The organism is Rhodococcus sp. NKCM2511, assembly GCF_014905595.1.
Classification (GTDB): domain Bacteria; phylum Actinomycetota; class Actinomycetes; order Mycobacteriales; family Mycobacteriaceae; genus Rhodococcoides; species Rhodococcoides fascians.
In genome coordinates this window covers 1-57,671 of the sequence record NZ_BNHJ02000005.1, presented here as the reverse complement: position 1 = coordinate 57,671, position 57,671 = coordinate 1, and the positions used below count along the sequence as shown (strand labels likewise).

51 protein-coding genes and 1 pseudogene (1 of these 52 running past the window's edge) are annotated in these 57,671 nt (G+C 63.3%); 21 read left to right on the top strand and 31 right to left on the bottom strand.

Annotated elements, in window-relative coordinates:
• Both JLZ96_RS23740 and JLZ96_RS23735 read right to left on the bottom strand, forming a co-directional pair.
• Window positions 1–893 carry the 5' portion of an MFS transporter gene (locus tag JLZ96_RS23740; protein ID WP_032368944.1) on the bottom strand. It extends 397 nt beyond the left edge of the window, so 893 of the gene's 1,290 nt are visible here — the first part of the coding sequence; the start codon lies at window positions 891–893; its stop codon lies off the left edge, out of view.
• 82 nt (window positions 894–975) lie between these two features.
• The gene (locus JLZ96_RS23735) at window positions 976–2,022 is read right to left on the bottom strand and encodes an SDR family oxidoreductase (protein WP_201011432.1); all 1,047 of its coding nucleotides are present in this window, start codon (window positions 2,020–2,022) and stop codon (window positions 976–978) included.
• Window positions 2,023–2,189: 167 nt separating this feature from the next.
• Between JLZ96_RS23735 and JLZ96_RS23730 the strand changes: the two genes are divergently transcribed.
• Window positions 2,190–2,432, top strand: coding sequence for an ArsR/SmtB family transcription factor (locus JLZ96_RS23730; protein WP_374758068.1), 243 nt, complete (start codon window positions 2,190–2,192; stop codon window positions 2,430–2,432).
• On the opposite strand, the gene JLZ96_RS23725 is transcribed toward JLZ96_RS23730, so the two are convergent.
• Together JLZ96_RS23725 and JLZ96_RS23720 are read right to left on the bottom strand one after the other, a co-directional pair.
• Window positions 2,416–2,736, bottom strand: coding sequence for a hypothetical protein (locus JLZ96_RS23725; protein ID WP_201011430.1), 321 nt, complete (start codon window positions 2,734–2,736; stop codon window positions 2,416–2,418). The genes JLZ96_RS23730 and JLZ96_RS23725 overlap by 17 nt on opposite strands.
• A 71-nt stretch (window positions 2,737–2,807) precedes the next feature.
• Window positions 2,808–4,310 carry an SAM-dependent methyltransferase gene (locus tag JLZ96_RS23720; protein ID WP_201011429.1) on the bottom strand — a complete coding sequence of 501 codons (1,503 nt, stop codon included), beginning with the start codon at window positions 4,308–4,310 and terminating at the stop codon, window positions 2,808–2,810.
• A gap of 115 nt (window positions 4,311–4,425) precedes the next feature.
• Between JLZ96_RS23720 and JLZ96_RS23715 the strand changes: the two genes are divergently transcribed.
• Window positions 4,426–4,929 (top strand): DUF1648 domain-containing protein, encoded by a 504-nt coding sequence (locus JLZ96_RS23715; RefSeq protein ID WP_052053708.1) that lies wholly within the window; start codon window positions 4,426–4,428, stop codon window positions 4,927–4,929.
• Window position 4,930: 1 nt separating this feature from the next.
• Here JLZ96_RS23715 and JLZ96_RS23710 read toward each other — a convergent pair whose 3' ends face one another.
• On the bottom strand, window positions 4,931–6,322 hold the full coding sequence (locus JLZ96_RS23710) for a PQQ-binding-like beta-propeller repeat protein (protein ID WP_201011428.1): 1,392 nt from the start codon (window positions 6,320–6,322) through the stop codon (window positions 4,931–4,933).
• Entirely contained in the window at window positions 6,319–7,539 is a 1,221-nt protein-coding gene (locus JLZ96_RS23705; protein WP_094718844.1) for a hypothetical protein, read from the bottom strand. Before JLZ96_RS23705 ends, JLZ96_RS23710 begins: the two co-directional genes overlap by 4 nt.
• 132 nt (window positions 7,540–7,671) lie before the next feature.
• Between JLZ96_RS23705 and JLZ96_RS23700 the strand changes: the two genes are divergently transcribed.
• Entirely contained in the window at window positions 7,672–8,883 is a 1,212-nt protein-coding gene (locus JLZ96_RS23700) for a Fic family protein (RefSeq protein ID WP_094718845.1), read from the top strand.
• A gap of 18 nt (window positions 8,884–8,901) precedes the next feature.
• On the opposite strand, the gene JLZ96_RS23695 is transcribed toward JLZ96_RS23700, so the two are convergent.
• Window positions 8,902–10,146, bottom strand: a complete 1,245-nt coding sequence (locus JLZ96_RS23695) for a TetR family transcriptional regulator C-terminal domain-containing protein (protein ID WP_201011427.1) — start codon at window positions 10,144–10,146, stop codon at window positions 8,902–8,904.
• 173 nt (window positions 10,147–10,319) lie between these two features.
• Here JLZ96_RS23695 and JLZ96_RS23690 point away from each other — a divergent pair, with 173 nt between their 5' ends.
• Window positions 10,320–10,580, top strand: a complete 261-nt coding sequence (locus JLZ96_RS23690; RefSeq protein WP_201011426.1) for a LuxR C-terminal-related transcriptional regulator — start codon at window positions 10,320–10,322, stop codon at window positions 10,578–10,580.
• Window positions 10,581–10,583: 3 nt separating this feature from the next.
• On the opposite strand, the gene JLZ96_RS23685 is transcribed toward JLZ96_RS23690, so the two are convergent.
• Window positions 10,584–11,237, bottom strand: coding sequence for a DedA family protein (locus tag JLZ96_RS23685; RefSeq protein WP_027497716.1), 654 nt, complete (start codon window positions 11,235–11,237; stop codon window positions 10,584–10,586).
• An 87-nt stretch (window positions 11,238–11,324) separates the two neighbouring features.
• Between JLZ96_RS23685 and JLZ96_RS23680 the strand changes: the two genes are divergently transcribed.
• Window positions 11,325–12,353 (top strand): SMP-30/gluconolactonase/LRE family protein, encoded by a 1,029-nt coding sequence (locus JLZ96_RS23680; protein WP_201011425.1) that lies wholly within the window; start codon window positions 11,325–11,327, stop codon window positions 12,351–12,353.
• A 61-nt stretch (window positions 12,354–12,414) separates the two neighbouring features.
• On the opposite strand, the gene JLZ96_RS23675 is transcribed toward JLZ96_RS23680, so the two are convergent.
• The gene (locus tag JLZ96_RS23675; RefSeq protein WP_201011424.1) at window positions 12,415–12,900 is read right to left on the bottom strand and encodes an SRPBCC domain-containing protein; all 486 of its coding nucleotides are present in this window, start codon (window positions 12,898–12,900) and stop codon (window positions 12,415–12,417) included.
• 4 nt (window positions 12,901–12,904) lie between these two features.
• The gene (locus JLZ96_RS23670) at window positions 12,905–13,246 is read right to left on the bottom strand and encodes a metalloregulator ArsR/SmtB family transcription factor (protein WP_032406466.1); all 342 of its coding nucleotides are present in this window, start codon (window positions 13,244–13,246) and stop codon (window positions 12,905–12,907) included.
• Between the two features lie 108 nt (window positions 13,247–13,354).
• On the opposite strand from JLZ96_RS23670, the gene JLZ96_RS23665 reads away from it, so the two are divergent.
• From JLZ96_RS23665 to JLZ96_RS23655, 3 genes are all read left to right on the top strand, one after another.
• Window positions 13,355–14,044 (top strand): DUF998 domain-containing protein, encoded by a 690-nt coding sequence (locus JLZ96_RS23665; protein WP_236254225.1) that lies wholly within the window; start codon window positions 13,355–13,357, stop codon window positions 14,042–14,044.
• Between the two features lie 64 nt (window positions 14,045–14,108).
• A complete protein-coding gene (locus JLZ96_RS23660; protein ID WP_308436833.1) occupies window positions 14,109–14,675 on the top strand; it encodes a DUF3558 domain-containing protein in 567 nt (188 codons plus the stop codon).
• 13 nt (window positions 14,676–14,688) lie between these two features.
• Window positions 14,689–15,084 carry a hypothetical protein gene (locus JLZ96_RS23655; RefSeq protein ID WP_201011422.1) on the top strand — a complete coding sequence of 132 codons (396 nt, stop codon included), beginning with the start codon at window positions 14,689–14,691 and terminating at the stop codon, window positions 15,082–15,084.
• A 60-nt stretch (window positions 15,085–15,144) separates the two neighbouring features.
• Here the strand turns inward: JLZ96_RS23655 and JLZ96_RS23650 are convergent, their stop codons facing one another.
• On the bottom strand, window positions 15,145–16,518 hold the full coding sequence (locus JLZ96_RS23650; RefSeq protein ID WP_027497711.1) for a dicarboxylate/amino acid:cation symporter: 1,374 nt from the start codon (window positions 16,516–16,518) through the stop codon (window positions 15,145–15,147).
• 314 nt (window positions 16,519–16,832) lie between these two features.
• Here JLZ96_RS23650 and JLZ96_RS23645 point away from each other — a divergent pair, with 314 nt between their 5' ends.
• Both JLZ96_RS23645 and JLZ96_RS23640 read left to right on the top strand, forming a co-directional pair.
• Window positions 16,833–17,510 carry a vancomycin high temperature exclusion protein gene (locus tag JLZ96_RS23645; protein WP_201011421.1) on the top strand — a complete coding sequence of 226 codons (678 nt, stop codon included), beginning with the start codon at window positions 16,833–16,835 and terminating at the stop codon, window positions 17,508–17,510.
• Between the two features lie 190 nt (window positions 17,511–17,700).
• Window positions 17,701–19,296: an ABC-F family ATP-binding cassette domain-containing protein gene (locus JLZ96_RS23640; RefSeq protein WP_236254224.1), complete on the top strand. Its 1,596-nt coding sequence runs from the start codon at window positions 17,701–17,703 to the stop codon at window positions 19,294–19,296.
• A gap of 9 nt (window positions 19,297–19,305) precedes the next feature.
• On the opposite strand, the gene JLZ96_RS23635 is transcribed toward JLZ96_RS23640, so the two are convergent.
• From JLZ96_RS23635 to JLZ96_RS23600, 8 genes are all read right to left on the bottom strand, one after another.
• Window positions 19,306–20,922: an AMP-binding protein gene (locus JLZ96_RS23635; protein ID WP_201011420.1), complete on the bottom strand. Its 1,617-nt coding sequence runs from the start codon at window positions 20,920–20,922 to the stop codon at window positions 19,306–19,308.
• Between the two features lie 20 nt (window positions 20,923–20,942).
• Entirely contained in the window at window positions 20,943–22,259 is a 1,317-nt protein-coding gene (locus JLZ96_RS23630; RefSeq protein WP_201011419.1) for a DUF2786 domain-containing protein, read from the bottom strand.
• 90 nt (window positions 22,260–22,349) lie between these two features.
• Window positions 22,350–23,159, bottom strand: a complete 810-nt coding sequence (locus JLZ96_RS23625; RefSeq protein ID WP_201011418.1) for a hypothetical protein — start codon at window positions 23,157–23,159, stop codon at window positions 22,350–22,352.
• Between the two features lie 174 nt (window positions 23,160–23,333).
• The gene (locus JLZ96_RS23620; RefSeq protein ID WP_201011417.1) at window positions 23,334–24,932 is read right to left on the bottom strand and encodes an FAD-dependent oxidoreductase; all 1,599 of its coding nucleotides are present in this window, start codon (window positions 24,930–24,932) and stop codon (window positions 23,334–23,336) included.
• Between the two features lie 61 nt (window positions 24,933–24,993).
• Window positions 24,994–26,013: a diiron oxygenase gene (locus JLZ96_RS23615; RefSeq protein WP_032372914.1), complete on the bottom strand. Its 1,020-nt coding sequence runs from the start codon at window positions 26,011–26,013 to the stop codon at window positions 24,994–24,996.
• 91 nt (window positions 26,014–26,104) lie between these two features.
• Entirely contained in the window at window positions 26,105–27,403 is a 1,299-nt protein-coding gene (locus JLZ96_RS23610) for a hypothetical protein (RefSeq protein WP_201011416.1), read from the bottom strand.
• A gap of 91 nt (window positions 27,404–27,494) precedes the next feature.
• Window positions 27,495–28,655: a hypothetical protein gene (locus tag JLZ96_RS23605; RefSeq protein WP_236254223.1), complete on the bottom strand. Its 1,161-nt coding sequence runs from the start codon at window positions 28,653–28,655 to the stop codon at window positions 27,495–27,497.
• A gap of 48 nt (window positions 28,656–28,703) precedes the next feature.
• The gene (locus tag JLZ96_RS23600; RefSeq protein WP_201011415.1) at window positions 28,704–29,378 is read right to left on the bottom strand and encodes an NUDIX hydrolase; all 675 of its coding nucleotides are present in this window, start codon (window positions 29,376–29,378) and stop codon (window positions 28,704–28,706) included.
• A gap of 62 nt (window positions 29,379–29,440) precedes the next feature.
• On the opposite strand from JLZ96_RS23600, the gene JLZ96_RS23595 reads away from it, so the two are divergent.
• Complete coding sequence (locus JLZ96_RS23595; protein WP_201011414.1) at window positions 29,441–30,367, top strand: ADP-ribosylglycohydrolase family protein; 927 nt, start codon at window positions 29,441–29,443, stop codon at window positions 30,365–30,367.
• Window positions 30,364–30,873 carry an O-acetyl-ADP-ribose deacetylase gene (locus tag JLZ96_RS23590; protein WP_057474882.1) on the top strand — a complete coding sequence of 170 codons (510 nt, stop codon included), beginning with the start codon at window positions 30,364–30,366 and terminating at the stop codon, window positions 30,871–30,873. The genes JLZ96_RS23595 and JLZ96_RS23590 overlap by 4 nt, the downstream gene beginning before the upstream one ends.
• On the opposite strand, the gene JLZ96_RS23585 is transcribed toward JLZ96_RS23590, so the two are convergent.
• Together JLZ96_RS23585 and JLZ96_RS23580 are read right to left on the bottom strand one after the other, a co-directional pair.
• Complete coding sequence (locus tag JLZ96_RS23585) at window positions 30,870–31,568, bottom strand: excalibur calcium-binding domain-containing protein (RefSeq protein ID WP_201011413.1); 699 nt, start codon at window positions 31,566–31,568, stop codon at window positions 30,870–30,872. The genes JLZ96_RS23590 and JLZ96_RS23585 overlap by 4 nt on opposite strands.
• 164 nt (window positions 31,569–31,732) lie before the next feature.
• Entirely contained in the window at window positions 31,733–32,083 is a 351-nt protein-coding gene (locus JLZ96_RS23580) for a VOC family protein (protein ID WP_201011412.1), read from the bottom strand.
• Between the two features lie 149 nt (window positions 32,084–32,232).
• On the opposite strand from JLZ96_RS23580, the gene recC reads away from it, so the two are divergent.
• From recC to recD, 3 genes are read left to right on the top strand one after another with little or no spacing between them, the layout of a single operon-like run.
• The gene (gene recC / locus JLZ96_RS23575; RefSeq protein WP_201011411.1) at window positions 32,233–35,511 is read left to right on the top strand and encodes an exodeoxyribonuclease V subunit gamma; all 3,279 of its coding nucleotides are present in this window, start codon (window positions 32,233–32,235) and stop codon (window positions 35,509–35,511) included.
• Window positions 35,508–38,831 (top strand): UvrD-helicase domain-containing protein, encoded by a 3,324-nt coding sequence (locus JLZ96_RS23570; protein ID WP_201011410.1) that lies wholly within the window; start codon window positions 35,508–35,510, stop codon window positions 38,829–38,831. The genes recC and JLZ96_RS23570 overlap by 4 nt, the downstream gene beginning before the upstream one ends.
• Window positions 38,828–40,690 carry an exodeoxyribonuclease V subunit alpha gene (gene recD / locus JLZ96_RS23565; RefSeq protein ID WP_201011409.1) on the top strand — a complete coding sequence of 621 codons (1,863 nt, stop codon included), beginning with the start codon at window positions 38,828–38,830 and terminating at the stop codon, window positions 40,688–40,690. The genes JLZ96_RS23570 and recD overlap by 4 nt, the downstream gene beginning before the upstream one ends.
• A gap of 4 nt (window positions 40,691–40,694) precedes the next feature.
• On the opposite strand, the gene JLZ96_RS23560 is transcribed toward recD, so the two are convergent.
• The 4 genes and pseudogenes from JLZ96_RS23560 to JLZ96_RS23545 all read right to left on the bottom strand — a co-directional run bounded on the left by JLZ96_RS23560 (window position 40,695) and on the right by JLZ96_RS23545 (window position 45,401).
• A complete protein-coding gene (locus JLZ96_RS23560; RefSeq protein WP_201011408.1) occupies window positions 40,695–41,537 on the bottom strand; it encodes a hypothetical protein in 843 nt (280 codons plus the stop codon).
• Between the two features lie 79 nt (window positions 41,538–41,616).
• Window positions 41,617–42,786 (bottom strand): annotated as a pseudogene (locus tag JLZ96_RS23555) (sulfite reductase subunit alpha); the annotation flags it as partial.
• 111 nt (window positions 42,787–42,897) lie between these two features.
• Complete coding sequence (locus tag JLZ96_RS23550; RefSeq protein WP_201011407.1) at window positions 42,898–44,370, bottom strand: DUF2079 domain-containing protein; 1,473 nt, start codon at window positions 44,368–44,370, stop codon at window positions 42,898–42,900.
• 50 nt (window positions 44,371–44,420) lie between these two features.
• Window positions 44,421–45,401, bottom strand: a complete 981-nt coding sequence (locus JLZ96_RS23545; RefSeq protein ID WP_201011406.1) for a GTP pyrophosphokinase family protein — start codon at window positions 45,399–45,401, stop codon at window positions 44,421–44,423.
• A 90-nt stretch (window positions 45,402–45,491) separates the two neighbouring features.
• Between JLZ96_RS23545 and JLZ96_RS23540 the strand changes: the two genes are divergently transcribed.
• Window positions 45,492–46,466: a sigma-70 family RNA polymerase sigma factor gene (locus JLZ96_RS23540; protein ID WP_027497693.1), complete on the top strand. Its 975-nt coding sequence runs from the start codon at window positions 45,492–45,494 to the stop codon at window positions 46,464–46,466.
• A 6-nt stretch (window positions 46,467–46,472) separates the two neighbouring features.
• Here the strand turns inward: JLZ96_RS23540 and JLZ96_RS23535 are convergent, their stop codons facing one another.
• Window positions 46,473–46,880, bottom strand: a complete 408-nt coding sequence (locus JLZ96_RS23535; protein ID WP_032372903.1) for a VOC family protein — start codon at window positions 46,878–46,880, stop codon at window positions 46,473–46,475.
• Between the two features lie 166 nt (window positions 46,881–47,046).
• Entirely contained in the window at window positions 47,047–47,316 is a 270-nt protein-coding gene (locus tag JLZ96_RS23530) for a hypothetical protein (RefSeq protein WP_032364406.1), read from the bottom strand.
• 267 nt (window positions 47,317–47,583) lie between these two features.
• Here JLZ96_RS23530 and JLZ96_RS23525 point away from each other — a divergent pair, with 267 nt between their 5' ends.
• Both JLZ96_RS23525 and JLZ96_RS23520 read left to right on the top strand, forming a co-directional pair.
• A complete protein-coding gene (locus JLZ96_RS23525; protein WP_201011405.1) occupies window positions 47,584–48,765 on the top strand; it encodes an NAD(P)/FAD-dependent oxidoreductase in 1,182 nt (393 codons plus the stop codon).
• A gap of 58 nt (window positions 48,766–48,823) precedes the next feature.
• Entirely contained in the window at window positions 48,824–50,050 is a 1,227-nt protein-coding gene (locus JLZ96_RS23520; RefSeq protein ID WP_201011404.1) for a hypothetical protein, read from the top strand.
• On the opposite strand, the gene JLZ96_RS23515 is transcribed toward JLZ96_RS23520, so the two are convergent.
• Genes JLZ96_RS23515 through JLZ96_RS23500 form a run of 4 tightly spaced genes read right to left on the bottom strand, consistent with a single transcriptional unit; the run spans window position 49,967 to window position 54,951 of the window.
• Window positions 49,967–51,409, bottom strand: coding sequence for a GntP family permease (locus JLZ96_RS23515; protein WP_201011403.1), 1,443 nt, complete (start codon window positions 51,407–51,409; stop codon window positions 49,967–49,969). The two genes, JLZ96_RS23520 and JLZ96_RS23515, sit on opposite strands and share 84 nt — an antisense overlap.
• A complete protein-coding gene (locus tag JLZ96_RS23510) occupies window positions 51,406–52,044 on the bottom strand; it encodes a bifunctional 4-hydroxy-2-oxoglutarate aldolase/2-dehydro-3-deoxy-phosphogluconate aldolase (protein WP_027497688.1) in 639 nt (212 codons plus the stop codon). Before JLZ96_RS23510 ends, JLZ96_RS23515 begins: the two co-directional genes overlap by 4 nt.
• The gene (locus tag JLZ96_RS23505) at window positions 52,041–53,654 is read right to left on the bottom strand and encodes an amidohydrolase family protein (protein WP_032364409.1); all 1,614 of its coding nucleotides are present in this window, start codon (window positions 53,652–53,654) and stop codon (window positions 52,041–52,043) included. The genes JLZ96_RS23510 and JLZ96_RS23505 overlap by 4 nt, the downstream gene beginning before the upstream one ends.
• Before the next feature lie 13 nt (window positions 53,655–53,667).
• Complete coding sequence (locus JLZ96_RS23500) at window positions 53,668–54,951, bottom strand: alanine racemase (RefSeq protein WP_201011402.1); 1,284 nt, start codon at window positions 54,949–54,951, stop codon at window positions 53,668–53,670.
• A gap of 114 nt (window positions 54,952–55,065) precedes the next feature.
• On the opposite strand from JLZ96_RS23500, the gene JLZ96_RS23495 reads away from it, so the two are divergent.
• From JLZ96_RS23495 to JLZ96_RS23485, 3 genes are read left to right on the top strand one after another with little or no spacing between them, the layout of a single operon-like run.
• Complete coding sequence (locus JLZ96_RS23495; RefSeq protein WP_201011401.1) at window positions 55,066–56,088, top strand: sugar kinase; 1,023 nt, start codon at window positions 55,066–55,068, stop codon at window positions 56,086–56,088.
• Window positions 56,085–56,882, top strand: a complete 798-nt coding sequence (locus JLZ96_RS23490) for an IclR family transcriptional regulator (RefSeq protein WP_052068672.1) — start codon at window positions 56,085–56,087, stop codon at window positions 56,880–56,882. The genes JLZ96_RS23495 and JLZ96_RS23490 overlap by 4 nt, the downstream gene beginning before the upstream one ends.
• A complete protein-coding gene (locus JLZ96_RS23485) occupies window positions 56,879–57,280 on the top strand; it encodes a RidA family protein (RefSeq protein WP_032384918.1) in 402 nt (133 codons plus the stop codon). The genes JLZ96_RS23490 and JLZ96_RS23485 overlap by 4 nt, the downstream gene beginning before the upstream one ends.
• Window positions 57,281–57,671 lie beyond the last annotated feature (391 nt).

Sequence of the window (57,671 nt, the reverse complement as noted above, 5' to 3'; positions counted from 1 at the left end):
ATGGGGTACTGCAACGCGACGAACATCGCTGTCGCAATCGACAAGGCCACGAACACGTCGTTGGCCTCCGCTCCGCGCTGCTTGACGGCGTAGGGCGTCATCGCGGAGAAGAACGTGTAGTAGGCGAGAGTGGCGAGGAGAACGAATCCCACGACTTGCAGGACGGCACGAGGATGGTGCTTCATGGTCATCCACAACGGGTTTCGCACGGCCTTCGCCTTCACTGCGTTGCGTTCCTGGTTGTCGGCTTCGGCCATGCCGCGTCGCATCCAGAGTCCCACTACTCCGAGCAGCCCGCCGATGACGAACGGTACGCGCCAGCCCCACGAGCTCAGTTGGTCGTCGTCGAGCACGAAGGTCAGATACGCGCCCAGTAGTGAGGCAAGGAGAATGGCCGTGCCGGTGGAGATGTAATAGAAGGACGAGTATCGCCCCCGCCTGTCGTTCGGGGCGATCTCGGCGAGGTAGGCCGACGCATTGGAGACTTCACCGCCCATCGACATGCCCTGGACGATCCGGGCCAGCAACAGCAGAATCGGAGCGATCCACCCTGCTACGGAAAACGTGGGGAGGACCGCGATCGCGAACGACCCACCCGACATCATCGCGATCGTCAGGATCATTGCCTGACGTCGCCCTCTGAGATCGGAAAAACGTCCGATCAGCAAGCCCCCGAGCGGCCTGAAGAAGAACGCCACCGAGTACGTCGCCAAGGTGCTCAACAGAGCCACAGCCGGGTTGTCACCGGAGAAGATCTGGGTCGCGAAGTAGATCGAGAATGTCGCATAGACCGTCCAGTCGTACCACTCGACGGCATTGCCGATACTGACTGCGAGTAGTTGCTTCTTGGGCATCACGTGCCGAGTGGACGTCGATTCGGACTTCACTGACATGGCGATCTCCTTGTCGGGGGCGTGCGTCGAAAAGCCTATGCCTCCACAGCTCCCGGGTGCGGAACCACCGAGCCCGATTCGCTCAGGGAATGATTCGTTGCTGCCTAAGATCTGTGACGATGCCGGCGAACATCGCCTCGGTGTCGACGAAACGATGAAAACCCATGCGGCGGGCCTTGGAGCCGTCGGATATGACGTCGTAGTCCCACGAGAACACGAAGTCACCGAATGCCCAGGACGACACATCGCGGTACGGAGTGGGCTTCAGCTCGTGTTCGGACACAATCGAATTCCACAGTGGCTCTTTGTCGGCCATGACGTCGGCCAGTGACATCGGCAGTGGGGTGGCGGTGTCCAACCCGAAGATGTCCGCGATGCGCGGCCACATGTCGTTCCAGCGGAACAGGTCTCCGTTCGTGATGTTGAACGCCTGATTCGCGCACGCGGGAGTGGTTGCGGCCCAGACGGTCGCTTCGGCGAGCAACGATGCGTCGGTCATTTCCAGCAGAGATCCGAAAGCACCAGGTTTGCCCGGGAATCGCATGGGCACGCCCAGTTTCTTGCACATGGTGGCGTAGACAGAGATGACGGTGGCCAGATTCATCGGATTTCCCAGCGCTACACCGCACACCACCGATGGCCGGACAGCCGACCAGGACCACCTCTTTCCGACCTGACGGCTTTCGAGGAACTGTTGTTGGTCGATGTTGAACTCGGGCGGCATGTGCGGTGGATCGGTTTCGCGCGCAGGGGTTTTGAACGGTCCGAGATGCGCGCCGTAGACCTTGTAGCCCTGCATCAGGCTGACGTGTTCCAGGTTCGGAGAACTGTCCTCGATCACGGTGACCACGTTGACGAGCATCGCCAGATTGGGAGGCACCAGCTCGGCCCACGTCGGGCGTTCCTGATATGCGGCGTAGAAGATGTGCGTGACGTCCGTCAGGTGCGAGAGTCGGCGTCGGGTCTCGTCGCCGTCGAGCAGGTCCACCGCAATGTGCTGGACGCGTTCGCTGTCGATACCGCCGCGGCGGGACAGGCCGATGATGTTCCAATCCCCGGTCCGCTGCAGGTGTTCGACCAAATTTCCGCCGATCACGCCGTTGGCCCCCACGACTACTGCTGTCTTCATCGGCTTCTCCTTATCTAGATATCGCGATATTGCGATGTCTGAGTAAGTAGACCACAGATCGCGATATTGCGATATTGGGGTACGCTTCGAGGGTGGCTGACGAACTAAATCCTGCGGAGCTTGCGGCCGTGTTCGGTGCCCTCAGCAACCCGGCGCGATTGGCGATCATGCAATGGCTCAAGGAGCCGAGCGATTTTCCGCCGCAGCTCGAACCGGCCGAACAGGTAGGGGTGTGCCTCAAGCATATTCAATCCAGAGCGGGCGTCTCGCAGTCGACTGCCTCGCAATACATGGCGGTGCTACAACGCGCCCACCTGGTGACGAGCACCAAAATAGGGCCGTGGGTGCACTACAAACGCAACGCCGACTACCTCGACCGATTGGCCGAAACGATCAAGACCGATCTGTGACGCCTCCGCTGCCTCGGCGCGACTTCTGTATGTGGCCTGCCAGCAGGTTGATGATGCCGGACAGTGCGAGGCTGCCTCCGGGGTAGAGGACGAGCCCGGGAGAGAAGATGACGGGTTCCGATGCGTCCTTCACCATGTATGCGGCACCGATACCTGTCAGGACAAGTCCGAGGACGGTGAGCAGTGCGATGATTCGGCGGTTCAGGCGTGACAGTCGGGTCGAGATCAACGCCGCGAAACCGGCGAATACGCCCAAGAAAATGGACCCTATGAACAGCCAATCCCACTTCACGATTGTAGCCACGACGAACATGACTCCACCTATGAGGAGGAGGCCCAGCTCCGGAACGGGTTGTCGCTGAGGAGGATCGACATTCACAGCTTTTGGCCCCTCGCGAGATCGACCGCACGAGTGAGCGATGCTGCCTCGAACACTAGACCGTGCGCAGCGGCCGCCGCTGCGGAACGCTCACTCAGTACGACGGGGTCGGTCGCCCGGGCGATCGCCGCGAGGTCGATGCGTTGCAAGAGCTTCTTCGTCACGGGCCGCTTGCTGTCCCAGAAGGCCAGAGCAGCAATGAGATCGGTAGCTTCGGGCCCGGTCAGTAACGCGTGGGCGACGGAGCAGGCTGCGGGGTCCTCGAAAGGGAGCAGATAGGTGGCATCGTCGAACACCGCTGGTTTGCCGTCGTAGGGACCGACCATCCTGAATTGTGGAATCTTGTGGAACCCGGAAATCGCAATCTTGTACGGCGCGAACGTGTACGGGCCTACACCGAAGATGCAGAACCGGGCTCTATTGCGATAGATCGACGACTTCCGCCCGTCGAGCGCCGCGGCGTTGGCGTTGAGGTATGCCCACAACTTCGGTGCGGTGTGCGCCAACTGCTCGGTGTCGTCACCGGTATGCGACTGCGGCACGATCATCCACCTGGACACCGAGTCCAGCTTGTCGCGGTAGACATCGGTGCACTTGAAGAGTGGGAACAGGTAGTCGGCTTCGATGTCCACGCCGGTTCCCAGTTTGGTTCGTGGGCCGCCATTCTCGACCAACTCCATCACCGCGGTGGCGTCGTGCTTGATGCCTTGCCGCCACACCAGAGGGCTGGTGCCGTCGAAGTGCTTGCTGCGCTGATATGCATCGACGTTCGCGACCAGTCGGCCGTCGACGACTCCGATTCTGTTGTCCGGCTGCGACGCATCGATGCTCGGAAATGTCTCTGCGGTGTAGTCGGTCTGGCCCGGCCCGAGTTCGACAAGGAACCAGCAGGCATCGACCCCTGCGTCGAACCACTTTTTCGCATCGATCATTCGTAGGCTCGAACCGGTCACCGGAAGCTGATGCCGAGCACAGTGCAGCAGAACGTTTCGAGCTACCTGGGTCTTGCAGATCATCGCGATGGTTGCGGGTCGATCTGCGAATTCGGTGAGCAACTTGATCCAAATGAACTCTGCGATATCGAAGTTGGAGCTGCCGGTGATGGCGTCGATGCCGCGGGCGTTCTTCGTGTTCGTGCGGGCGGGTCGATTGGCGGAATCGAGCACCGACAGTTGCGAGTTGGTGACCCACGGTGGGTTGCCGATCACGAGGGTCGCGCCGGGCCCCGAACTCCACTCGATATCTCGGGCCAGATCGAAGTCGAAGATCGACGCTGTGATAATCCTGCCGAATTGTGCTGCTGACGAGGCATACTCGGGCTGCACCTCGATCCCGACGCGCTCTGTTTCAGGGTGAGTCCGGGCCATCACCGACAGGAAGTTCCCGACACCACAGGTGGGTTCGAGGACGCGGGTCCAGTCGCGACGAGGCAGGGCGTTGACCAAGGCGCGCGCCAACTCGATCGGAGTCTGAAAGTCTCCGAACTCGTTGTTGGGCATCGATGCCTCCGGCAGTGGTGCGGATAGGTGCCGTCTGTGGCACAGGAGCATAGCCTGCGGAGCGACCCAGAGGCTCAGCACCGCACCACTGCCGCAGGCGCTAATGTTGACTGGGATGAAGCTTTCGCGCGCTGCCTTACTGCTGTCCAGTCTCGTCTTCGTCGGTAGCCTCGTGTGGGTCGCCGTCACCGCGGGCGACGAGATACCCGCTCATTTCGACGGATCCGGTCAGGTGGATCGGATGGACTCGAAGCTCTCTTTCCTCCTCACGATGGGTGGTACCGGGTTCGTCATGATCGGGTTGTTCGTCAGCGTCGGGTGGTGGCTGCCGAAGGTCCCGGCCCAGCTGGTGAACCTGCCGAGTCGACGACTGCACGAGTACTGGACTGCCCCCGAGAATCGGCCCGAACTGAACCGCAAGATTTCCGAGGACCTCGACTGGATCGGAGTCGCCTCCGCACTGCTGTTCGCCTGGATCTGCGTCGTTGCGGGCACGACTACAGGTGCGTCGGTGAGCGCGTGGGTGTTCGTGGTGCCGACTGTGCTTTATGTGGTGGTGATTCTGGGATATGCGGCCTTCGCGTTCATGGGGAGTCGATACCGTATTCCGAAGGACTGACTCAGGGAAGTGGTTGCAGCATTGCCAGTTTGGTGCCCGACTGCACCAGATAACCGCCATCGGCAGCGTCGACCAACGTCTCGAAGCTCATCGATTCGTCGTCCGGAAACATCATCGATGTGGACGCAGTCCACGCGGTCTCACCGGTGGTGATGTCGACCGCGGACAGATCTGTGCCGGCCGAGGTCAACACCAGATCGCCATCGTGTCCGAGAACGTTGCCGTTCAGGTCGGCCTGCCACAGATGCTCGCCGTCTCGCAGATCGAGCGCTGTGGTGCCGCTGGATGACTGCAGCAACCCGACATGGCCGATGATGTACCTCAGGGTGGCGTACGTGCGGGGCTCGTTGAGTTCGTCTCCGGGAGAGTCGTACGACAAGGCGTCGTCGCGCCACAGTTGCTCACCTGTGGTGCGATCGAAGGCCGCATCGCCGAGAACGATCGGGATCGACGTGTCGGTGGGCTCGTCGATCGACGGCTGTTGCACGACAGGACTGTCCGAACGTGCGAGGACCGTGCCGTCCAGCTGGAGGGCGACGGACCCTTTCAGCTCGGAACCCGTACCCTCGCAGTCTTGTAGCGAGGCAATGGCCAGGTCGCCCATGGTGCGTCCCACTGCTCCGAGGCAATCCTCCAGGCTGTCCGTCTTCCACAATTGCCGGCCGGTCGAGGCGTCGAACGTGGAGAAATCGCCTCCGACATCGAACGTTCCGATCTCTCCATTCACCTCGAGCGCGGTGGCGTAGTCGTCCTCCCAACCGGCCCAAGCATGCAATGGAGCCGTCCAGTCGGCGCTCGGATTTTCCAGCGTTCCGCGGTGCAGGAGTACGTCGTCGTCTTCGAGGTTGCCCGATGTCGTGTAGACACGGTCGTTCGCAACGGTGACGGCGAAAAGATCGAGATCAGTAGGGTAGTTTCGCGATTCGCCGGTGACCGGATCGAAGGTGACGTAGCCCGGAGTTTCGCCCCAGATGGGCTGGTGGCACACGAGTCGTCCGTCGAGCGGCTCGTCGGCGCATGCCGCCAGGTCCGGGGCCGGGGTCTTCCACAGAACTGTGCCGTCGGTGGTGTCGATTCCGACCATGACGGCCTCGTTGTTGCCGGATTCCGACGACACGACGGCCAGTGTGAGAGCTGTACGGCCGATCACTATCGAGCCGAGACCCCAGGCATACATGGAACCGGTACGAGGAGAGGCGAAGGTAGCTCCCTCCAACCCCATGTCCGCCGCGTCGACGGCCCATGCCAACCCGGGTGAGTCGTCCGAGGAGTCGGTGATCTTCTTGATGGTCGTCGATCGGTCCTGTGTCACAACGGCTACCGCAGCACCGACCGACAGTGTCGCGACGATCGCCGCAACGACCAATTTTGTGGTCCCGTTCCATCGCGTCATCGAAGGTCCAATCCTGCTGTGTTCGAGAGGTTTTCGAGCAGTGTCGGATCCTGCACCAGTTCAGTTGTCGACACCGTGATCTCGAGCCCTGACGGCGTGACGACGGAAACCGAGGAGCCTGGTCCGTACTCATCCGGCGACACGAGCTGGGGCTCCTCCGTTGTCGTCGAATCGGATTCGTTGTCAGGCGCGGCCCGGGCAACGCTGATCGTGAGTTGCCCGGCAGTGCTGTTCACCGTCTGACAAAGCCCCGAACTGAATTCACTGGTGTGCAACGCACCCAACGGTGGTGTCGGACCGAGCGCCGCCGCATCTGCCCGCCGGAGAGCGTCATTGAGCCTCCGGGTCTCGTCGGGGGAGAAGGAGGCCGATGAACTGTCGTCCCAACCGGCGCTGCACTCGGCGACGTTGCCTGGCGTGCCAGGAGGTACCGGAGCCGAGATTCGCAGGTTCGGATCTGTGGCAACGCGGACGAGGTCGTCGAGTGTGAGGGTGAACGCGTTTTCTTCGGCTCCTCCGGCCAGGTAGACGGATACAGTCGAGCGGTCCGAGTGGTACGCCGTGGCCATCCGCGTGTAGGTGCGAGCACCGTTGGTTTCGCTCCAGGTGTCGTCGGTATCGACCACCGTGCCGTCCGGCATTGTCCGACGTTCGTCGAGTTGGCCCGCGACGCATGCCGGCGGCTCCGCCGAATCACGCGGTCCCACACCAACGCTGAGGTACTCAGGGTTCTCGCCCCTGGACAGCTGCACCGACGCGTTCGCCGAGTCGAGAACGAAGTCCTGACCTTCCGATGTGGGAATCGGCCCGAAGTACAGTGAGTTCGACGCAGAGACGTTCGAGGGAAGTGCGGCCATCAGCGCCTCGGACATGAGATGGGCTTTGGGGCCGCTGTACCAGGGCGCGGATGGGTTGTCGTAAGACTCCTCACCAGTGCTGATCAAGCTGGAGTACGACGGTTCGGTGGGAGCCTCGACGGTGTCGCATCCGGGGATGCTCGCCGACGGATCGACCTCCGGAGTGACGTAGACGTACTCCTGTTGTGGTGGCTCGGGGGTTGGCGTCTCCGAAGTCTCTGGTAGCGAGGTTAATTCGGGCTCCTCGGCCGGGGTGGTCAATCCCGCTGCGACCACACCCAATGCCACTACAGATACGATGACGAGGGTGTTGAGCAGCGCGGAATGGCTGCGTTCTGCGGACTGCGTGTCCTCGTCCATGACCCTCGCTCCGTTCGGCACCAGTGCGACGAACGTCGCGCAATATTCATACCATTCGTTTTGCTAAGCGAGGGCTTAGCCTGGCCGCGCCATACCAAACTTTAGGACAGTAAGGTTTGGTATGGTTCATCGATGGCGGATGATCAGGCCGCGAGCCGATGGCCTGCGGTCGATTTCGAGCGTCGACCATGGCACGTGTCCGATACCTACACCTCGGGCGCCCAGCGTCGGCTACATCAGGGTGACTATCGCGCGTGCGTGCCGGCGGGTATCGCGGATGCGGAATTGGCGTTGCCCGCGCAGCTGCTGGCGGAATCGGAGGACGCGCTCCGTGAAATCGTCCGCTTCGACCAGTACGCCTCGGTGCAACTCGGTTCATCGGTCGAGCTCGCACCGATGAGTTCGGTTCTGCTGCGAGCGGAAAGCTCAGCGTCCTCGCAGATCGAGAATCTGACCGTGGGAGCCAGGGCACTTGCACTCGCCGAATTGGGTGCGCCCACAACGCGGAACGCCTCGATCGTGTCGGCAAACGTCCGTGCGATGGAAGCAGCACTCGAGGTCGGATCATCGATCGGAGAAGCAAGCGTGCTTCAGATGCACCGATCGCTGATGGAGTCCAACGGCGATCCGTTCCCGGGGCAATGGCGAACTCAGCAAGTCTGGATCGGGGGATCGGACATAGGCCCGCACCGTGCCGCTTTCGTTCCACCGCACCACGACCGGCTTCCGGGTGCACTTGCCGACCTGTTCGAGTTCGCAGCTCGTTCGGACTTGCCCGTCATCCCGCATATCGCCGTCACGCATGCGCAATTCGAAACGGTTCACCCGTTCACGGACGGAAACGGGCGAACGGGCCGGGCCATAGTCCACGCGATGCTGCGCACGGCGGAAGTGACGGAGCGAGTGACGGTTCCACTGTCTGCTGGGCTCCTTACGGACACCGCAGGCTACTTCCGAAGTTTGGATGCTTACCGCGCCGGGGATGTCGAGGCGATCGTACGGAGCCTCACCACTGCCACGTTCCACGCCGTCGAAGGTGGGCGGCGATTGGTAGACGAGCTGGCCGATGTCAGAAGCGAGTACACCGAGCGCGTCGTCGCACGAAGCGACTCGGTTGTGTGGAAACTCCTCGACGCTCTGGTGGCGCAACCGGTCGTCGACAACGCCTACGTACGAAACACATTCGCCGTCAGCGAGATTGCGGCTCAGCGGGCAATCGACAAGCTGACCGAGGTGGGAATTGTGCACCAGACGTCGAAGGGGCGACGAAACAGGGTGTGGCAGGCCGAGGAGATACTCGCCGCTCTCGACGACTTCGCGGACGGCATCCGGCGGGTCCGATAACACGCACTCGGTCGATGCTCAGTGCACACCGAGACCGTCGAGGAGAAGTTCAGCGACGAAGTTCGCGTTGTCCTGCGGGCTGTTCTGTCGTCGTGTGAAGCATCGCATCAGCAGCGTATTGGTGATGCCTGCTGCGAGATCGACTGGGCTCGAGCTCTTTCGGAACACCCCGCTGTCCTGACCCCGCGCGATGACCGGCCCGATGATTGCCGGCAGGTTGAGTTTCTCCTTGATCGAGATCAACCCCTCCGGCTCGCCGTACGTGTCGTGTGCGACGGCGACGAGGAGAGCGTCCATGAATTCGACTTCGTCGGCGGCGAGCTGCGCGCACCGCAGCATGTGATTTCGTAGAATCGTGAGTTCATCGAGGCCCAGCAACTGGTCGTCGGCTACCGACTCGCGAAGATGATCGACCCGATTCTGCAGGGCTGCAACGATGACGGACGGCTTGGTCGGAAACAGTGTCTTGCAGGCCGTCCTCGGCACTCCTGCGATGTCGGCGACGTCGTCCATCCGCGTCATGAAGTAGCCACGCTTTCCGAACTCGTCGCGCGCAGCTGTGACGATCGCAGCGCGAGGATCGCGAGGAAGCGGGCGTTCCTCGACCGGTGAACCGACTTCTCCCACGTCGTCGAGGTGCTGATGACGACCGGACGTGTCGACGACGGCCCCGAGAAAGGCAAGCACCGCGTCGGACATCACCTCGGCCGATACGGACGCGGCGTCCGCCTGACTGCGGAGGCGAAATCCATCGATGATTGCGTTGACCGTCACTGCGAACGTTCGGGCTGTGAAGGGACGGCGAAAGGCCCCGCCGTCGGGGTCGAACAGTGCCTCGAACGCGCCCAGTACGGCTTCGTCTCGGACGCGGTACTCACTTAACAGGGTCGGGGACGACGGTCCACTGAAAACGTGGTCCAGAAGAGACTCGGTGATGCTCTTCCGGTCGACGATTGCCGGGAAGTACTGCGCAACGAGCGCCGTCACCGTCGAGCGAATCGATGCACCGCCGTTCGTCACCTGGCTGCGAACTGTTTCGTGGACGTCGGTGGGCAGCGAGGTCCGGGCCAGCTGCTCGACCACCTTGTCGAGAAAGTCGGCCTTGGTGCTGAACTTGCGGAAGAACGTCGCTGTCGACGAGTCGGATGCGTGGACGACGTCCTCGATGCGCATACCGCGGTCGAGAATTCGTCGAGGATCCGCGACCAACAGTGTGACGGCCGCCTCGACGAAATGGGTGGCAGTCGCGTCGAGCTCGTTCATGGGGACGGACTTTACCGAGGTGAGACCGACCGTGACGGTGCCGGTGACAGTACTCACTCTCGGGTGAGAGCGACCTCGGTCATCAACCGGAGTGACCCAACGGAAAGAGTGCGGTGTTATGTGCTGTGTTCGCGCCGCCGGGACAGCGGTGGTGCCCGATATCAAGGATTTTCATGGCAGTTCTCGACATCCGCATCCACGAAGGTCCCGATCCGCGGCTCAGCGCTCGTGAAATCGAAGTGCTCACCACATGGCTGGTGTCCGACTCCAAGTCGGAGGCGTCGCGTGCGCTCTATCTGTCGATGGGAACTGTGAACACCCACTTGTCCCGGATCCGAGCCAAGTACTCCGCGGTGGGGCGCACGGCACCCACCAAAGCGGCATTGTTGGCGAGGGCTCTGCAGGACGGCTTCATCGATATCGATGATCTGTGAGGTTCACTCGACCTCGACGCGCCTCGACTTCATTTTCTTCACCACGAACCACGCGATCAGCGCCACAACGATGCCGATGACGATGTACTGGAACACGGAGGCGTAGTTCTCCACATAGTGCCAGTTCTCGCCGAGGAAGTATCCGGCCAGCACGAAGATCGAGTTCCAGATCAGGCTGCCGAGCGTGGTGTACAACGTGAATTGCAGTACCGGCATCCGTGACACACCGGCCGGAATCGAGATGCCCGAGCGAACCACCGGGATCATGCGGCCGAAGAACACCGCCGACCGACCGTGTCTGGTGAACCAGTCCTCGGCCTTCGTCAGATCCTCGGTTCCGACGAACGGCATCTTCTCGACAATGGCGTACATCCGGTCACGTCCGAGTTTGATGCCCAGCCAGTAGAGAACCAGAGCGCCGAGCACCGATCCGGCAGTCGTCCAGAACAACGCACCGAAGAGCGTCATCCCGCCCTGAGATGCGGTGAAGCCTGCCAACGGCAGAATGATCTCGCTGGGAAGCGGCGGGAAAAAGTTCTCCGCAGCGACGGCAATACCGGCACCGGGACCGCCGATCGCCTCCATCAGACTCACCGCCCACCCGGCGATTCCGCCGAGTTCAGTGCTGGTCGCGGCAAGGGTGGAGAGCTCACTCATGACTACGACTGTACGAAACGTCTCGACCGAAAATCTGCTCACCAGGAGAAATGCCAAGAAATTGAGACATATGGAACACTTGCGAGGGTGAAACGAGCCCTCCAGGTACTGCCCGTTGTTGCCGCCGCCACACTCCTGCTGGGTGCCTGCGGGTCCTCCGATCCGGAGCCGACCCCCGCTTCCGCTCCCACTGAATCGTCAGCTCCGGCGTCGTCAGCTCCGTCGTCGTCCGGCCCATCGAACGCCGGCGTCTACAACCTGCCGGGCACAGGAGTGTTCCCCGAAGGCATCACGGCCGCCGACGACACGTTCTACGTCACCTCCACTTCCGACGGTGCCGTGTTCCGCGGAACCGTCGGATCGCCGGATGTATCGGTCTTCCTGCCCGGCGGTGCGGACGGACGCACCGGTGCTGCGGGGATCGATGTCACCGATGACGACGATCGGCCCGATTACTTGGTGATCGCCGGTGGAGCGACCGGCAAGGTCTGGGTGTACGACGCCAATTCCGGTGATCTGGTGGCAACGTTCACCAACGGTCTCGGCCCCGACGCGACGTTCCTCAACGACGTCGCGATTGCCGACAATGGCGATGCCTTTGTGACGGACTCACGCAGCCCGGCGCTGTACCGCATTCCGTTCGACCAAATCGTGGCTGGGACGCAGGACGCTCCGATGGAGACGTTCGTGAACTTCGACGGCAGCCCGTTCGTCTACGGGGAGGGCTTCAATGCCAACGGCATCGTCGAGAACGACGACGAATCGGCGCTGATCGTTGTGCAGTCCAGCACCGGAAATCTGTACCGGATCGACAAGACCTCGAAAGAGGTCACCCAGGTCGACCTCGGTGGGGCGACGCTCATGAACGGCGATGGCATGGAGATGGACGACGACACGTTGTATGTCGTCCGCAATCGCGACGGTCTGATCTCGAAGGTCGACCTCAACGATGATGGCCGGCGCGGATCGGTCACCGGCGAAATCACGGACCCATCGTTTGCCTACCCCACAACCGTTGCAGCAGTGGATGATCGACTACTGGTGGTCAACAGTCAGTTCGACAAGCGTGGGGGAGAACCGGTCGAGCCGTTCACCGTCAGCTCTGTTCCCGAGTAGAGCGGCTTCGCCGCATGTGCGCGGAAATTCGCAGCAGAGACCGAGTTTCCGCGCACAACGATCAATCGGCAACGATGGCGTCGATCTGGCCCAGTGCCAAGGCCATACCTTCGTCCATGCCCATCTCGACGAGTTGTTCGAGCTGGTCGAGGGAGTCGAAGCGCGACCGAATGGTCATACGCGTTCTGCCGTCGAGATCATCGAGAATCGCGGTGGCGTGAGTGACTGGCATCGTCGGCGGCGGGTTGCCCGAGTCGTCGGCGAACCCGTCGTCGAACGAGAGCGTCGTCGGCTCGGTGATGTCGGTGAAAATCCACCAGCCAGCGGCCTTTTCGCCCTCGGGGCCGGTCATGTAGTACGACGCTTTACCGCCCGGCACGAAGTCGTGGCTCTCGAAAGTCGCGGGCCACGTCGGTGGTCCCCACCATCGTTCGAGCTGTCGAGGGTCCGACCAGATCTGCCAGACGCGGTCGACCTTCGCGTCGAACTCGGCGACCAGCGTTACGGTCAAGTTCTCCGCGTCCTTGTGTGAGCTGATGAACGGCATGGTGCTATCCCTTCGGGTCTTCGCCGAGTATCTCGTCGATCCGGTCGATGCGATGTCGCCAGATCTCCTCGTAGGCATCGAGTACGGTCCGTGCTCGAGCGATGGTGTCCAACCGAACCTGCACGATCTGCTCCCGGCCGCGCTTGTGCTTGGTGACAACCGCAGCGCGTTCGAGAACCGCCACGTGCTTCTGTACAGCGGCAAAACTCATGGCGTAGTGAGAGGCCAGTTCGGACACCGAGTGCTCGCGGTCCGTCACTCTCGTCACGATGTCGCGCCGCGTCGTGTCGGCGAACGCCTGGAAGAGGCGGTCGATTTCTGCTTCCTTCATCTCATCTACAACCATTTGGTTGTACGTTATGCCTCCCGTGATTCTCCGTCAAGGGGGTTCGAGCAACGGTTCGGGCACCATGGAGGTCGGACGCGACCGACGTCGTCCGGGAGAGGGGTCTTCGTGTCCATTCGTCGGGCCGAGGTCGGCACCGTGTCGATCGTGTTGGGAGCGCTGGTCGTTCTGGTTCTCGATGCTCACACTGCATGGCAGACGCCTTCGCACCTTCGGCGCACGATCAGTGAATACGGACTCGGCGCACAGCAGTGGGTGTTCTCGATCGGGGTCGTCCTGCTCGCGTTGGGTTCTGCTTTCACTCTGCTGGCCGCGGTGCGACAACGGCTCACCCGACCCACCTCGGTAGCGTCCTTGTGTCTGATGCTGTGGACTATCGGCCTTGTTGCCGTTGTCGCCGTGCCGAAGCAGGATTGGTCGAACGACGCGTCACTGAGCTTCGGCGGGACGATCCATCGACTCGGTGCGGCAGTGGCGTTCGTGAGCATCCCCGTCGCGGTCTTCGCGTTCTCGCGGCCCTGGATTCGTCAGGGTCCATGGACTGTCCGGGCACGAACGACACTGTGGCTGAGCGTGCTGTCCGTCTGCACGCTGCTCCCGATCGCATACGCACTCGTTGTCGGTGCCGTCGGCACGCGACCCTGGTATCGGGTGGTCACCCTCGGCTACGTGGAGCGCGTGCTCGTCGTTGCCGAAGTGATCGCATTGATCTCGCTGGCCTTGTGGGTGTGGGCAGCCGAACGTAGGAGTCCTGCTTCCGTGAAGTCAGAGGAGATCAAGGCCTCGCAGCCCGTCTAGGGAACCGATCGCGCGTTGCGTGCGTCCAACCTGTCAGTGCCGTCGGTGTCGAGAGGTTGAACGAATGCGTGTGATGTCTGGACGTCGAATTGCTGTGGCGTGCAGCGCGGTGCTGTTGCTGACGGGATGCGCCGGCTCGACGAATGGAAGCCCGCTCGCGAGCGAGGACACATCCACGTCGGCGGTGAAGCCGGGTCCACGAGAGCCATTCGATCCATGCACTATCCCGAAATCTGCGGTGACAGCAAGCGGCTTGGACGTGAGTACGGAACGACCCGACTTCGCAGGAATCACGACATACCCCGGGTGGAAGAACTGTGCGTGGGATGGGCCGACCGAAACGCCGTGGTACTTCTTCATCATCCAGTCCTCGATCAACTCGCTCGATCAATTCATGGGTAGTCCGCAGAACAAGAATCAGGTTTCAGTGCGCGTAGGCCCTCGCGCAGCAGTTCAGTTCAACCTCTCCGAGGACGGCAACCCGCCAGAGGGGTGCAGTATCGCGCTCGAGGCAAGCGGCAACCTCATAATCTTCATCCTTCACAAGATTGGTTCGAAAGACTTGTTGGGTGATCCCTGCGCCGAAGTCGACAAGCATTCCGAGGACCTTCAGTCCTACTTGCCGACATGAAAGGCGCGCCCCAGTGACCGACAGGACTCTAGGTCTGGCCGACAGCCTTGCCTATTGGCGATCGTTGCGCGATCAGGCAGGTGCCAGAGAACTCCAAGTCGACCCTGATGTCGCAGTGGCTTGCGACAAGGCGTGTTCTGACTACCTCGAAAAACTGGACAAGATGTTCGAAATGACCGTTGGCCTGTCGTCGCCTGAATCGTTCGGCAATCTGCCGTCAGCCCAACAACTCGGAGCCAAATTCCATCGTCTTGCTGTCGGCGAAGAAGGCTCCGCCCGCTTTGCGATCAAGCAGCAGATCGAGATCATCAAGACCATGCGCGAGTTCTTTCGACACTATTTCGCGAGTGTCGAGGCCGTGGACAGTGCCACCGCGGCATCGGTCGAAGCGCTGTCGCCACCGCGATAGACGAAAAATCCCGACGACCCAGTTGCTCGGTCGTCGGGATCGATCGGTCGAAACATGCTGCTAGCGAGCCAGTTCCACTTCGGCTTCCTCGTCGACGAAGGGATCGCCGTTGCGCGGAGCGTTGTAGCGCTCGAGATTCAAGATGCCTTCGCGCTTGGCGACGATGGTCGGCACCAGAGCCTGGCCGGTGACATTGACCGCGGTACGGCCCATGTCGACGATCGGTTCCACTGCGAGCAGCAGGCCGACGCCGGCGAGAGGCAGTCCCAAGGTCGACAGCGTAAGAGTCAGCATCACCGTCGCGCCCGTCGTTCCTGCTGTTGCCGCTGAACCGATCACAGACACGACGATGATCAGCAGGTAGTCGGTGATGGTCAGGTCGATACCGTAGAACTGCGCGACGAACAGTGCTGCGATGGCGGGATAGATTGCAGCGCAACCGTCCATCTTCGTCGTCGCCCCGAGCGGTACCGCAAACGAGGCGTACTCACGCGGCACGCCCAGGTTGCGTTCGGTGACACGCTCGGTGAGAGGCAGAGTGCCGATCGACGACCGCGAGACGAAACCGAGCTGGGTCGCGGGCCACACGCCCGAGTAGAAGGCGCGCACCGAAAGACCATGAGCGCGAACGATCAACGGGTACACCACGAAGAACACAACAGCCAGGCCGACGTAGATCGAGACGGTGAACACCCCGAGCGAACCGATCGCGTCCCAGCCGTAGGTGGCCACAGCATTGCCGATCAGAGCAGCCGTGCCGATCGGCGCGAGGCGAATGATCCACCACAACACCTTCTGCACGATCGCAAGGAGTGACGCGTTGAAGGCCAGGAACGGTTCGGCCTTCTTGCCGACCTTGAGTGCAGCGATACCGATGGCGGCGGCGATCACCAGCAACTGCAGGATGTTGAAGCTCAACGACGTGGTCGCGGTACCGCTCTCGGCAACCGTGGTCTTCGCGCCGAGCGCGAGGAAGTTGTTCGGCACCAAACCGGTGAGGAACGACCACCAGGATCCGACGCTGGACGGATCTCCTGCCGAGTCCGCCCCAGCGCTGGTCCGCGATCCGGGCTGGGCGACCAGACCGATGACGATGCCGATGATCACTGCAATGAACGCCGTGATGGCGAACCACCACAGCGTCTGGATAGCCAGACGCGCAGCGTTCGTGACTTCACGAAGATTGGCGATGGAACTAACGATGGCCGTGAAGACCAGCGGAATGACCGCGACGGTGAGTAGCTTCACGTAGCTCGAACCGATGGTCGAGAGGGTACCGACCAACCAGTTTTCGTTGCCATCGGCCGCGTCGGGCATCGATCGAGCGATCAGCCCGAACACGACGCCGAGTACGAGACCGGCAACGATTTGTGGACCGAACGCGGTTGCCCAGGTAGGGACACGGCGCGTACGGGTAGCGCTGGGCGCAGACATGGTTATGCCTTTCGAAAAGAAGAGACGCCGACAGAGGTGGGCGAGAGAATGCTCATCGGGCCGATGTGCCCGACGGGGAGGTTGCGGTCTAGAGGACCGTCAACAGGTAGCGCTGGCTTGCAGACGCAAGTCGACGTAGCGTCGAGAGGTCAGCAGCGGATTCACTGGTAAGACGGTACTCGTCCGACAATCGCCGCGACGGGCAGGGTTCTTCTGAGGGTTCACTGTGGAATCGATGAGGGTGCGCTGCGCGATCGACGGTTCCCCGATTTCGTGAGTTACGTTGAGTTCTCCGCAGCCGACGAAACGAGATCATGAGTATCAAGACGAAGCCTCGAGGACTGGTTCGGCGACTGGTACAAGCGATGTGCGCTGTTGTCGCAGCGTTGGTTGCGGTCGTTCTGGCGTCGGCCGGATGGGTTGCGTACGCGACGGCGGGCAAGGTCTACGACGTCGACGACGCACCGGACGCGCCGGTAGGGATCGTTCTCGGTGCCCAGGTGCGAGACGGCAAACCGATGCGCTTTCTCGCCGGTCGGCTCGACACCGCCATTCAGTTGATGGAGGCAGGAAAGATCAAGGCAGTCCTTGTCTCCGGTGATGTAGACGGCAAGTCCGGCAACGAGATTCAGGCCATGACCGAGTACCTGATCGAGCATGGAATCGACCCTGACGTCATCGTCGGTGACGACCACGGCATCGATACCTACGACACGTGCGCCCGCGCGAAAGAGACGTTCGGCGTCGAACGTGGACTCATCATCAGTCAACCCCTTCATGTCTCCCGTGCCGTCGCACTGTGCGAGGACATGGATTTGGAGATCGACGGTGTGACTGCCGGCTGCATCGACTGCAACACGCTCGCTGTTGTGCGGAACTACGCACGAGAGTTGTTGGCACGCCCCAAAGCAGTTCTCGATCTGTGGTCAGGGCGCGACCCAGTCGTCGTGTCCCCGCCGAACGATTCACTTGCGACAATCACAGGGCGATAAGTGTGCCAGTGGGAGATCGGCTCCTCAGATTGGGAAGTATGACGCCAATCGGTGCCTGCAAGTCGAGTCCGGGGAGCTGATCCGCGACTGGTCAACTGATCGGCGACGCGGAGTGTTCGCGCAGACGCGACTACAGTGAGCGAGTCGGTTCGACGACTCAGCGAACCCCGTGCTTTACAGGAGTGGACGCTTGAGCTGGATTCGCTTGAACGACGTTGCCAAGGGATACGACCAGAAGGTGATGTTGCGTGAGGTGTTCTTCCGCCTCGCCGACGGCGATCGCATCGGTCTGATCGGCCGCAACGGCACAGGCAAGACCACCCTGCTGCAGCTTCTCCTCGGCCGAGAGACCCCGGATTCGGGGACCGTCGACGTCACCGAGGGTGCTCGCATCGGCTACTTCTCGCAGTTCTCCGAACTGGACGGCGATCGCAGCATTCAAGCGGAGCTCGAATCTCTCTTCGGTGCCGTCCACGCAATCGAGACCGAGTTGGCCGAGGTCGAGGCCGCATTGGGCGGTGACCTGGACGAGAAGCAGATGTACAAGCTCGTCGATCGTCAAGCCGAACTGCTCGACGCCATGGAGAACAGTGGCGGTTGGACCTACCACCAACAGATCGACACCGTGTTGTCGATGCTCGGATTCAACGCCGAACGACGGGAGCTCCCCGTCGATCGACTGTCCGGTGGTTGGCGCAACCGCGCGGCGTTGGCCAAGATCCTCATCGAGGCCCCGGACGTCCTGCTCCTCGACGAGCCGACGAACTTCCTCGATGTTGCCGGAATCGCGTGGCTCGAACGCTGGCTACGAGACTTCCGCGGTGCGCTACTCGTTGTCTCGCACGACCGCGCATTCCTCGAGCAGGTCGTCACCAGCATCGTCGAAATCGAGAACCATCACCTGCAGACCTATGACGGTAGCTACTCGGAATACGTGCAGCAGAAGCAGTTTCGACTCAAGAACCTCGAACGTGAGTTCAGCAACGAACAGCAGCTGCTGGCCTACGAGCAAGAAGCGATCAGTGATCGTAAGGAAGCAGTGAAGAACCCCAGCGGAGTGCTCAAACGTCGACTGGCGAACATCAAGAAGAGCAAGAGCCCCCGCCCGGTCGACACGGTGGTCACCGCAATCTACGGCGGTTTGCATGTGCACGACAACCTCGCGGAGATCACGGGAATCGCGAAAAGCTATGGCGAGCAACGACTCTTCGAGAACATCTCGTTCACCGTGCACCGCGGTGACCGTATCGCCATCACTGGGCCCAATGGATGCGGAAAGACCACGCTGGTCGACATCCTCGTCGGTGCCGAGCAACCCGACAGTGGCAAGATCAAATGGAAGACCAAGGCACCGTCCTTCATCTATTACAACCAGGTGCTCGCCGATCTCGATCTCGACGACACTGTCTCGCACTCGGTCAACGCGATGCCGGGCAGTCTCGCTCTGACGGCGACGAAGAAAGAAGTCCACCGCTTTCTCACGTTGCTGCAGTTCTCCGAGATGGATCTGAAATCGAAGATCGGCGTGCTGTCCGGAGGGCAGAAGGCACGAGTTGCATTGGCGCAGTGCCTGTTGTTCGGCGCAGGCGTCATCGTGCTCGACGAGCCCACCAACCACCTCGACCTACAGAGCACCCAGGTGCTAGAACGTGCGCTGATGGCCTTCCCCGGTGCTGTGATTCTGGTGAGCCACGACAGGTTCTTCGTCGAGAAGGTGGCATTTCGGCAGCTGTCGTTCGACGGCAAGGGCGGCGTCACCGAAATCGCCGGTGTGCAGATGGCGTGACCAGAGAAGCTATCCGTTGATCTTGGATGCGGACGTGCCCCACTCGGCGTCGCGCAACTCCTTTTTCCTGATCTTGCCCGTCGATGTCTTCGGCAGCTCGACGATGAACTCGACGTTGCGCGGAGCCTTGTACGACGCGATGGCCGATTTCACGTGCGCCACGAGCTCGGCTTCCGACACGTCCGCGCCGGCCACCAGCACTACGAACGCCTTCGGCCGCTCTCCCCACTTGTCGTCGGGCACCCCGATGACCGCAACATCCGCGACGGCAGGATGGCTCGCCAGTGCCTGTTCCACTTCGATGGTGGAGATGTTCTCGCCGCCGGAAATGACGACGTCCTTGGCGCGATCGAGTAGCTGAACGTAGCCGTCGGGATGCATCACCCCGAGGTCACCGGAATGGAACCAGCCGCCCGCGAAAGCCTGTGTCGTTCCGGCCGTGTCGTTGTAATACCCCTTCATGACGTTGTTGCCGCGCATGACGATCTCACCCATTTCGGTGCCGTCGGGTTCGACATCGATCAAAACCCCACCGGGGCCAGGCTTGTCGCGGACCACCCGTAAACGGTCCGCAGTGAGCATGCCGACTCCCTGTCGAGCCAAGCGACGGGCCTGTTCGTCGGCGTCCAGTTCGAGCCATTCCTGCTTCGCCTCGCACACCGAATACGGACCGTAGGTTTCGGTGAGGCCGTAGACGTGTACGAGCGTTGCTCCCAATGCTCGAATCTTGGCGATGATCGTCGGGCTCGGAGGAGCTCCCGCAGTGACGATGGTCAACGGTCGATCGAGTGAATGTGCCTCTGCAGCAGTGGCTAGAGTGGTCAACACGGTCGGCGCACCGGCAAGGTGATCGACGCCGTTGTCGATGGCCGACCAGATGGCGTCGCCGCGCACTCCGCGAAGGCACACGTGTGTGCCGGACGCGGCCGTGACCGCCCACGTGGTGCACCACCCATTGCAGTGGAACATCGGCAGAGTCCACAGATAGCGGGTGTCGACCCCGAATCCCTGGTGGTGAAGTTCCCCCAGGGAATTGAGGTAAGCACCGCGGTGGGTGTACATCACGCCCTTGGGTCGACCGGTGGTGCCCGAGGTGTAGTTGATCGTGATGGTCGACGTCTCGTCGTCGACCTCCCAATCCATCGGTTCGTCCGTGCCCCGTTCGAGGAACGCGTCGTATCGCGTGGTGTGCGGCAGCCTGTCGTACGTGCCGTCCACCGAGGGGGTCTCGACGATCTCGGTGACCGAATCTGCGATGGGATCTGTTCCGAGACCGGCCAGCAGTGCCGAATCACCCACCAACAGAACCGAACCGGAGTGATCGCAGATGTACCGAACTTCGTCCGGCGAGAGCCTGGTGTTGATCGCGACCAGAACGGCACCGGCCAGTGGCACCGCGTAATGCGCGAACAGTAGCTCTGCCGAGTTCGACGCCATGTAGGCCACCCGATCGCCGTGGCCGACTCCCGACGCGCGCAGTGCATGCGCGAGCCGGGTGACGGCGGCGGCGAACTGCTCGTAGGTGAAGGTGCGCGGACCATCCTCCACGGCGATCTTGTGGGGATGAACCTCCGCAGCGCGTTCGAGAAAACGAAGTGGTGTCAGCGGAGTATCCAGACCGGTCATGTCAGCCAATGTAGCGCGCACTACGAGGCCAGATCTGATTTGTCGATACGTTCGCGCCCACCGGTAAGGTCGGCGCGTTCGGCGGCGGCACGGCCTGCACGTCGACCCGCATGATCGCGTGCCTCGATACGCACCTCCGTTGTCGACGGATACATGGCCGTGAATGCCTTGTTCACGGCATCGCTGCGCTCGGCCAAGATCGGCAGCAAGGCGCTACCGTGATGCTCCGACGCCGCCTTTGTAGCTCGCTCCCGAGCTTCCAGCAAGCGCTGGCCGATACGGTGGGCGTACGCGATCAGAAAAGATTTTCTGAAGCTGCGACCTCGGGCTTCCGGTGATTCGGCGAGTTCGTCGAGTGCGCGAGAAGACTGCACGAGTAGCGATGTGAACAGCAGCTCGCACAAATCCAGATCGACTTCGAGCCCGACGATGTTGACCAGAGCGAATCGCTTGTACCACAGGGTTCGGGCACCATTTGGTTCGCAAACACTGTGCAGGAGAAGAGACTTGGCCTCCGAGTACGGACTGTCGACCAAGATGCGGCGGGTGGTCACGTCGCCGATCGAACCGCGCGGGTTGTCGGACTCGAGCAGCGCATGGTCGATGGCATAGCGGGTCATGAGATCTTGAGCCTTCGCCGAAAACGCCTCGGCCTCGGCCGGAAACTGGGTGGACTCCGCCTTTGCCAGTAACCCCCGGATCTTGCCCAGCATCTTGGGATCCGAGACGCCACTCTTGTGGGCCGACGACGGTGCTGGCGAGGATCGAACCGACGACCACTGCGATGGAATGGGAACCAGCTTGTCGAGTGAACCCAGTGAGGTCGTATGACCGAGGACGGTCAACACCGTGTTCCAGGAGTCGGACGTGGAGACCCGAGGTCTCGCACACCACATTCGGAGGCGTTCGACGGACACGCCTGCGGTGGAATCGATTTTCAGATCGATCAGTTGCTCTCGCCAGGAATCGGGTGCGTTGGTGAGGGCAGAGGAACGCCCCGCATGGGTGGCGATCGCCTCCACCACGAGCATCCCGGCCGCGCCCCCGGCCATCTTTCGAGTAGCGTGCGCGAGTTCGGCCGGCTGCCAACCGATCTCGAACAACCTGTCGACAGAGAGGTCGAGTATCCGTGCTGATACGGCGTACGCAGGATCGACTTCGGGCGTGCACTCGAATTTCGCGAGACGGTCTGCAACCAGCCGAACGTACGCCTTCCACCCTGACCCTCGAGTGGCGTAGTCAAGGCCCATTTCGACGAGGCGAACCGGATCCGCGTCCGGCCAGATTTGACCGGTGCGGTGAAAATTTTGAAAGCTGTCCAGATCGATACGACTCATCGTCGTCCCCTCCACGTCCCCCGGTGTGGTCCCCGAACTTTTCGGTGAATCGCAGAGTAGGGGAGGGGTCCGACAAGCTATTCGAACGTGTCAGCGAGGAGCGAGCATCAGCAGCAGTTCTTCCACCGACGGCAGGCCGGGAATCACGGGAAGGTTCGGTACAGGAGAAGCAGCGGGCGGTGCCGTCAACTCGACGCCGCCGAGCGCTGCCAGGACGTCGTCGGTCTGTGAGCGGCGCGGTCCATACGTGTTGGAAGCCACGACGAATTCGTCACCGATCGACGCGGAGGCAACCACGCTCGATCCGTCGTCGGCCCATCCCCATTTGCTACCGGTCACGCCGGGTAGTTGCTGGGTGCCCCAGTCCTGCACGGTTCCGTCGGCTGCAACCGGTGCGGCGGAGTTCATCCAGCCGAGGACCGGGCTGGCGGGGTCTGTTCGCTTCTTCGCCGCCAGGAATCGCACAGTGTCGGCTGTGCTGGTGTAGGAACTGCCCCAGAAACCGCCCCGCGAGGTAGAGGTGAGTCCGAACTCCGTTGCCGTCGAATCGATGGCCTGGGGATATTTGTTGTCGAGTACCGAGGCGGCACCGTCGTCACTGACCTGGACCATTCGTGCGGCCAGGTCGCGATCTCGCGGCGAACCGTCTCCGAAGCGCACAACGTAGTCGGCCATGTAGAGCTTGACCGTCGACAACCCCGGGCGCGCCGAATTATCCTCTGCGCTGCCGACGTACGTACCCGTCGGGACGTGTTCGTACGAGATCGACGTCCGCGCCGGCACATCTGCCAGGTCGCCCGGTGTGGGCAGAGCCTGCGCCGGTGCGGCGGACGCGAGCGCAATGGCAATTCCGACAAATGGGACAGCGGCTGTGGCTGTGATGCGACGCAGGCCCGGCATCTCGGTCTCCTCGAGGTGTTGGCCCGCCGCGAATCGGTGGCCGATACACCCCAATCTACCCCGATGGTCGTCGCTTCAACCTCACGCCCGGACCGGATGAATGCGGCTCTGTTGCACTCGGAACGACTGACAGTCGCATTGATCCCGACCGGGTGGGGTGTCGGAGCCGATCGGTCAGGATCGGCGCAGTGCCAGCAATTTGTCTTTCGAGCGACGCAGCGACCCTCGACCCGAGCTCGCCGTCCATGCGCTCGGCAGATCGATCGGATCGGTCAGGCGGCCTGCGTTGAAGTCGTCGACCAGATGTCCGACGGTCTCCTGAGCACACGACTTGTTGGTGCCGATGAAGCCCGAAGGTCCTCTCTTGATCCACCCGGTGACGTACGTACCGGTCGACGGGGATCCGCCCACTTCCTCGAGGACGCGGCCGCCGAGGTTGGGGATGATGCCGACTGCGTGATCGAACGGAATTCCCGGCAGCGCGACGCCGCGGTATCCGATGGAGGTGAGGACGAGGCCGGTGTCGATCGTTTCGATCTCGCCGGTGGCGGTGCTGCGCACCACATCGTCGGTGTCGGCGGTCAGACCCATGCGCTCGAACTCGACCCCGGTGACCCGATCCGTGCCCAGGATTCGAGTGGGGGAGAGCAGGTAGCGCAGCGTGATGCGCTTTCGGCCGTCGATGTGCTCGGGTGACTCGTCGACGTGCCGCAGCAGTTGCAGCTTCTGGGCGACCGCGTGAGGCAGGTCGTTGGTGCCGGCCAGTCGTACCGTCACCGGATCCAGTGCGAGCTCGCTGCGATCGACGGTGAGATCGATATCGGGGACGGTCAGCAGTCCCGCGAATTCGGGCACGGTGAATGCGGATTGCGCCACGCCGCGCCGACCGACGACCATCACCTCTCGAATGGCACTGTGGCGCAGCGCTTCCAAGGCGTGGGGGGCGATGTCGGTCGCGGCGAGTGCGTCGGGGTCCATGGTCAGGATCCGGGCCACGTCGAGTGCGACGTTGCCGTTGCCGATGACGACCGCTCGTTCGTGTGACAGATCGAACGTGCGGTGAGCGTGATCGGGATGGCCGTTGTACCAGGCGACGAAGTCGGTCGCCGAAGTGCGCCCGGGCAGTTCGGCTCCGGGGATACCGAGTTCGCGATCCGACGACGCTCCGACCGCATAGATCACGGCGTGATGGGTGTCCATCAACTCGTCGTGCGTCACGTCTTTTCCTACCTCGACGCCGAGGTGATAGGTGAATCCCTCTTGCGCCGAGATGGTTTCGAACAGCCGTGACACTTGACGTGTCTTCTGGTGGTCGGGTGCAACACCCAGGCGTGCCAGACCGTGCGGTTGCGGAAGCCGATCGTAGACATCGACGCTGACCCCCGGCTGCGTGAGCAGCTCGTCGGCCGCGTACATCGCCGAGGGTCCGGACCCGACGATCGCCACTCGGAGCGGTTGGCGATCTCTCGACACCGAGGCGGCCGGCGTGACCGGAGCCAGAATCGGCCGTGGCGGCCGCTCCTGCTTGTAGAAGTCGGCGTTGATGGTCAGGAACGGAAGTTGAGCCTCGGTCAGTTTGGCCTGGGGAACGATGGCGTCCACCGGGCAGGCCGACACACAGGCACCACAGTCGACACACGATTGCGGGTCGATGTGCAGCATTTCCGCCGTCAGGAAGTCCGGCTCGTCGGGGGTGGGGTGTATGCAGTTGACGGGGCACGCGTAGACGCACGACGCGTCGCTGCAACATGATTGGGTGACGACGTGGGGCATGTGGGGTTCCTGACGGCGGGCGCTGCTGTACGGATAACTGGCGCGTGGGGTGTCGAGAGGGCTATGCGGCGAACTGGCTGGAGCTGCGGTCCGGCTCACTACGGAAACGTGATGCCTTGCCGTCGATTCCACACAGCTTCCACATCAGGCGAGCCGCCCGGTTCATCATTCCGGTATCGGTGGCCAGCATGCGCACATCACCGAAGTAGTCCTGCAGAGCGTGCTGCGACTGCTCGGTTCCCCAGAAGAGGTCCTTCTTGACACTCTTCGGAATGTCGAACTTCGTCCAGAATTTCTTCGGCGGGATGACGATGACGTCGCACAGAATGCGCATCGTGACCGGGAAGGCCAGCGACAGCAGGAAGCGTCCGATCCTGGACATCTTGGGCACACGACGACGCAGGAGCTGGTGCGCGAAAGAGATGTGGCGAGCCTCCTCGGCCACGTGAATGGCCATCACGCTCTGCATGATCGGATGGATCTCTTCGCCGGAGCGAAGCACCGACTTCTGGATGTGGTCGATGGGTTCCTCGCCTGCGAGGACGCCGACGAAGAACAATTCGGGTAGCAGCGTCGCGAACAGAGGGATGAACGGCGAGAGCATCTTCATCGGTCGACTCATGCCGGGAGCGTCGGAACCCACCCGATTGACCATCTCCTGGAACATCAGGGTGTGGTTGCACTCTTCGATGGATTCGTGGGTGCAGTAGCGCGCCTCGGCCGAACCGTTGGGCAGCGAGAATACGTACTGCATCATGCCGCGGATCAGAATGTTCTCGAACTGCAGGCCGACCTTGGCGACATTGGCCTGACGCCACATGCCGATCTCGATCTGCCGGTCCAGCGGCAGGGATTTGTACCAGTCATGACCCCCGATCGGGTCGGTCTTGGCGGGCAGTACCCAGCGGGGATCGTTGGCGGGAACCGCGAATTTCTCGGACTCCCAGTCGATGTCGACGTAAGGATCGAAGTGTTTGTGCACCGAACCCTCGGACAGCAACGTGAGTGTTTCGTTGTACTGCTGCTCGTCCGTGGCGTCGATGTCCACCGAAACGGACGTGGTGCCGGTCGTCAGTGTCATGGCTTCTCCAAACGTGATGCGAACATGGAGTTAATGTAACCCCAGTTAACATGAAAGGGAAGCCCGTCGAAACTTTTCTGTTCGGATGGCGCTACTGATCGTCCGAACGCTCGTCGGACACCTCCGCGACTTCGTCGGTCTCGAACAGCTGCAATTGGATCGCCGACGGATCGACCACAGGAGTGACCTGTTCGGGGGTGCTCCGCAGCACCTCCCGCAGGGCAGCCACTGCGCTGCCCCAGTTCGCGGCCTCGCGATCCGCCTCGTCCACATCGCAGTGTTCGTCGCCCAGGTCCGCGGCTACCGCCATGCCGCGCCACGATGCCTCCTGCTCGGCGCTGATGCGGAGATACGACACGACCACGTCACGGTCCGAAGAGCAGCACTCGAGGACGGTGCGTGGCTCGACAGCATCGGGCGTATCCGCGATCAGCTCTATCAACGCAAGCAGACCGTCCGGGAAATCGTCACCTTCGAGGACCGGAGGGGTCGGTTCGCCGAGCCTGCCCCCGAAGTCCTCGGCGAACTTGTCGTCGACCTGCTCCCACACGTGCGAGAGCATCCGGACCGCCCACAGCAGGTGATCGGCCACGAACGGTGATCCGCTGACACGTACCTGGGCCACGATGCAGTCCTGGACGAGATGCAACATCACATCCGGAAGCTGCACGTTGAGATCGACCAGCAACTCGGCCGCGCGGGTGCGACCGGTGACCGCGTGCACCAACGTCGAGTTGATCTCGACGACCGGCTCGGTGGATTTGACCGTGACGTATGCGGTGCCGTTGACGAATCGCAGAGGGATGTCGCCGTCGGGGTCGTGATCGGGCGGAAAGCCGAACCAGGGTTCGAGTGCACGATCGACGAGTTGCTGCAGGTGGTCCTTCCCTTTCGGCTGCACGCACAGTGGAACGACTGCCGAGACGGGTTCGGTGCTGGCCTCGAAGCTCGGCACGTCGTAGCGTCCGGTGGCCCGCGAACTCAGAAAAGACGGGTGCGGCAGGCCCCAGATGTCACGGAACACCGCGACCGTCTTCTTCGCCAGATCATCGGACCACGAGCGATTGCGGTCGACGTGGGGTGGCGTCGGCTCGGAATCCCGAGACGTTCGAAAGCCCAACGCATTCAGTGCTTCTCGCTGAGCGTCGGTGATGGCGCGACTACTGTGTAGATGCTCGTTGGCGGGCAGCTCACAGCGAACCATGTCGAGATCCCAGGCGTAGAACTGGACGCAGGCCGCGGTGTCCGGAACGCCGTCCGTGCTGTCGTATCGAGACTCGATCACCAAGGCGTCACCGTCGCGCATGGCGCTGACGTACTCGCCGAGCCGGCGCTGGAAGTGCATCCATGCCGAGTCGACGTCGAAGTCGAACTCGAGTGAATCGCTCATGTCGGCTCCTTACCCGAATCGCGCTGAGATAACGCGGCGTCGGTCACGCTAGCGGCGAGCACCGACAGAGTCTCGGCGCGCGCGAGTGCGTTCACGACGACGCCGAGTCCTCGAGCGGCTCGTGCGTCTCCTCGTCCAGCGCCCCGAAAGGGTGTGCCTCGGCCACGCCGTCCAGAACAGCGGGACGCAGCGCATGTGGAACCGCCAGGACCTCTTCGATCCGCACGAGAATGCCTTGCTCGATCAGAGATCGAACCCGGTGGTCGATCAGCTGCGCCGTCCGCAGGTCCTCACCCTCCAGATCGGCGTAGTCCTCGCCCTCGTTGTTCAGAGGCAGCTCGTCGGTCATCGCGGCCAGCAGGGTCTGAACCGCGAACGTGTTGGCCAGCGAACGGGACACGTCGGGGTCGTCGGCGTCTCCGGACAGCTGCACTCGGACGTGTTCGGCAACCAGCTCATGAACGGTCTCCGCCTCACGCTTGGCCAGAGATGGGGCGTTGTCGCCGAGCTTGGCCGTGTCGCCGTCGATCCGGACCAGTTCGGTCGCGATGGCCGTCGACCAGTAGTCGACGGCTGCAACGTCCGAGGACTCGGTGAGTCCGGCGGGGTCGAGTGGAGCCGGGCCGACGGCGGTGCGTAGATGGACGTCGTCCGACACTGCGAGTCCGTCGGCGACGCGAGCAACGATGTCATCGAGCGCAGGCAGCAGCGGCAGAGCCGAAATGGCCGCAAGCTCCTGGTCGAGCGAGACGTTCGGCAGATCGATGTCGTCTGCGTCGAGCATGTCGGGCTCGTCGCCCTCGAGGAAGTCGGAGAGGTCTTCCATGCAGTGTGCGTAGTCCTCGGGGCTGCCGTCCCACAGATCGGTCTCGTCGAGGAATGTCAAATACTGCAGTGACGTCAGAACGAGGTTCACTGCCGTGTCCTCGGCTGTCTCCGATTCCTCCTGCAGAATGCGTTCTGCAGCATCCACCAGCAGGTGCGCATCGGCGGGAATCCACGCGCTGGGGGAGAACCCGTGGCGCGCACCGGACAACTGGGTCAGTGTCGACGACACCAACCGTGAGATTGCCTCGGCCTGCTCCGACATCTCGCTCTCGTCGAGCCACTCGACGAAACCGTCGATCAGATCGCTGATCCGCTCGGATACGACACCGGTCGGTGTCGGCCGGGATTGCTGGTGACGCCGTTGCCGGGCCTTGGTCTTTTCTGCACGTTTCTGTCCGCGGTTGGCAGGCCGCTTCGATCCCATGGCTCGCAGCTTATCCGCTGGCATGTCCGGTTTCGTCGCGCGACGCCTCTAGCCGCGAAGGAACGAGTCCGCGGAAGCGGCCAGTGCAGCCTCGGGTGCCCGGCGGTACAGCTCGGCCGGGCGACCGCCACCTGCCGTCGTCGTCGTGCTCGTTCCGTCGAGCGCGGTGATGACGTGGCGGCGAAACGTGTCTTTGGAGAACGCGCGATCGAAGACGATTTCGTACAGCGATCGCAGTTCGAGGAGCGTGAAGGTGGAATCCAGAAATCCGGCAGGGTCGATCTCTCGCGCGTAGCGAGCTCGGAGGTCCAGCACTGCCTCGGTGACCATCTCGCTGTGATCGAACGCCAGCGTCGAGCCCGGCACCACACCGTCGATGGCGACCGATTCGGATGTCGCGGGCAATGATCGACTCGGTGTTGCTGCGCCGTGCGCCATCGACAGCACCCAACCGCGGTCGTCGCGGCCGGGCTCGTCGAAGAGCTTGAGCTGGTGGAACTGCAGATCGACGATGTTCGCCTTGGACTCGAGGGCGCGTTCGGCGGCTTCGGTCAGGGTTTCCGACGGGCGCAGAAATGTTCCGGGAAGCGCGATGCCCCGCTCCGAGGGCACGACAACGACCTGCAACTGCTGTTCACGGACCGTCAGGACCGCGACATCGACCGCAACCGAAGGGCGCGGGTAATCGGTCAGAGCCTTGCCGTCTCGGTCCGTCCACGTCATGGGTTGCAGCTTAGCGCAAGTCTGATCTATTTTTAGATCAACAACGATCTAAGGGGTAGCGAATGAACTTGACCGACAATCAGCGGGATCGGGCGCGTGGGGTTCTGCTCGGCACTGCAGTGGGCGATGCGTTGGGCGCGGGGTACGAATTCGGATATCCGACGCCGGAGACCGCCATTGCGATGATCGGCGGCGGCGCGTTCGACTGGGCCCCGGGTGAATGGACCGATGACACGTCGATGGCACTCTGCGTTGCGAGCGCTCTCGAGATCGGCGGAGACGTCGACGAGGTGGCAGCGAACTTCCGCGCCTGGTTCGCGGTGAATCCTCCCGACGTCGGCAATCAGACCCGGAAAGTGCTGTCGCAGAAAGCGAGCACCGGATCGGAGATGGCCGCTGTCGCGGCGTCGCTGACCGGCCGGACCGGTGGAAACGGCTCGTTGATGCGCACCGCGCCCGTCGCGCTGGCCTATCTCGACGACGTGACCGGATGCCGGGCTGCTGCGGAGCGGATCAGCGCGCTGACCCACTCCGATCCTCGTGCCGGTCAGGCATGTCAACTGTGGTCGCACGCGATCCGGCACGCGGTGCTACACGGAACGTACGACGGTATCGCCGACTTCCTGCGCCACGAAGAACCCGATGTCCGGGACTTCTGGCAGCCGCTGCTCGACAGCGCTCAGGAGGGCGAGCCGACCGACTTCCCGAAGAACGGTTGGGTCGTGCACGCGCTCCAAACGGCCTGGTGGGCGATACATCGCGCGGCAGACGCATCGCTGCCCCTTCCCGCCGCACTCGAATTGTGTGTTCGAGCGGGCGGGGACACCGACACCACCGCCGCGATCGCAGGCGGACTTCTCGGCGCACGGTGGGGTGCGTCTGCGGTCCCGACGCAGTGGCGCGAGCTGGTCCACGGCTACCCGGGGCTGCGCGCCGACGACCTCGATCGCATCGCCATCGCGATCGCCGAGAGAAAGGACGACGCATGACGATCATCGACGTAGTGCATGGTGATATCACCGAGGTGGCCGCAGACGCGATCGTCAATGCGGCCAACACCCGACTCCTCGGCGGTGGCGGGGTGGACGGCGCGCTGCATCGGGCCGGGGGTCCCACGATCCTCGCGGAATGCAAGGCGTTGCGGGCCACCACCTTGCCCCACGGCCTCGACACCGGTGCCGCTGTGGCCACCACCGCAGGCAGGTTGCGCGCCAGTTGCGTGATCCACACCGTCGGCCCGCGCTATTCGAAGAACGAAGACAGATCCGAACTACTACGCCTGTGCTACCAGCGCAGCCTGGCGCTGGCGGCGTCGATGAATCTGAAATCCATCGCCTTTCCGCTCATTTCGGCCGGGTCCTACGGTTGGCCGATGCACGACGCCATCACCCAACAGGTCGTTGCCGTCAAGGCAGCGCGGCCATCCGTGGACCTCGTCATGCTCGTCGCATACTCCCGCGAGGCTGCCGAGCTGACACAGCGGATGGTGAATTAGTTCTCGCAGCCGACCCCGTCCCCGTCGCGGTCGAGTTTGCTGCTGTATCCCGGGTCGCCGGCGTAAATAGGGGCTGCGCCTGCTGCACGCACCGCGGAGCAGTTTGCGTAGTAGACGCTCTCCGGCACCGCTGCCAACGGCGCGGGAACGGTGTAGACGGGCTCGGGTGTGTACACCGGCTCCGGGATGTAGGCAGGTTCGGGAATGAAGACGGGCTCGGGAGCGGGGGTGTACTCCGACGTCGTCGGTATTTCCACGATCGCGGCGACGGGCTCTGTTGTGGGTGCAGCCGTGGTCGTCGTGGTCGGTGCCGGCGTGGTGGTCGTCGGACGTGCCGAGGTCGTCGTCACGGTGGGCAGCGCGGGCACGGCCGCGACCGGGGTGACGGCCACCTTCTCGGGTTCGGTCGATCCCGTCAGTCCCATGACGATCAATGCCGGAAGAACAGCGATCGCCGGTACGGCCCAACCCTTGCGTCCACGCTCAGGGGACAACCGAAGGTACGCGATCCCCGCAGCGAGCATCGATGCGCCGACGAGTACCGCACCGAACGCGAACGAGATTATGGCTCCGATCAAGAAGATCGCGCCGAAAACGATTGCCGCGCAGGCGAAGATCTTGCCGACGAGGGGTCGTCGAGAAGGAGCTGGCTCGGGTGCGGGGCGCTGGAACGGTGGTGGGTAGGCACTGGTCATGTCGGATCGTCCTCGGGTCACGGGGTGTCGGTCTCGCGGCGAAGGGTGTCCGCGAGACGGGAGCAACCCCACGTTCTTCCGAACCGGGCGGTCGCATTTCCTTCCACCATGTCGCACCGCGTGCGAGCGTCGTTACACCTCGAGCCGAGACGGCACGCCCCGGCTCAGTAGTGCTCGCGAAAACCGCCGATAGCGGTGATGGAATTGCCGTCGGGATCCGTGGCCGTGGACAGCTGAACGCCCTTGTTCGCTTCGACGATGTCGGCGAAGTCGATTCCGCGCGAGTGGGCCGCCGATACGAACGATTCGAGGTCGTCGACCGCCACATTGACCAGCGACGAGCCTGCACGCTCGGAATCCACGGTCACCTGCACCCATGCTCCGGGAGCGGCCTGCCACTCCACCAGTGTCGACATCGGATTGTTGTCCGCCGGACGGTCGAACAACTTCTCGTACCAAGCGTTCGCGATATCGATGTCCCGGACCGCCACGACCGCGAAAATGTATCTGAACATGCCGTTCTCCTCCGTTGCTGTCGGGTTCTGCATATACGGACCGGTGCCGAGGGCTCGACTCACCGGACAGAACTTGTCGGTGGCTCGAGTAGGGTCGTCACCAGTCCGAATTCGGGCGTTCTCAGACGAGCAGGCAGGGGACTTCGACCGTGTTGACGCTCCACCGCGCCGAACGTGCAGGAACGCTCGCTGCAGCCCTCGCCGATGTACTGTCCGAGCCGCTGCCCGATGCCTTCGTACCCGAAATCGTGTCGGTGCCGGCGAGAGGTGTCGAGCGGTGGCTCACCCAGCGTCTGTCGAGCGTCCTGGGTGCTCCGGACGGTGATGGAATAGCTGCGAACATCGAGTTTCCGAGCCCGGCGAGGTTGGTCGCGCGCACCATCTCCGAGGTCGACGGCATCGATCCCGACGACGACCCGTGGTCTCACAATCGAGTGCTGTGGACCGCGCTGTCGGTGATCGACGACTGCCGCACCGAACCGTGGGCCGCGGTGCTCTCCAAGCATCTGGGTTCGGGATCGGACGATCATCGGGTAGGGCGCCGCTGGTCGACGGCCGCGCACATCGCGGAGCTGTTCCGCGCCTACGGATCTCAGCGACCCCAGATGCTGCGCGACTGGCGCGCCGGACGATTCACCGACGGGCTCGGACAGGAACTGGACGACGACCTGACGTGGCAACCGCGGATATGGAGCCTGGTACGCGAGCGAATCGGCAGTCCGAGTCCCGCCGAGCGCCTTCCCGATACGTGTTCGACACTGCGATCGGAATCGAACGCGGTGGACCTACCGTCCAGGTTGTCGGTGTTCGGTCCGACCCGGCTGACCGCCGACCAGCTCGACATCCTGCACGCGCTCGCGCACCACCGCGACGTCCACATCTGGATCCCACACCCCAGCCCGTCGATGTGGGCCACACTCGCCGACATCCCGGCGGCCACCCGACGGCGCGACGATGTGACCGCTCTGGCCGTCGAGCACCCGATGCTGGCGAGTCTGTCGCGCGACGTGCGGGAACTGCAGGCAACCATCGGCTCGATCGCCGATCACACCGTGCACCACGAAGGGCCCGAACCAACGCGGACCTTGCTCGGAACGATCCAATCCGACATCGCCGGCGACGAAGTGCCCTCCCACGCAACGACGGACGGCGATCCAGCGCTCGCCGACGGCACCGTGCAGATTCACGCATGTCATGGGCCTGCCCGCCAGGTCGAGGTGCTACGCGAGTCTCTGCTGCATCTGTTCACCGACGACCCGACTCTCGAACCCCGTGACGTGCTCGTCATGTGCCCGGACGTCGAGACCTATGCGCCGCTGATCCGTGCCAATTTCGGCCAGGCCACATTGGTGCATCCCGGTCATCGACTGCGGGTCCGGCTCGCCGATCGGGGCCTGCGTCGCACCAATCCGGTACTGAATGTGGTGGCGACGGTGCTCGACTTCTCCGAGGGGCGAGTGACGGCCAGCGAACTACTCGATTTCGCGGCGAGCGGCCCGGTGCGGCAGAAGTTCTCGTTCACCGACGACGACCTCGAACGCCTCCGCGAATGGGTCGCCACGTCCGGAGCCCGCTGGGGATTGACGGTGCGACAACGAGAATCCTTCGGTTTGAACAACTTTCGGCAGAACACCTTCAAGTCCGCACTCGACCGTATCCTCCTCGGAGTGGCGGCGGACGAGAGCGGGAACGACTATCTCGACCTCGCGCTGCCCCTCGACGACGTGGACAGTAACGACATCGGGCTTGCGGGCCGATTCGCCGAGCTGGTCGACCGGCTCGCCTCGGTACTACGGGCGCTGTCCGGGCGCGCCCCGGTGACCGAATGGACGCGGCAGCTCGGCCGCACCCTCGATCTGCTTGCCGACGTGCCCACCGCCGACGAATGGCAACTGGCGCAAGCGCATCGCGAGATCGCCGAGGCCACCGAACACGGCGACACCGCCGAGCTGCGGCTGGCGGACGTGCGCGCCATGCTCGGTGGCCGGCTCACCGGCCGCCCCACCCGAGCGAACTTTCGCACCGGAGAGCTCACCGTGTGCACGATGGTGCCGATGCGATCGGTCCCGCACCGCGTCGTGATCCTTCTCGGTCTCGACGACGAGGTGTTCCCCCGCGTCGGCAGCCTCGACGGAGACGATGTCCTCGCACGCGACCCGGCCGTCGGCGAACGCGACATCCGCAGCGAGGACCGCCAACTACTGCTCGACGCCGTGATGTCCGCCGAAGAAAAGCTACTGCTCTTCTACACCGGTGCCGACCCCGTCGACGGATCGACCAAGCCGCCCGCGATCCCGCTGCGCGAGTTGATGGACGTTCTCGACGTGACCGCCGGCCGTAGCGTCGAACACCGGCATCCGCTGCAGCCCTTCGATCCTCGCAATTTCGAGGCCCGACACCCGTTCAGCTTCGACACGGTGGCGTTGGCGGGCGCAGTGTCTCAGCAGCGACCGTCCGTACCGGTGCCGTTGTTCTTGCCAGATGCATTGCCCCCAGCGAATTCGGGCGACGTGGAACTCGCCGACGTGATCGCGTTCGTGGAGAATCCGGTTCAGGCATTTCTGCGTCAACGTCTCGGGTTTCGAGTTCCCGAGCTCGAAGACGATCTGGCGGACAGTCTCGACATCGAACTGGATCCGTTGTCTCGGTGGAACATCGGCGATCGGATGTTGGCAGCGGTGCTGGCCGGCACGGACATCGGCGAATTCGCCGACGCCGAGTGGCGGCGGGGCACGTTGCCTCCGTTTCATCAAGGTCGACGCGAGATGTCCGACATCCGCCGAGTCGTCGGAATCATCGCCGACGCGGCCGCGCCGTTTCACGAAGGCCCGGCCGAGACCACCGACATCGTGGTCGATCTCGGTGATGGGCGACGTCTGACCGGTACCGTCACCGGCATTCACGACCGGACACTCGTGCGTTCGTCCTATTCACGGCTGGCGGCCAAGCACAGGCTCGCGGCGTGGGTGCGTCTGCTGGCGGTGGCAGCGTCCGAGCCGGGGGAGTGGAGCGCGGTCACCATCGGGCGCGCCAGCGGAATGCGTCCGCCTCGCCGGTCCCGCCTGACGACCCCTCCGAATCCCCTCGCGGTACTCCGCGACGTGGTGGACCTGCGGGATCGCGGATTGGTTGCGCCGCTGCCGATCTCGACCGGGACGGCAGCTGCCTACGCGGAGAAGCGGTTCGGCGGCGGATCGATCGAGGACGGTTACGAATCTGCCGGTTGGGCGTGGCGCGGCGATTTCGGTGACGGCACCGACCGATCGTTGCGATACGTGCACGGCCCGTCGCTCTCGTTCGGAACGTTGCTCGATCCGAGCCCTCTCGACGACGAGACCGACCCCGCGAACGAGCAGAGCCGCTTCGGAGTTCTCTCCCGCCGGTTGTGGGATCCATTGCTGACCGCAGAGAACATGGGGAACGCATGACCGCCGCACGCGGATTCGACCTCCTCGGTCCGATGCCGACCGGGACGACCGTGCTCGAGGCCAGCGCCGGAACGGGCAAGACGTACGCGATCGTCGGACTTGCGGCGCGGTATATCGCCGAAGGACTGGCCGAGATCTCGGATCTACTGCTGGTGACGTTCAGTCGCGCCGCGACCCAGGAACTGCGCGATCGCACCCGCAGCCGGTTCGCGTCGATCGCCCGAGACCTCGGTGATCCGGACTCTGCGCGTGGTGCGCGCGACCCTCTCGTCGCCTTTCTCGCCGCGGCAGACGACGAGGAAGTGGACAGGCGGCGCCGGCGACTGCGTAAAGCGCTGTCGGACTTCGACGCCGGGACGATCGTCACCACGCACAGCTTCTGCCAACGCATGCTCGACGGGCTGGGTATCGCGGGTGAGCGCGAACCCGAATCCACGTTCGTCGAGTCGGTGTCGGATCTGCTCGAGCAGGTGGTCGACGATCTGTATCTGCAGATGTTCAGCGGCGACGACGAGGCACCACCGTTCGGGCGACGCGACGCCCAACAACTGGCCGCGGCAGCCGTCGGAGATCAACAGTCGATCCTGTACCCCGACCTCGACGGTGACGACGGCAACCGGGAAGCCGCCCTGCGGGTGCAGTTTGCTCGGGAGGCCCGCCGTGAGGTCGAGCGTCGCAAACGTCTTCTCGGCATCCGCGACTACAACGATCTACTCGGACTGTTGCACTCGGTGTTGTCCGATCCCGTGCACGGGGAGGCAGCATGCGCGCGCGTGCGAGACCGGTTCCGTGTCGTGTTGATCGACGAATTCCAGGACACCGACCCCATGCAGTGGGACATCCTGCGCCGGGCCTTTCACGGCTACACGACTTTGATCCTCGTCGGAGATCCGAAGCAGGCCATCTACGCTTTCCGCGGTGCCGAAGTGCTGAGTTATCTGGATGCGGTGCAGTCGGCCGATCATCTGTACGAGCTGGCGGCGAACTGGCGTAGCGACTCCGGGCTCCTCGACGCGTTGGACCATCTCTACGGAGGTGCCGCCCTCGGACACGACGACATCGTCGTCCATCGCGTCGAAGCGCGGAACCCGTTCTCGCGCATGACAGGACATCCTCCGTTGCGGCTGCGCTATCTGCCCCGAACCGGAGCAGGACCGTTGCGTTCGGGATTCCCGGCGGTGGATCGACTCCGCTCTCGGGTGGCTGCAGATGTGGCGGCCGAGATCGTGACGCTCCTGTCCGGGAACGCCGTCATGGACCGGCCGGACGGGCCGAGGACGGTCGAACCGCGGGACATCGCGGTGTTGACTCGCACGACCAAACAGGTTGCGCTGATTCGAGATGCGCTCGACGCAGTGGGTGTGCCGTCGGTGGTGTCGAGCAGCACCAGCGTCTTCGGCACCGACAGTGCTCGACACTGGTTGTGGCTACTGCAAGCGATCGAACAACCGCACCGCACCGACCGCGTCAGACTCGCAGCCCTGACACCTTTGCTCGGTTGGACTGCCGCCCAACTCGATTCCGGGGCCGAGGACGCTCTGTCTCAGGTGAGCAGCCGGCTGCGTGAGTACTCCGTGCTGTTCGACGAGGCGGGTTTCGCGGCAGTGTTCGAGCGGGTGTCGGCGCAGTCGGGTCTCGATGCTCGGTTGCTCGCGGTCGAGGCGGGGGAGCGCACGATGACCGACCTGCGGCACATCGCCCAACTGCTCAATCGCGCAGCGGTATCCGAATCGTACGGAATCACCGCTCTCACTCGGTGGCTCACCGATCGAATCAAGGAACCGGCAGCCGGCGGGTCCACCGATCGCAGTCGCCGGCTCGACAGTGACTCGGCGGCAGTGCAGATCATGACAACGCACGGGAGCAAGGGGCTGGAATTTCCCGTCGTCTACCTTCCGTACGCCTGGGACACTCTCTACTTCAGCTCACCGTCGACCCTGCTGCTGCACGAGGACGGCCACCGCATCCGGGACGTCGGCGGTCCCTCCGGGGCCGGCTACGCAGCACGAAAGCTTGTCAACGATCGTGAAGAAGCCGGAGAAGAACTACGGCTGCTGTACGTGGGACTCACCAGAGCCCAGTGCCAGGTGGTGTTGTGGTGGGCACCGGGACGCAACACTGCTACGTCGTCGTTGCACCGCATGCTGTTCGGCCGCATTCCGGGGATTGCGCAGCCGGAGCCGTCGTACAAGGTGCTCGACGACGCCACTACCGCCAACCGCGTGCAATCCTGGGTCGGTCCGTCAGCGGATCTGATCTCGATCGAGGCAGTCGGCCCCACACCACCCTCGGATCAGCAGTGGGTTCGACCCGAGGAGGAACACCGCGACGTCACTGCCGCTCGCTTCGGGCGTGCTCTGGATTTGCTGTGGCGTCGAACGTCCTACTCGGCCTTGACGGCTCACGCGCACGATGCGTCGCCCGTCGAGCCGGAGGTGGGGGTGACCAGTGAGGCCGAGCGGCCCGAGAAAGCGGATGAGCCTGTCGAACCTCCGCTGGGAAGCGCGAACCCAGACGAGACCGTGGACGGGATCGCGTCACCTATGAACGGAATGCCGGCCGGTGCCGCATTCGGAACGCTGGTGCACGAGGCCCTCGAACACGTCGATACCTCCGCAGCCGATCTACTGTCCGAACTCGAGCAACGCTGCAGAGCTGCCGTTGCCTCACGGATGGCAGATGTCGATCCGACGGCTCTGGCAGCCGCCCTGTTGCCGGTGATGCAGACACCGCTGGGCTTCGGGACGCTGGCCGACATCGCGCCGAACGACCACCTGGCCGAGCTGGATTTCGAACTGCCTTTGGCCGGAGGCGACGACCCGGTGGAATCGAGTGTGACTCTGACATCGGTTGCGCAGCTGCTGCGTCGACATCTCGACCCGGCGGATGTCCTCGCGGACTACGCCGATCTGCTCGATGCAGTGGAAGCCACCCCACTGCGCGGCTTTCTCACCGGGAGTATCGACTCCGTTCTTCGGGTACCCGGCCCTCGCTACATCGTGGTCGACTACAAGACCAACCGCCTGGCCCGAGGCGATCTGACGACCGGCAATTTCACGCGCGAGAAGATGGCGCAGGAGATGATTCGGTCGCACTATCCGCTGCAGGCCATTCTGTATGCCGTTGCGTTGCACAGGTATTTGCGATGGCGTCAACCGAACTACCGGCCGGAGACGCATCTCGGCGGAGTACGGTACCTGTTCGTTCGGGGCATGGTGGGGCCGCAGACTCCGGCCGGCTGCGGTGTGTTCGACTGGGATCCGCCTGCGGCACTGGTGGTCGAGTTGTCGGATCTGCTCGCCGGAAAGGTGCAACGATGACGAGTGTCTCGACGGCGCTGCGCGGCAGCGGAATTCTGCGGTCCTTCAACGACGCCGGTGTACTGACAGCGGCCGACGTGCACGTGGCGTTGCGGCTCGGTGCCCTGGCCGGGGAAGCCTCCGAACCGGTGCTGCTCGCCACGGCTCTGACAGTGCGCGCAGTGCGATCAGGATCGATATGTCTCGACCTGCAGCGCCTGCGGGATGTGACGGTGGACGAGGAATCGGACGTGGATCCAAGCCTTCTTCCCTGGCCCGATCTGTCCGACGTTCTCGACGGGTTGGCGGTCAGCCCGCTCGTGGTCGGCAGCGCCAACGGGCCGCTGACGCCGCTGAAGCTGGTGCGCACCGACCTGGGTGAACTGCTGTACCTGGATCGATATCACCTGCAGGAGAACACAGTTCGAGGCATACTCGACGCTCGATCGCAGTCGCACCCCGTCGTCGACGGTGCAAAGATCGACCGTGCGTTGGCCGAATTGTTCATCGACGAATCCGGCGCACCCACCACCCCTCCCGATCGACAACGCATTGCAGCAGCCCTCGCGGCGACGCACTGGACCACTGTCATAGCCGGCGGGCCGGGCACCGGTAAGACCCACACGGTGGCTCGAATTCTGGCGCTGTTGGTTCGAGAACACGGCAGCGATGTGAGAATCGGTCTTGCCGCCCCCACCGGCAAGGCTGCCGCTCGTCTGCAGGAGTCGGTGGCCGAGCAAGCGGGACTGCTGGGCCTCCCGGCAGAACTGAAAGCAATGACTCTGCATCGCCTGCTCGGGTGGAAACCGGGCAGCAAGACGAGGTTTCGTCACGACTCCCACAATCGACTGCCCTACGACGTGGTGGTCGTCGACGAGACGTCGATGGTGTCGTTGACGATGATGTGCCGACTGCTCGAAGCAGTTCGACCGGAATCGCGGTTGATACTGGTGGGCGATCCCGATCAGTTGACGTCCGTCGACGCCGGAGCAGTGTTGGCCGACCTCGTGGCACGGCCGGTCACCGGCACCGAGAACCCTGTGTTGGCGCACCTGGTCGACGCGGATTTCGACGCAGCCGAGGATCCGGACGAGGCGGCGCTCAGTGCGTTCGAGCGAGACAGGTTGCGCGGCGGAGTGGTTCGGCTCAGCCGCGGTCGACGATTCGGTGGCGCGATCGCCCGTCTGGCCGTCGCAGTTCGAGACGGCCGCGGTGACGAGGTGATGAAATTACTCGAATCCGGTGACGACCAGATCTCGTTCCATGCACCCGAGGACACCGACGCATTGCGGGCCGACGTGGTCGATACCGCCGCCGAGGTCACAGCGGCGGCAACCCGCGGTGACGCCGCCGCGGCGCTGCTGGGACTGGAGAAGCATCGACTTCTGTGCGCGCACCGTGAGGGGCGGTGGGGCGTTGCGCTGTGGGATCGGCTGGCACTCGAGTGGGTGGGAGAAGCGAACAAGACCTTTCTCGACCCCGCCTACTGGTACCCCGGTCAGCCGCTGCTGGTGACGGCCAACGATCACGAAGCGCGAATCTACAACGGAGACACGGGTGTTGTGGTGTCGGGTGAGAACGGAACTCCGATGGCTGCTTTCGCGCGGGGTCGCGGCCACGTTCTCATTCACCCGAACGTCCTCTCTGCCGTCCAGACCGTGTACGCGATGACGATTCACCGGAGCCAGGGCAGCCAGTACGACACCGTGTCGGTTCTGTTGCCCGCCGAGGCATCGACTCTGCTCACTCGCGAGTTGCTCTACACCGCGATCACCCGTGCGCGGTCGCATGTACGGGTGATCGGCACCGAGGAGGCCATCCGAGCCGGAGTCGAACGTCAGGTCCTGCGGGCCAGCGGATTGCGGCGAAGGATTCTGTAGCAGTTCAGCGACAGGCGTGCTGGTCCGATCCGGCCGCAGCTGCGATACTGCGGGCAACCAACAGCCAGGTTCGGGCCAGTCCCGTCCACACCGCGATCGAGGTGCCTGTTCCCTCGGCTGCGCTGCGGTCCGAGTGTGCGGCAGCCGAGCGATGCAGGGCGAGCGCGCGTACACCGAGTTCGTCGATGTCCGCCCCCACGCACACCGAGTGCACTGTTTGCGCGTCGAGTTTGCGACCGGTCAATTGGCACAGAGTGTGCAGTGATCGCAGTTCGTCGGGAACGTCGGTGATGTCGAACGGGGGATCGGTCGGTGTCGAGTCGACACGGCTGTCCCCGGCAGTGCTGGACCGGACGCCGACGATTCCGCGCTGGAGGTCGATCGGCCCCGAGGCGGCTCCGTCTGCGGCGACGCCCCACACGCTGAGAAACGACGGATGGGGAACGTTCCACAGCTCGCGGAACGCCCGGGTCACCATTTCGGCGACGAGAGCAGCGTCGGCCCTCGAATCCGTTCGCGTGAGATCGATGACCGACCCGTCTGCGACGGGCTTGCCTCGGTCCAGCCACCCGAAGTCGAGCAATTGAACGTCGAGGGTGACCGACTCGGGTGCCTCTGGATACAGCAGCGAGGGCAGCGACGCGATCGACACCAGGGCCCCGTCTCGAGTTGCTGCGATGTCGATGTACGGCCGGAGCCCGCGCTCGCCCGGGCTGGCTTGCGCGGCCATGACAGTGATGTAGTCCCGCATCGGCAGCGACCGCAGGTGCGCGTGCAGATTCTCGGTGAACGTGCCCCATGCACGCGCGGTGGTGGAGTCGAAATGGTCGTTCTGCACTGCGTTCACGGTGCACACCCTCTACTCGGACGAGAACTTCATTGCTGTGCCCGTGACGGTAGCGAGGGGGTCCGACAAGAACGGCCCGTCAGTAGACGTCGCGCAGATAGCGCTTGGCGCGCTTGAGGTCGTTCACGTAGTCCTCCGCGGCGTCGGAGGAGCGCCCACCGTGTTCGGCGACGACCTCGTGGAGTGCCTCGTCGACTCCCTGCGCCATGCGTGACGCGTCTCCGCAGACGTAGATCTGTGCGCCTTCTTCGAGCCAGCCGTACAGCTGTTTTCCAGCCTCGCGCATGCGGTGCTGTACATAGATCTTCTCGAACTGGTCGCGCGAGAACGCCAGATCCAGCCTGGTCAACAGACCGTCACGCTCGAAGTCCGTGAGTTCGTCCTCGTAAAGGAAGTCGCTCGCTCGATGTTGGTCCCCGAAGAACAGCCAGTTTCGGCCCGACGCACCGCGAGCCCGACGTTCCTGCAGAAACGCACGGAACGGTGCTACTCCGGTGCCCGGACCGATCATGATGATCGGAGTGTCGTCGGAAGGAAGTCGGAACGACTTGTTGGCCGAGAGAAACACTCCCGCTTCCTGCGCGTCGCCGACACGATCTGCCAAGTACGTCGAGCACACCCCGCCGCGATCTCGCTCGGCCGATCGGTATCTCACGGTCGACACGGTGAGGTGAACGCTTCCCTCGTGCGCTGTCGGCGACGACGAGATCGAATAGACGCGGTGCTGCAGGGGACGGAGCAGGCCCAGGAATTCAGCGGGGTCGAGAGCACCCGACCGATCGAGGTCGAGAACGTCGACGACGTCGCGTCCCCATGTCCACGCGTCGAACGACGCCCGGTCGCCGTTCTGCAGCACGTGGTCGAGTTCGGCATCACCGGCCCGCTCGGCGATGGCTTCTATCAGGTCCATCGACGGTATGCCGATTTCGTATTCGGTGGTCAGTGCCTGGGCGAGGCTGATTTCTCCGGACTTGGTGTGGACGGCCGTGTCTGCGGGGACACCGAGACGGTCGATGACGGCCGAGACCAGTGCTGCGTCGTTGACGGGTTTGACGCCGAATCCGTCTCCCGCCTCGTAGGTGATTCCGCTGTCACCGAGGTCGATCGAGAAGTGTCGTACTTCTTTCGCAGAGGTGGGACCGGACAGCAATCGGTTGCTCGACACCTGCGCGCGGTACGGATTCTTCCGATTCCACGGTGACCGCTTCGATGCTGTTCGGGTGGTGCCGAGGTCGCCGGTTCGAGCGTCGATGTCCTGTACCTGCCTTGCCGTAGCTGTCGTGATCGGTCGAATGTCGAGAGTTCGAGAACCCCGCGGTATCGAAATGCCCGAACTGATCGAAACCTTAGTAGGGACCGCTCAGTTGCGGTGCAGCACCTCGATACCGTCCACGGAGTAGACGACGTCGTATCCAGTGGTCAGTGCCCGGTCGATCGCCTGCCGATCGCCGCGTTCGTCGGTCGGCCAACCCGCGGGGCGTTCTCGGTTGACGACGATCCAGTCCGGGACGGTCGAGTCGGTCGGTCGCTGCGGAAACACCGAGACGTCGTGGTCGGCGACGAGTTGTGCCACGAGGTTGTTCGACGCCGCAACGCGGTCACCGGCGGGGATCCAGGCCGAGATGTCGCGGGCAGTGGCTGCTTGTGGATCGACACGCCACTCCTCGGCGTGCACCATCCGCGACATGGGCAGGAACGGTAGCGCCACCAGTGCGAACGCAGCGACGAAGGCGACGATCGCTCGTCGACCTCGTTCGGTCAGCTGGGCGTGGCGCTCGCTGCGTGCCAAGGCGTCGATCAGGGCGACGAAGACGATCACCATCAGAATGGCGTTGTAGTGATAGATCGGTTTCCAGAAGTTGGTGTTGTCGCTGAGGAAACGCCAGGCAACCGTCGGTACCGCGACCAGCAGGAGTGGAGAGCGCAGCGCGAAGAACCCCGTGACGGCAAGCAGCAGAAACGCCGTTGCGGCCCGGGAGTCTCCGGCAACCAGCCCGTGCGCGGTATCGGCGATCCCTTCGCCGATGGGCGGCAATTTCGAGCCCTGGCCGTACGAGTCGTCGGAGCTCAGCGCGGGAACGATCACCTTGACGGCCACTATCACCCAGGTCAGCCCCCACACCGCGGTCATCGCTCCCAGGATGCGCGGACGGCCGGTGGTGAATAGGGCAACCAGCGCGCCGATGACGACGACGGTCAAACCCATGTCCTCTTTGACGAACACCAGCGGAAGAGCCCATGTCAGAGCGGGCACCCAGCGTTCGCGAACGAGAGCCACCAGGGACATCGCCAATAACGGCATCGCGAAGGCCACTTCGTGGAAGTCGAAGTTCAGCGCGGCTTGTACGCCCCACGACAGGCCGAACGCGCCGGCAATCACTGTTCCGACGACAGTGCCGAATTTCTGCACCGCCAATCGGCTGATCGGAATCACCGCGAGCGCGAACAGAACCGCCTGAGCGATGAGCAGCGTTTCGGCATGAGGGAAGACGCGATACACCGGGCCGAGCAGGGCCGTGATCGGCGAGAAGTGATCGCCGAGAGTGTTGTAGCCGGTGCCCAGCAGATCGGAGGTCGGAGCCCGGAACTGCGAGTACGACGCCACCTGCTGCACGAAAATACCGAGGTCGAAGCCCGATGTGCGCAGTTGACGGTGGCCGAGAACGGACATCGTCGAGTACAGCGATGCAAGGAGCACGAACGCGACGGTCGGGACCATCACATCGGGAGACCGGAGTCTCCTGCGCAGACGGCCGATGACACGTGTGCCGGTCGTAGTTGCGGCGACGCTATCGCCGTCGGTGACGACCTGGGATTTCTCGGTAGTGGTCACGAGATGGCATGTCTACCGGACCGACGTGAGATCTTCCTGAGAAACGCCGGTCAGCGCTTGCGTTTCTTTCCTTGCGTGCGCCGCGGCGGCTGCGAGGTCAGGTGGTAGTACAGCGCGTCCTCGGAGTCCTCCACGACGACGTCGATGTAGTCGCCCACCTCGAGGTAATCGTTGACTGCGATGCGATCGGTCGAGCCGATCACGGCTTTGACCGACCGTGCGGGGACGAGCCCACGGCGCCCGTCCGGACCGACGGCCAGGGCGTAGCGAGGGCCGGTGCGCGTGACGCGTGCCCGGATGAAGTCGGGGTCCTTGGGGATCGGGTCGGGTGCCACCACGCTGCCGTCCTTCGAGGCGGCGGTCAGCGAGTCGAGCTGCGCGGCGAGATCGTCGGCCATGGCGTCGACCTGATCGAGCAGGTGCGCCATGTGCGCGGCGTAATCCGTGTGCTTCTTGGTCGGTTTGAGTGCTTCACCGGGCTTGTACATGTCCTCATGGGTCAGCTCGCCCCACGCGTCCTGCAGCCGAGTCTTGACCTGAACCTCCACCTTCACGTCGAGGTCGCCCTGATGAGTGGCCACTCGTACGACAAGCACAGCGTGATATGCCCGGTATCCGCTCGGCTTGGGAAACGAGACGTAGTCGGTGGGAGGCTGCGCGAACCGCACCGAGCATTTCGGATCGGTACACGCGCGCTCGAGTGCGGTGACGAACGAGAGCTGGTCCCGTGGGGTCTTGCACAGCACCTTGATGCCGACCAGATCGGGCAGTGCGTCGGCCACGGCGTCGGCGTCGTGCGGTTCGCTGATGCGTCCCTCGGACAGATAGCGACGGAGTTTGTCGGCAGATCTGCCAGGGTCCTTGATCCGCGCGGCCTGGGCATTGAGTCTGTCTCGGTCGACATCTTCGAGTATCTCGTCGGCGATGGTTTCGAGAAAATTCTGTGCGGTGACGAGTGCGGCTTCCCACGCGCGACGACGATGCAGATACAGCTCTTCTACCAAGTCGTCGATGCTGCTGAGCGATGTCACGAGCCGAGGTTAACCCAGAGGCCCGACCAATCCCGGCGGTGGCGCGCGATCGGCCGTCGATGCGACCGAACCCGGTTTAAGCTCTTCCGCATGACCGTGGCATCTGTGCAGAACGACGACTTCGTCGCGCAGTTCGATCCGTTCCGTCGCGAGCTGTTGGCGCACTGTTACCGCATGACCGGGTCCATCCACGACGCCGAGGACATGCTCCAGGAGACCTACATCCGCGCCTGGCGGGGGTACGCCAAGTACGAGGGCCGATCGTCGCTGCGCACCTGGCTGTATCGAATCGCAACGAACACGTGCCTCACCGCCCTCGAGGGGCGAGCAAAGCGTCCGCTTCCTACCGGACTCGGCGCGCCGAGTTCGGGCCCGACCGACGAACTCGTGCAGAACAACGAGGTGCCGTGGCTCGAACCGATTGCCGACTCGGATCTGGCCGACTCGAACGACCCGGCCACGTTGGTGGTGGGGAGGGAGTCGGTTCGCCTCGCGTTCGTCGCGTCGCTGCAGCATCTGTCGTCGAGACAACGCGCAGTGCTGTTGATGCGCGAGGTGTTGCAGTGGAAGGCCTCCGAGGTCGCCGAGGTTCTCGCCACGACGACCACTGCGGTCAACAGCCTCCTGCAGCGGGCCCGCGAGCGACTCGAAGAGATCGCTCCGGAACTGGACAACGTGGAACCCATCGAATCTGCCGAACTGCGCCAGCTCCTGGCCCAATACGTGGAGTGCTTCGAGCGTTACGACATCGACCGGCTGGTCACACTCTTCACCTCGGACGCTGTGTGGGAGATGCCCCCGTTCGTCGGCTGGTATCAGGGAGCCGAGACGATCGGATCTCTCATCCGAAACAATTGCCCCGCACAGGGAGCGGGCGACATGCGGATGGTGGCGACATCAGCGAACGGTCAACCTGCGTACGGGCTCTACATGGTGGGCGAGGACGGAATACATCGACCGTTCCAACTACACGTTCTCGACGTCGACGCTCGAGGCGTCGGGCATGTCGCCTGCTTCTTCGATCTGTCGCTGTTCGATCGATTCGGACTGCCCGACCGCCTCTGAGCGACATCAGCTCGTCGGAACGGCCGAGGGGTCCATCCACATCACTTCCCACACGTGATCGTCCAGATCACGGAATGCTCGGCCGTACATGAACCCATGATCCTGCGGTTCCATCCACTTCGATCCACCCGCGGCGATGGCCGCGTCCGTGAGTGAGTCGACCTCGGCGCGGCTGTCGGCCGAAATACACATCAGTACCTCACGAGCCGACGTCGTGTCGCAGATCGAATCGGAGATGAAATCCCCGAACCTCGATGTGGCCAGAAACATCACCGTGGCCTGGTCGCTGACTATCATCGAGGCGGTGTTCTCGTCGCTGAAAATGTCGTTGAACTCGAACCCGAGACCCTCGAAGAATGCGCGGGTGGCCACGACATCGCGGACGGGCATATTGGCGAACAGCAAACGGGACATGGATGACACCTATTCGTCGGGTACCGGCACGACCGTCGAACAACGGTCGTGCCGGTACAGACAACGGTCCGTCGACAAATTCACCGGTGCCTTGCCCAGACACGACGCGGCCCCGCCGAGACGTGCTCGACGGGGCCGCGGACTGCGAAATAAAGGGGGAAGGACGTTACCGAGTGATCTGCGCGAGGCGGGAAAGCATCCGCGAGAAAACTCGGCCGTCGTTGCCGAGATCGGCGTAGGGGTCTGCTGTGGTGTCCGACACGGTGGCGTCGGGCGTCACGGCAGCGAGGGTGCGCGCCAAGCGGGTGCGGCGCTCGATGGCGTCGAGGATGTTGGCGTCCAGCGTTGAAACTTCGTCGAAGAGTTGGTCGACGTCTGCGATCGCGTTGTCGGCATTGCTGGTGCCGGCTGCGAGCGAATCGATCTGAACAGTCACATCGTCTCCTTTTGTTCGCGTCCTGAGGTGTGAGTCGTTCGTCCGAGCCGAACCGTTACAACCCAAAATGTGTGAACGCGATGTTTCGTCTCGCAAACCAAGATGCCCACTGGACGGGCCTGGGCCAACCTTTACGGGGTGTGATGCTGCATACAGTTCGTTCGGTTCGATTTTCTCCGGCCTTCCGAACCGAGGCGTCGGAGTGGTTGCGCTCACGCCGTTCCGGGTAGCCAGGTCGTCGATACCCCCACGTGCAAGGAGTGAGCGATGCGATACGACTACCTGATCATCGGCGGCGGAATGGTTGCCGACAGTGCTGCTCGTGGGATTCGTGAACACGACGCAACGGGTTCCATCGGGATCTTCGGAGCCGATTCCGACGAGCCGTACACGCGCCCCGCGTTGTCGAAGAAGTTGTGGACCGACAGCGATTTCGGCCGTGATCAGGTTCCGCTCGGCACCGCCTCGGACACCGGTGCCGAGGTCCATACGGGTACGCGTATCGCGTCGGTTGACCGGTCGAAGCAGGCGGTCACGACAGCGGCCGGCGAGAACCACGAGTACGGAACGCTCTTGTTCGCAACCGGCGCAGCGCCCACGCAGATCGACCTGTCGCCCAGTCCGCGAGTGATCTACTTCCGCACCTTCGCCGATTACCGGATGTTGCGGGAACTGACCGAGACCGCGGAGCACATAGCGGTGGTGGGCGGCGGCTACATCGGAACGGAAATCGCAGCAGCGCTGTCTCAGCAGGGTGTCAAAGTCACCCTCGTCACGTCCGACGACGTCGTGGGCAGCCACATGTTCCCCCGCTCGCTGGCCGCCGGGTTCGACAAAGGGTTCTCCGATCACGGGGTCACCGTGCGCCGAGGAACCAAGGTCACGTCGGGTGCGGAGGCTTCGGCTCGTGTTCAACTGCAATTGGACGACGGGTCCGCGGTCGAAGCAGATGGGGTCGTGTTCGGCCTCGGTGTCCGGCCCAGCACAGACCTGGCCGAGGCGGCAGGTCTCGAGGTGGACAACGGCATCGTCGTCGACGAGTTCCTGCGCACCGCGGACGAGCACATCTACGCGGCCGGCGACGTGGCCAACTATCCGGACGCCATCCTCGGTCGCCGACGCATCGAGCACGTGGACAACGCCACCGAGATGGGCAAAGCGGCGGGCCGCAACATGGCAGGTGCCGGCGCGGCCTACACCTACACTCCGTACTTCTACTCCGACGTGTACGACGACGGCTACCAGGCAATCGGAACGGTGGCAACGTCGATGAACACGGTGGAGGACTGGAAGACGATCGGCAAAGAAGGCGTCGTCTACTACCTCGACGACGATGCCGTCGTGCGCGGGGTACTGATGTGGAATGTCTGGGAGGGGCTGGACGAGGCGCGCACCTTGCTGGCCGAGAAGAAGCCTCACACGGAAGAAACCCTGAAGGGGTTGATCTGAACTTTCTGGAACACTCGACGGCGAGCACGCCGGACCGCGGTGCGACCGAGGAGAAATGATGTCTCAGTTCGATGCAGGCGATTCGGCACAGCAGCGCGCTCGATTCGATGACCGGGTGCATCGCCTCTGTGCCGACTGTCGGCTACCCGGCCATTCCGAGCCCTTGTCCGACGCCGCCGCAACGGCCGTCGCGGCGGGCAGGGTCGACGGAGCAACCAGAACGGTGCTCATCGCTCGGTGGCGTGCGGGGCGTTCTCTCCCGTCGGTCGGGGGATTCGGAACCTTGCGGCAGTTGGTGGACGAGCGAGATCGATGGCGTGCCAAGGATTCGTCGGGTAAGCCCGGCGCGGCCTTGGTCTACAAGTTGCGAGTCGCGGAGTCGAACAAGCGGATCGAGCATCTGCGAACCACGGTGGTGATGTCGAACCGGCACTACGCCAACGGCGTCCGCGCGGCACGCAAGGAACGTCGCGAAGGTATTCATCTCGACCTGGAACAGCGCGACGCGGTCTTCGATGCATTGATGCACACGCCCGCACCCCTCAAGTACGGGGTGCTCGCCGAGCGAGGTCTGACGTTGGCGGACGCCGCAAAGGATCGAGTCAGCACGCTTGCACGTAGAACGCCCATCGACAAACGGGTGCAGTGGGCAGCCGGGGTGGTCGATCAGTTGATCGATCGCAAAGACGACCGATTCTCGGACCGCTACGACACGCTGCTGTTTCTCGCGGGCACCTCGTTCGATCGCATACATCGCTCGCCGGCGTGGCAGTCGACGTACTTCGAGTTTCAGCGAAGCCAGGTCGATCTGTTCGTCGAGCTCGCCGAAATCTCGGTCGATGCAACGTCTTTGCGCTCGGTGGGGGACGAGTTGATCCGTATAGGTCGGACGATGGTCGACGAGGACACGGCGGAACAGGTCGAATCACGTCGCCGCGCACTGGAAGTCGTATGGACCCAATTGACGGGACGAGTGGCTGCGTTGGTTCGTTTGGCCGATCTGGTCGAATCTTCGGAGGGTGAAGCACGTACGTCGGACGCCATGGCTCGCGCCCACAGCCTGGACGATCGAATAGACGATCTCGTCGGACGGTCGGGGAGCCGGGAGATGTCGGCAGAGAACACGCACTTCGTCGGTGATCAGGTGCACTCCCAGTGGCGCGATCAGGTGCCGACATCGGCACCCGACCGCGCCGTCGGGCTAGGCGATGATCGCGAAGAGAATGCCGGCAACCGCGAAGCTGACCACGGACAGAATCGTCTCGAGGACGGTCCACGTCTGTAGCGTCTGCTTGACGGTGAGGTTGAAGAACTTCGAGATGATCCAGAAGCCTCCGTCGTTGACGTGGCTCGCGATGATCGAGCCCGCTGCGATGGACATGGCGATCAATGCGACGGCGGGGGCCGAGTAGTCCTGCGCTGCGACGAGTGGGCCCACGATGCCACCGGTGGTGACGATCGCGACGGTGGCCGAACCCTGTGCGACACGCAGTGCACAACTGATGATGTACGCCAGGACGATGATCGGTAGACCTGCTGCTGCCATGGTGTCGGCCAGTGCAGTGCCGATCCCTGTGGCAGAGATGACCTTTCCGAAGAAAGCACCCGCGCCGACGACGAGCAACAGCATGCCCACCGGGCGCAGCGACTCACCTGTGAGCTTGCTCAGCTGCTGAACGGTGGACCCGCGGCGTATACCCAGAACGTAGAACGCGATCAGCACGGCAATGAGCAGCGCGACGGCCGGAGTGCCGAAGAATGTCAGCACTTCGAGCAGATTGCCCGGGTCGAGGAGGATGCTGCCGAAGGTGGCACCGAGGATGAGGACCAGCGGCACTGCGATGATCGCGCCGATGGTGCCCACCGAGGGAGGCGTCGTGACCACCGGTCGTGCGGTGGTGACGGCACCGGCGCCACCGTTCGAGTCGCGGGGCGAGTCGTCCCCGTCGTTGATGAAGTCGTCCGGAACCTCGACAATGATCCGCTTGCCGATCCAGTTTCCCCACACCAGGCCCGCAGCGATGAATCCTGGTATGCCACAGATGAAGCCGAACAGGATCAGCCAACCGAGATTGACCTCGAGCAGTCCACCGAGTGCCACCGGCCCGGGGTGCGGCGGCAAGAATGCGTGCGTCATCGACAAACCGGCGAGCATCGGCAACGCGTACAGCACCAGCGACTTTCCGCCCTGGCGCGCAGCGACGTACACCAGCGGGGCGAGCACGAAGATGCCGATGTCGAAGAACACCGGGATACCGAAGATCAATCCGAGCAGGCCCATCGCGACGGGTGCGCCGCGCTCACCGAATATTCCGAGCAATTTGGCGGTCAACGCCTGTGCGCCGCCGGACTTTTCGAGTATGGCCCCCAGTACGGTGCCGAGGCCGATGATGACGGCGATATGCCCGAGAATTCCGCCGAAGCCGGTCTCGAGCAACGACTCGTTGCTCTTGATCGCGGTTCCGACGATTTGATTGACCGGAAGACCGGCAGCCAGGGCCAGGCCGAGTCCGACGATGAGCAGTGCGACGAACGGTTCCAGTTTGATCTTGATGATCACGACGAGCAACACGGCGATTGCTATGCCGCACAGCACCAGAAGGCCGGTTGTCGAGGTTCTCAGCCAGTCGACGGCAGAATTCATGACAGTTCTTTCTCGTTGGCGGTTTCGATGGCGTGGACGAATGCCCGGGCTCGTGCTGCGATGTCGTCCCACTGAGCGGTAGCAACAGAATTCGGCGGCACCACATCCGTGCCGGCAGTTACTGCCACTGCTCCGGCTGCCAGAAAGTGTGCGGCATTTGCGGCGTTGACGCCGCCGGACGGGACCAGACGTGCATCCGGGAACGGACCGAGCAGATCCTTGAAATAGGCCGGTCCGACGGTGCGCGCCGGGAAAATCTTCACCGCGTCTGCACCGAGGTCGAGCGCGGTCATCACCTCGGACGGGGTGAGTGCCCCCATCATCAGCGGTATGCGCGCGGCGGTCACCACGGCGGCGACGTCTGACCGCAGCCCCGGTGTCACGACGAAACTGGCACCCGAGTCCAGGGCGGCCCGGGCTTGATCGGCTGTGAGGACCGTTCCGGCCCCGACGATGGCACCCGCATCGGATGCGGCCCGGATGAGGTCGAGGACTCCCGGCGTGGTGAACGTGAGCTCCACAGCGCGAATTCCGCCGCCGGCCAGGGCGTGTGCGAGTGCGGCGGGATCCGAGATGTGCGGCGCGCGCACCACGGCAAGTGCGCGGTCTTCGAGAATTGCCGTCAGTGCATTCACGACGTCTGCTTTCTGGCTGAGTCCATACGCAGGGCATGGCCTGCCAAGGAGTGGGTGGGAAGAAAATCGTCTATCGCGAACGAGCCGTTGACCATCACGTGGCTGATTCCCTCGGCCTGCTGTTTGGGCTCTTCGAACGTGGCGGTGTCTCGAACGGTGTCCGGGTCGAACACCACGAGATCGGCAGCATGACCCACGGCGATCGTGCCGCGCCTGCGCAGTCGTAACCGTGCAGCCGGACGACCCGTGAGGTGATTGATGCACTCCTCTAGTGAGAGCAGTTGCTCGTCCCGCACGTAGTGGCCCAGATAGCGGGGGAACGTTCCCCACGCACGCGGATGTGGCTTTTCGCCTACGAGAATGGCGTCACTGCCGCCCATATGGCGCGGATGCTGCATGATCTCGCGAACGTTCTCCTCGTGCCCGACATGCTGCAGGATGGTCGTGGCCAGAGCGTCGCGGCGTAGAAAGTCGAAGAACACGTCGACCGGCTCGAGCCCTTCGTCCGCCGAGATGTCGGCCATCGTGCGACCGACGTACCGGTCGAGTTCCGGGTTCGATACTCCGCTGAGCTGAATCGTCTCCCACTCGACGGTGACTCCGTGGCAGCCGTCCGAGCCGTCGACATCGACGTCCTGCGCTATGCGGCGACGCTCGGCCGGATCGTCGAGTCGTTCCAGCGCTCGGTCCGGCCCACCCGACATCGCCCAACTCGGCAGCAGCGCAGACAGAGTCGTGGCCCCGGGTAGGTACGGATACGTATCGAGCGTGACGTCGCAGCCGTCGGCGATCGCGGAGTCGACAAGATCGAGAAATTCACGTGCCCGACCACGATTGACACCGAAGTTCATCGTTGCGTGGGTCAGATGCAGGGCGCATCCGGTTTCTCTGGAGAGATCGAGCATCTCCTGGTAGGCGTCGAGCGCACCCGCGCCGTACGACCGGGTGTGGGGGGCATAGAACCCGCCGAAGTCTGCCACTACCTCACACAGTGCTCGTAATTCGCTTGTGTCGGCATACATTCCGGGTGTGTAGGTGAGTCCGCTCGACATTCCGACGGCACCGTCCTGCAGGCCCTGCGCCAGCAACTCCTGCATGTGGGTGATCTCGGACGGCGTTGCGGGACGTCGATCGGCACCGACGGCCAGGTAGCGCAGCGTTCCCTGCGGAACCAGATATGCGGCGTTCGGGGTGATGCCTCGGTCGAGTCGGGCGAGATACTCGGCAACCGTTCGCCAGGAGAAGTCCAGATCGACGGGATTGCCGTTCCACCCGGCGATCTGTCGCCGGATGACGTCCAACGTCGCATCGTCGATGGGCGCGTACGCGATGCCGTCCTGTCCGATCACCTCGGTGGTGACACCCTGGCTGATCTTGGCGAAGTGCCCAGGATCGGTCAGCAACCCCAGATCGGAGTGTGCATGCATGTCGATGAAGCCGGGGGACAGGACGTGACCTGGTGCTGCATCGACGATTCTGTCTGCACTGGAAAGGCTTCCGGGCTCGACGAGTGCTGCAATGGTGCCATCACGGACGAGAACGTCCCGACGCAGCCGCGCGGAACCGGTGCCGTCGATGACGTCGAACCCGCGAAATAGTGTGTCCGCCATCAAGTTCTGCTTCCTAGAAAAAGGTGTGTATCAGATCGACCACGAGTGGGTCGTCGCTGTCCGAGTCGTCCACGACGGGGATCAGACGCCATTTGTCGAACGCAGTGCAGGGGTGCGAGAGGCCGAGCCGCAGCACCGCCCCCACCGGAAGTGCGCCGGCGTCGTCTGCCGGTAGTCGAAGAAAAGCATGCTGGTCGTTGAGTGCCGTCACCTCCGCGGCCTGATCCAGGACATCATTACCTCGAACACGTTGCGGGACGGGCATTCCTTCGTCGAAAGGAAAGTCGCGCTTACCTGCGTCCAGCAATGCGAGGCCGGGCTCGGGGCGTGACACCACTCGGGCCCATCCGTGCATCGCAGAAACCAACGGCGTCTCGGTTCGGGCGGGAGTCAGCGGTGAGATCTGCGAATAGAAGCCGTCGTCGTGCGCCACATAGGCCCCGGATCGGAGCACGACGTCGGTGCGCACGCCGTTGCCCGAGGTCAGAGAATGCAGGCGTTCGACCACCAGATCCTGGTACGCGCTCCCGCCTGCGGTCACAATGGCGTGATCGCCGTACAGTCCTTCGGCATCGAAGGTGCGATGTAGTGCGGCGAGAGTGTCGAGGTAGGTACGTACTGCCGCGAGACCGGCCTCGGAACGGTCGTGGCTCAGGGCGCCCTCGTAGCCGCCCACACCGGCCAGTGCGAGACGCGGTGACGCGGCGATCTCCCGTCCTACTGCGACGGCCTCCTCGGTCGTTCGCGCGCCGGTTCGTCCGTGCTCGCCGCCGAGTTCGACGACGACGGACACCGGTCGATCGCCGTGGTCGGCAAGGATGCGGTTCATCTCTCGCACCGTGGCGACGCTGTCCGCCCAGCAGTAGAACTCGAACTCGGGATGCGAGTCCAGTTCGGCGGCAACCCAGTTCAGAGCGACAGGATCGACTTCGGCATTGGCGAGAACGATTCTCTCGACACCGAATGCGCGTGCCACCTGAACTTGCCAACCGGTAGCGAGGGTGATGGCCCAGCAGCCCGCATCCAGTTGCTGCTTCCACAGTTGGGGAGCCATGGTCGTTTTGCCGTGGGGTGCCAGGAGGACGCCCGCCTTCTCGGTCCACTGCGCCATCACATCGACGTTCGATGCGATGCGTGTCCTGTCGAGGGTGATTACTGGGGTGGTGAACTCCGACAGCCGCGGCGCGGTGGCCAGAAAGCTCTCGGCGCTCTGTCCCCACGATCTCGCTGGAAGCGATTTGTGTTCGGGCCCCAGGAGTCGTCGACTCAGCGCCTCGACTCCGGCAGTGTCGATCACGTCAGTCTCCTCGAGTTCTGCGTTGCGCTATATGCAACGACGGTTGCGTATCGTGTCTTTCATTTGTAGTCTGCATCCAACGATGCATTCCCGCAAGAGTTCGAGGAGACGGACATGGCAGCCCCCCGGGTGGTGTGTGTAGGCGAAGGCCTCGCTGTCCTCGTCGCGGACCCTGGCCCACTGGAACGGTCGGAGACGTTCCATCGCACGGCTGGAGGTGCGGAAGCCAACGTGGCTCGTGTCCTCGTCCAACTGGGAATCGAGGCTGCGTGGGTCTCGCGGGTGGGTGACGACGGGTTCGGCCGATATCTGGTCGCGGAACTCGACGCTGCCGGTGTGGACACGTCGGGCGTGATCGTCGATAACGGGCGGCCGACGGGCCTCTACATCAAGGAGCGCGGATCGGGGTCCGATCACCGTCACGACCTGCCTCTGGGAGACAGCGCGATGACGTACTACCGGTCTCTTTCGGCTGCTACTGCGCTCTCGCCCAACGATATTCACGACGAGGTACGAGCGGCGATCGACTGCGCCGACATCGTCCATTTCACCGGCATCACCGTCGCCATCTCACCCACTGCGGAACAATTGACGCGAAGCCTGATGGCCGGCCCGTCCACTGTCAGCTTCGATCTCAACTATCGGCCGGCCTTGTGGGCCGGGCGTTCGGACGACGCGGCCCGCGTCCTCGGTGAGCACGTCCGCGGTAGCGACATCGTGTCGATGGGTGCCGACGAGGCCGCTTCGGTGTTCGGGACCTCGAGTCCAGTGGAACTACGCGAGATGTTTCCCGAGCCCCGTCATCTGGTGATCAAGAACGATGCGCACACGGTGACGGCATTCGAGGGAGTCGCGCGAGTCGACGTCCCCGCATTGACACTCGACGTCGTCGAAAAGATCGGTGCAGGTGACGCTTTCGCCGGCGGCTTTCTGGCCGCGTTGCTGATGGGATACAGCGCGGCGCAGCGTGTGCGATTCGGACATCTCTGTGCCGCAGGCGCATTGACCGGCCACGGTGATGTAGCGAAAGTCCTGCCGCACGACGAACTGGCAGCACTGGCCGGAATCGACGACAATGCTTGGGCGACACTCGACTACGCGGCCGTGGCAGCGGTGCACACCGAGGCGGCGTTGTGAGCCAGAGCTTGTCGAGGGCGCTGACGATCCTGGGTTTGCTCGGGGACGGATCGAAGTCACTCGACGAACTCGCCGCAGTCCTCGGTGTACACAAGACGACGGTGCTGCGACTGCTTCGGACCATGGAATCGGACAGGTTCGTCAGCCATGGAGCAGATCACCGGTACCAACTCGGTTCGAGGCTGTTCGAGCTCGCAAATCACGCGCTCGAGCAGCGAGACGTGCGCACCGTCGCGCGACCGCATCTCGCTGCACTGAACTCCGACACGGGCCAGACGGTGCACCTGGCCACGTACGAGGCGGGGGAGGTCATCTACATCGACAAGTTCGACGCACAGCAGAGCGTGCGGATGTACTCACGCGTCGGCCGGCCGGCACCGCTGCACTGCACCGCGGTGGGAAAGATTTTGGTCGCAGGCCGCCCGCGCGCCGAACGAGAAGAGATCGCTCGACGCATCACGTACACGCCGTTCACGGAACGCACGATCAGCACACCGGAGCAGTACCTGCGCGAGCTCGAGCTTGTGGACCAGCAGGGTTTTGCGGAGGACCGTGAAGAACACGAGTCTTTCGTCAATTGCATCGGCTGCGCGGTGCGCAACGGGACCGGAGACGTGGTGGCCGCGGTGTCCATGTCGGTACCGGACATGTTGCTCGACCATCAGCAGGTACTGGCTGCGCTGCCCGCAGTGCGCGGCACGGCAGCGGCAATTTCCGAAGGACTGGGCTGGCGGCCGCCCGATCGACATGACCGCCCACTGACAAACGACAGTTCGATGGAAGGAAAATCATGAGCGAAAAGATCGAAATCCGCACCACCGGTGCCCCGGCCCCGGCACACACCTTCTCCCAGGGGGTGCGGAAAGGGCCGTTCGTGCAGGTTTCGGGTCAGGGCCCGGTGGATCCGGCGACGAGCGAATACCTGTTCCCAGGTGACGTCGCCGCGCAGACCACTCGAACCTTGGAGAACGTCAAGGCAATCGTGGAAGCCGGCGGCGCGACGTTCGACGACGTCGTCATGCTGCGCGTGTACCTGACCAAGCGTGAGGACTTCTCGATCATGAACGACGCCTATGGCGAGTTCGTCTCGGCGAACACGACAGGCGACGTGCTGCCGAGCCGCACGACCGTGTTCACGGGGCTTCCGCGCGAGGAGATGTTGGTCGAGATAGACGCCATCGCCGTCGTCTGACTGCACGCCCGACCTAGATGTTCACACGAAAATTACATCTGACCAGGCGATTTGCGTAAGCGTTGGTCTTCGCGTAACTTTTGTCGAGTCAGAGCGACACGGACACCGACCCGGTCTTCACAAACCGGGACAACGAGGTTGTACGGAGTACGTCCTGAACAACCCAGACAAGGCAGAGGTTATCAGCCATGTCTGGGGTTCGAGCGTGTAAGCCCCGGACGTTGCCGTTCACACGGTGACCATGGTGTGTGCGTGTTCTTTGAGAACTCAACAGTGTGTCGATGAATGTCAGTGCCGAATTTTATTTGGTGAAAGCATTCGATGTATCAGCCATCCGCTTGTGGTGGTTGTTGTCGGGTGTTGTTTTAAAATGCTAGTTGAGTTTTTTTGC

Bases quoted from the DNA above. Each gene is read 5' to 3' on its own strand.
- JLZ96_RS23670 (WP_032406466.1), bottom strand. From the start codon at position 13,246: ATGGTTGTAGATGAGATGAAGGAAGCAGAAATCGACCGCCTCTTCCAG.
- JLZ96_RS23730 (WP_374758068.1), top strand. From the start codon at position 2,190: ATGCAATGGCTCAAGGAGCCGAGCGATTTTCCGCCGCAGCTCGAACCG.
- JLZ96_RS23600 (WP_201011415.1), bottom strand. From the start codon at position 29,378: ATGACGTGGACGGACCGAGACGGCAAGGCTCTGACCGATTACCCGCGC.
- JLZ96_RS23525 (WP_201011405.1), top strand. From the start codon at position 47,584: ATGCGATACGACTACCTGATCATCGGCGGCGGAATGGTTGCCGACAGT.
- JLZ96_RS23540 (WP_027497693.1), top strand. From the start codon at position 45,492: ATGACCGTGGCATCTGTGCAGAACGACGACTTCGTCGCGCAGTTCGAT.
- JLZ96_RS23595 (WP_201011414.1), top strand. From the start codon at position 29,441: ATGAACTTGACCGACAATCAGCGGGATCGGGCGCGTGGGGTTCTGCTC.
- JLZ96_RS23625 (WP_201011418.1), bottom strand. From the start codon at position 23,159: ATGCCGGGCCTGCGTCGCATCACAGCCACAGCCGCTGTCCCATTTGTC.
- JLZ96_RS23660 (WP_308436833.1), top strand. From the start codon at position 14,109: ATGCGTGTGATGTCTGGACGTCGAATTGCTGTGGCGTGCAGCGCGGTG.
- JLZ96_RS23630 (WP_201011419.1), bottom strand. From the start codon at position 22,259: ATGAGTCGTATCGATCTGGACAGCTTTCAAAATTTTCACCGCACCGGT.
- JLZ96_RS23690 (WP_201011426.1), top strand. From the start codon at position 10,320: ATGGCAGTTCTCGACATCCGCATCCACGAAGGTCCCGATCCGCGGCTC.
- JLZ96_RS23735 (WP_201011432.1), bottom strand. From the start codon at position 2,022: ATGAAGACAGCAGTAGTCGTGGGGGCCAACGGCGTGATCGGCGGAAAT.
- JLZ96_RS23585 (WP_201011413.1), bottom strand. From the start codon at position 31,568: ATGACCAGTGCCTACCCACCACCGTTCCAGCGCCCCGCACCCGAGCCA.
- JLZ96_RS23685 (WP_027497716.1), bottom strand. From the start codon at position 11,237: ATGAGTGAGCTCTCCACCCTTGCCGCGACCAGCACTGAACTCGGCGGA.
- recD (WP_201011409.1), top strand. From the start codon at position 38,828: ATGACGAGTGTCTCGACGGCGCTGCGCGGCAGCGGAATTCTGCGGTCC.
- JLZ96_RS23605 (WP_236254223.1), bottom strand. From the start codon at position 28,655: ATGGGATCGAAGCGGCCTGCCAACCGCGGACAGAAACGTGCAGAAAAG.
- JLZ96_RS23645 (WP_201011421.1), top strand. From the start codon at position 16,833: ATGAGTATCAAGACGAAGCCTCGAGGACTGGTTCGGCGACTGGTACAA.
- JLZ96_RS23580 (WP_201011412.1), bottom strand. From the start codon at position 32,083: ATGTTCAGATACATTTTCGCGGTCGTGGCGGTCCGGGACATCGATATC.
- JLZ96_RS23505 (WP_032364409.1), bottom strand. From the start codon at position 53,654: ATGGCGGACACACTATTTCGCGGGTTCGACGTCATCGACGGCACCGGT.
- JLZ96_RS23635 (WP_201011420.1), bottom strand. From the start codon at position 20,922: ATGACCGGTCTGGATACTCCGCTGACACCACTTCGTTTTCTCGAACGC.
- JLZ96_RS23705 (WP_094718844.1), bottom strand. From the start codon at position 7,539: ATGGACGAGGACACGCAGTCCGCAGAACGCAGCCATTCCGCGCTGCTC.
- JLZ96_RS23495 (WP_201011401.1), top strand. From the start codon at position 55,066: ATGGCAGCCCCCCGGGTGGTGTGTGTAGGCGAAGGCCTCGCTGTCCTC.
- JLZ96_RS23520 (WP_201011404.1), top strand. From the start codon at position 48,824: ATGTCTCAGTTCGATGCAGGCGATTCGGCACAGCAGCGCGCTCGATTC.
- JLZ96_RS23695 (WP_201011427.1), bottom strand. From the start codon at position 10,146: ATGAACGAGCTCGACGCGACTGCCACCCATTTCGTCGAGGCGGCCGTC.
- JLZ96_RS23720 (WP_201011429.1), bottom strand. From the start codon at position 4,310: ATGCCCAACAACGAGTTCGGAGACTTTCAGACTCCGATCGAGTTGGCG.
- JLZ96_RS23485 (WP_032384918.1), top strand. From the start codon at position 56,879: ATGAGCGAAAAGATCGAAATCCGCACCACCGGTGCCCCGGCCCCGGCA.
- JLZ96_RS23590 (WP_057474882.1), top strand. From the start codon at position 30,364: ATGACGATCATCGACGTAGTGCATGGTGATATCACCGAGGTGGCCGCA.
- JLZ96_RS23710 (WP_201011428.1), bottom strand. From the start codon at position 6,322: ATGACGCGATGGAACGGGACCACAAAATTGGTCGTTGCGGCGATCGTC.
- JLZ96_RS23535 (WP_032372903.1), bottom strand. From the start codon at position 46,880: ATGTCCCGTTTGCTGTTCGCCAATATGCCCGTCCGCGATGTCGTGGCC.
- JLZ96_RS23570 (WP_201011410.1), top strand. From the start codon at position 35,508: ATGACCGCCGCACGCGGATTCGACCTCCTCGGTCCGATGCCGACCGGG.
- JLZ96_RS23620 (WP_201011417.1), bottom strand. From the start codon at position 24,932: ATGCCCCACGTCGTCACCCAATCATGTTGCAGCGACGCGTCGTGCGTC.
- JLZ96_RS23610 (WP_201011416.1), bottom strand. From the start codon at position 27,403: ATGAGCGATTCACTCGAGTTCGACTTCGACGTCGACTCGGCATGGATG.
- JLZ96_RS23675 (WP_201011424.1), bottom strand. From the start codon at position 12,900: ATGCCGTTCATCAGCTCACACAAGGACGCGGAGAACTTGACCGTAACG.
- JLZ96_RS23515 (WP_201011403.1), bottom strand. From the start codon at position 51,409: ATGAATTCTGCCGTCGACTGGCTGAGAACCTCGACAACCGGCCTTCTG.
- JLZ96_RS23700 (WP_094718845.1), top strand. From the start codon at position 7,672: ATGGCGGATGATCAGGCCGCGAGCCGATGGCCTGCGGTCGATTTCGAG.
- JLZ96_RS23615 (WP_032372914.1), bottom strand. From the start codon at position 26,013: ATGACACTGACGACCGGCACCACGTCCGTTTCGGTGGACATCGACGCC.
- JLZ96_RS23715 (WP_052053708.1), top strand. From the start codon at position 4,426: ATGAAGCTTTCGCGCGCTGCCTTACTGCTGTCCAGTCTCGTCTTCGTC.
- JLZ96_RS23650 (WP_027497711.1), bottom strand. From the start codon at position 16,518: ATGTCTGCGCCCAGCGCTACCCGTACGCGCCGTGTCCCTACCTGGGCA.